Annotated in this window: 57 protein-coding genes, 2 pseudogenes and 1 riboswitch (2 of these 60 only partly in view); of the genes and pseudogenes, 46 read left to right on the top strand and 13 right to left on the bottom strand. The window is 51.9% G+C overall.

What is annotated here, in order from left to right:
- Positions 1-1,107, top strand: partial view of a VWA domain-containing protein gene (locus tag GQY55_RS15310; protein ID WP_160042733.1) — the 3' portion only. 1,812 nt of this gene lie to the left of the window's left edge; only the last 1,107 of its 2,919 coding nucleotides appear in the window; the start codon falls outside the window, past its left edge; its stop codon occupies positions 1,105-1,107.
- A gap of 259 nt (positions 1,108-1,366) precedes the next feature.
- On the opposite strand, the gene GQY55_RS31425 is transcribed toward GQY55_RS15310, so the two are convergent.
- Both GQY55_RS31425 and GQY55_RS31810 read right to left on the bottom strand, forming a co-directional pair.
- Positions 1,367-1,603: a hypothetical protein gene (locus tag GQY55_RS31425; protein WP_236575636.1), complete on the bottom strand. Its 237-nt coding sequence runs from the start codon at positions 1,601-1,603 to the stop codon at positions 1,367-1,369.
- Between the two features lie 130 nt (positions 1,604-1,733).
- Complete coding sequence (locus GQY55_RS31810; RefSeq protein WP_268895018.1) at positions 1,734-1,868, bottom strand: hypothetical protein; 135 nt, start codon at positions 1,866-1,868, stop codon at positions 1,734-1,736.
- A 503-nt stretch (positions 1,869-2,371) separates the two neighbouring features.
- On the opposite strand from GQY55_RS31810, the gene tkt reads away from it, so the two are divergent.
- Together tkt and ppnP are read left to right on the top strand one after the other, a co-directional pair.
- On the top strand, positions 2,372-4,390 hold the full coding sequence (gene tkt, locus GQY55_RS15305) for a transketolase (protein ID WP_160042732.1): 2,019 nt from the start codon (positions 2,372-2,374) through the stop codon (positions 4,388-4,390).
- Positions 4,391-4,446: 56 nt separating this feature from the next.
- Positions 4,447-4,767, top strand: coding sequence for a pyrimidine/purine nucleoside phosphorylase (ppnP, locus tag GQY55_RS15300; RefSeq protein ID WP_160042731.1), 321 nt, complete (start codon positions 4,447-4,449; stop codon positions 4,765-4,767).
- Between the two features lie 177 nt (positions 4,768-4,944).
- On the opposite strand, the gene GQY55_RS15295 is transcribed toward ppnP, so the two are convergent.
- On the bottom strand, positions 4,945-5,844 hold the full coding sequence (locus GQY55_RS15295) for an NAD(P)-dependent oxidoreductase (protein ID WP_160042730.1): 900 nt from the start codon (positions 5,842-5,844) through the stop codon (positions 4,945-4,947).
- Between the two features lie 240 nt (positions 5,845-6,084).
- On the opposite strand from GQY55_RS15295, the gene GQY55_RS15290 reads away from it, so the two are divergent.
- From GQY55_RS15290 to GQY55_RS15280, 3 genes are all read left to right on the top strand, one after another.
- A complete protein-coding gene (locus GQY55_RS15290; RefSeq protein ID WP_160042729.1) occupies positions 6,085-7,440 on the top strand; it encodes a glucose-6-phosphate isomerase in 1,356 nt (451 codons plus the stop codon).
- 104 nt (positions 7,441-7,544) lie between these two features.
- Positions 7,545-8,177, top strand: a complete 633-nt coding sequence (locus GQY55_RS15285) for a YigZ family protein (RefSeq protein WP_160042728.1) — start codon at positions 7,545-7,547, stop codon at positions 8,175-8,177.
- A gap of 5 nt (positions 8,178-8,182) precedes the next feature.
- Positions 8,183-8,767: a TetR/AcrR family transcriptional regulator gene (locus GQY55_RS15280; protein WP_160042727.1), complete on the top strand. Its 585-nt coding sequence runs from the start codon at positions 8,183-8,185 to the stop codon at positions 8,765-8,767.
- Positions 8,768-9,096: 329 nt separating this feature from the next.
- Here the strand turns inward: GQY55_RS15280 and GQY55_RS15275 are convergent, their stop codons facing one another.
- Positions 9,097-9,498, bottom strand: coding sequence for a secondary thiamine-phosphate synthase enzyme YjbQ (locus GQY55_RS15275; RefSeq protein ID WP_160042726.1), 402 nt, complete (start codon positions 9,496-9,498; stop codon positions 9,097-9,099).
- 299 nt (positions 9,499-9,797) lie between these two features.
- On the opposite strand from GQY55_RS15275, the gene cysT reads away from it, so the two are divergent.
- From cysT to GQY55_RS15250, 5 genes are all read left to right on the top strand, one after another.
- Positions 9,798-10,613 (top strand): sulfate ABC transporter permease subunit CysT, encoded by an 816-nt coding sequence (gene cysT / locus GQY55_RS15270; protein WP_160042725.1) that lies wholly within the window; start codon positions 9,798-9,800, stop codon positions 10,611-10,613.
- Positions 10,610-11,407 (top strand): sulfate ABC transporter permease subunit, encoded by a 798-nt coding sequence (locus GQY55_RS15265; RefSeq protein WP_160042724.1) that lies wholly within the window; start codon positions 10,610-10,612, stop codon positions 11,405-11,407. Before cysT ends, GQY55_RS15265 begins: the two co-directional genes overlap by 4 nt.
- Before the next feature lies 1 nt (position 11,408).
- Positions 11,409-12,473, top strand: coding sequence for a sulfate/molybdate ABC transporter ATP-binding protein (locus tag GQY55_RS15260; protein ID WP_160042723.1), 1,065 nt, complete (start codon positions 11,409-11,411; stop codon positions 12,471-12,473).
- A gap of 461 nt (positions 12,474-12,934) precedes the next feature.
- A complete protein-coding gene (locus GQY55_RS15255) occupies positions 12,935-14,002 on the top strand; it encodes a sulfate ABC transporter substrate-binding protein (protein WP_160042722.1) in 1,068 nt (355 codons plus the stop codon).
- Between the two features lie 239 nt (positions 14,003-14,241).
- Complete coding sequence (locus tag GQY55_RS15250) at positions 14,242-15,012, top strand: MBL fold metallo-hydrolase (RefSeq protein WP_160042721.1); 771 nt, start codon at positions 14,242-14,244, stop codon at positions 15,010-15,012.
- 133 nt (positions 15,013-15,145) lie between these two features.
- Here GQY55_RS15250 and GQY55_RS15245 read toward each other — a convergent pair whose 3' ends face one another.
- Together GQY55_RS15245 and GQY55_RS15240 are read right to left on the bottom strand one after the other, a co-directional pair.
- On the bottom strand, positions 15,146-15,943 hold the full coding sequence (locus GQY55_RS15245; protein ID WP_160042720.1) for a Cof-type HAD-IIB family hydrolase: 798 nt from the start codon (positions 15,941-15,943) through the stop codon (positions 15,146-15,148).
- Positions 15,944-15,982: 39 nt separating this feature from the next.
- Positions 15,983-16,885: a DMT family transporter gene (locus tag GQY55_RS15240; RefSeq protein WP_160042719.1), complete on the bottom strand. Its 903-nt coding sequence runs from the start codon at positions 16,883-16,885 to the stop codon at positions 15,983-15,985.
- Positions 16,886-17,051: 166 nt separating this feature from the next.
- Here GQY55_RS15240 and GQY55_RS15235 point away from each other — a divergent pair, with 166 nt between their 5' ends.
- Positions 17,052-17,312, top strand: coding sequence for a YqkE family protein (locus GQY55_RS15235; RefSeq protein ID WP_160042718.1), 261 nt, complete (start codon positions 17,052-17,054; stop codon positions 17,310-17,312).
- 187 nt (positions 17,313-17,499) lie between these two features.
- On the opposite strand, the gene GQY55_RS15230 is transcribed toward GQY55_RS15235, so the two are convergent.
- The 3 genes from GQY55_RS15230 to GQY55_RS15220 all read right to left on the bottom strand — a co-directional run bounded on the left by GQY55_RS15230 (position 17,500) and on the right by GQY55_RS15220 (position 20,409).
- On the bottom strand, positions 17,500-18,588 hold the full coding sequence (locus GQY55_RS15230; protein WP_160042717.1) for a DUF1835 domain-containing protein: 1,089 nt from the start codon (positions 18,586-18,588) through the stop codon (positions 17,500-17,502).
- A 30-nt stretch (positions 18,589-18,618) separates the two neighbouring features.
- A complete protein-coding gene (locus tag GQY55_RS15225; protein ID WP_160042716.1) occupies positions 18,619-19,458 on the bottom strand; it encodes a transglutaminase domain-containing protein in 840 nt (279 codons plus the stop codon).
- 72 nt (positions 19,459-19,530) lie between these two features.
- Positions 19,531-20,409, bottom strand: coding sequence for an AraC family transcriptional regulator (locus tag GQY55_RS15220; RefSeq protein WP_160042715.1), 879 nt, complete (start codon positions 20,407-20,409; stop codon positions 19,531-19,533).
- Between the two features lie 132 nt (positions 20,410-20,541).
- Here GQY55_RS15220 and GQY55_RS15215 point away from each other — a divergent pair, with 132 nt between their 5' ends.
- Positions 20,542-23,283: a family 78 glycoside hydrolase catalytic domain gene (locus tag GQY55_RS15215; RefSeq protein ID WP_236575635.1), complete on the top strand. Its 2,742-nt coding sequence runs from the start codon at positions 20,542-20,544 to the stop codon at positions 23,281-23,283.
- A 244-nt stretch (positions 23,284-23,527) separates the two neighbouring features.
- On the opposite strand, the gene GQY55_RS15210 is transcribed toward GQY55_RS15215, so the two are convergent.
- Positions 23,528-24,532 carry a lipoate--protein ligase gene (locus GQY55_RS15210; protein ID WP_160042714.1) on the bottom strand — a complete coding sequence of 335 codons (1,005 nt, stop codon included), beginning with the start codon at positions 24,530-24,532 and terminating at the stop codon, positions 23,528-23,530.
- A gap of 281 nt (positions 24,533-24,813) precedes the next feature.
- Here GQY55_RS15210 and cobD point away from each other — a divergent pair, with 281 nt between their 5' ends.
- The 13 genes from cobD (at position 24,814) to GQY55_RS15145 (ending at position 39,080) form a co-directional block, all read left to right on the top strand.
- Positions 24,814-25,908 carry a threonine-phosphate decarboxylase CobD gene (cobD, locus tag GQY55_RS15205; protein ID WP_160042713.1) on the top strand — a complete coding sequence of 365 codons (1,095 nt, stop codon included), beginning with the start codon at positions 24,814-24,816 and terminating at the stop codon, positions 25,906-25,908.
- Positions 25,909-26,180: 272 nt separating this feature from the next.
- Positions 26,181-26,903, top strand: a complete 723-nt coding sequence (locus GQY55_RS15200; RefSeq protein WP_160042712.1) for an adenosylcobinamide amidohydrolase — start codon at positions 26,181-26,183, stop codon at positions 26,901-26,903.
- Positions 26,900-27,865 (top strand): adenosylcobinamide-phosphate synthase CbiB, encoded by a 966-nt coding sequence (gene cbiB / locus GQY55_RS15195; protein WP_160042822.1) that lies wholly within the window; start codon positions 26,900-26,902, stop codon positions 27,863-27,865. The genes GQY55_RS15200 and cbiB overlap by 4 nt, the downstream gene beginning before the upstream one ends.
- Positions 27,856-28,515 (top strand): histidine phosphatase family protein, encoded by a 660-nt coding sequence (locus GQY55_RS15190; protein ID WP_160042711.1) that lies wholly within the window; start codon positions 27,856-27,858, stop codon positions 28,513-28,515. Before cbiB ends, GQY55_RS15190 begins: the two co-directional genes overlap by 10 nt.
- A 183-nt stretch (positions 28,516-28,698) precedes the next feature.
- A riboswitch (cobalamin riboswitch) is annotated at positions 28,699-28,908 on the top strand.
- Between the two features lie 310 nt (positions 28,909-29,218).
- Positions 29,219-30,226, top strand: coding sequence for an ABC transporter substrate-binding protein (locus GQY55_RS15185; RefSeq protein ID WP_160042710.1), 1,008 nt, complete (start codon positions 29,219-29,221; stop codon positions 30,224-30,226).
- Positions 30,226-31,272 (top strand): FecCD family ABC transporter permease, encoded by a 1,047-nt coding sequence (locus GQY55_RS15180; protein ID WP_160042709.1) that lies wholly within the window; start codon positions 30,226-30,228, stop codon positions 31,270-31,272. Before GQY55_RS15185 ends, GQY55_RS15180 begins: the two co-directional genes overlap by 1 nt.
- Positions 31,269-32,087: an ABC transporter ATP-binding protein gene (locus GQY55_RS15175; protein WP_160042708.1), complete on the top strand. Its 819-nt coding sequence runs from the start codon at positions 31,269-31,271 to the stop codon at positions 32,085-32,087. The genes GQY55_RS15180 and GQY55_RS15175 overlap by 4 nt, the downstream gene beginning before the upstream one ends.
- Positions 32,075-33,130: a nicotinate-nucleotide--dimethylbenzimidazole phosphoribosyltransferase gene (gene cobT / locus GQY55_RS15170; protein WP_160042707.1), complete on the top strand. Its 1,056-nt coding sequence runs from the start codon at positions 32,075-32,077 to the stop codon at positions 33,128-33,130. The genes GQY55_RS15175 and cobT overlap by 13 nt, the downstream gene beginning before the upstream one ends.
- Positions 33,131-33,135: 5 nt before the next feature.
- Positions 33,136-33,693 carry a bifunctional adenosylcobinamide kinase/adenosylcobinamide-phosphate guanylyltransferase gene (cobU, locus tag GQY55_RS15165; protein ID WP_160042706.1) on the top strand — a complete coding sequence of 186 codons (558 nt, stop codon included), beginning with the start codon at positions 33,136-33,138 and terminating at the stop codon, positions 33,691-33,693.
- Complete coding sequence (gene cobS, locus GQY55_RS15160) at positions 33,690-34,499, top strand: adenosylcobinamide-GDP ribazoletransferase (protein WP_160042705.1); 810 nt, start codon at positions 33,690-33,692, stop codon at positions 34,497-34,499. Before cobU ends, cobS begins: the two co-directional genes overlap by 4 nt.
- Before the next feature lie 272 nt (positions 34,500-34,771).
- Complete coding sequence (locus GQY55_RS15155) at positions 34,772-36,316, top strand: cobyric acid synthase (RefSeq protein WP_160042821.1); 1,545 nt, start codon at positions 34,772-34,774, stop codon at positions 36,314-36,316.
- Positions 36,317-36,649: 333 nt separating this feature from the next.
- Entirely contained in the window at positions 36,650-38,044 is a 1,395-nt protein-coding gene (locus GQY55_RS15150; RefSeq protein ID WP_160042704.1) for an L-cystine transporter, read from the top strand.
- Between the two features lie 313 nt (positions 38,045-38,357).
- A complete protein-coding gene (locus GQY55_RS15145; protein WP_160042703.1) occupies positions 38,358-39,080 on the top strand; it encodes a queuosine precursor transporter in 723 nt (240 codons plus the stop codon).
- Between the two features lie 147 nt (positions 39,081-39,227).
- Here GQY55_RS15145 and GQY55_RS15140 read toward each other — a convergent pair whose 3' ends face one another.
- From GQY55_RS15140 to GQY55_RS15130, 3 genes are all read right to left on the bottom strand, one after another.
- Positions 39,228-40,319 carry a M24 family metallopeptidase gene (locus tag GQY55_RS15140; RefSeq protein WP_160042702.1) on the bottom strand — a complete coding sequence of 364 codons (1,092 nt, stop codon included), beginning with the start codon at positions 40,317-40,319 and terminating at the stop codon, positions 39,228-39,230.
- A gap of 292 nt (positions 40,320-40,611) precedes the next feature.
- Positions 40,612-41,358, bottom strand: a complete 747-nt coding sequence (locus GQY55_RS15135) for an MBL fold metallo-hydrolase (protein ID WP_160042701.1) — start codon at positions 41,356-41,358, stop codon at positions 40,612-40,614.
- A gap of 229 nt (positions 41,359-41,587) precedes the next feature.
- Positions 41,588-42,040 (bottom strand): DUF2231 domain-containing protein, encoded by a 453-nt coding sequence (locus GQY55_RS15130; protein ID WP_160042700.1) that lies wholly within the window; start codon positions 42,038-42,040, stop codon positions 41,588-41,590.
- Positions 42,041-42,243: 203 nt separating this feature from the next.
- Here GQY55_RS15130 and GQY55_RS15125 point away from each other — a divergent pair, with 203 nt between their 5' ends.
- The 20 genes and pseudogenes from GQY55_RS15125 to GQY55_RS15030 all read left to right on the top strand — a co-directional run.
- Positions 42,244-43,113 carry an SDR family oxidoreductase gene (locus GQY55_RS15125; protein ID WP_268895017.1) on the top strand — a complete coding sequence of 290 codons (870 nt, stop codon included), beginning with the start codon at positions 42,244-42,246 and terminating at the stop codon, positions 43,111-43,113.
- Positions 43,114-43,203: 90 nt separating this feature from the next.
- A complete protein-coding gene (locus GQY55_RS15120) occupies positions 43,204-43,767 on the top strand; it encodes a DUF2569 domain-containing protein (protein ID WP_160042698.1) in 564 nt (187 codons plus the stop codon).
- Between the two features lie 125 nt (positions 43,768-43,892).
- Complete coding sequence (locus GQY55_RS15115) at positions 43,893-44,402, top strand: GNAT family N-acetyltransferase (RefSeq protein ID WP_160042697.1); 510 nt, start codon at positions 43,893-43,895, stop codon at positions 44,400-44,402.
- A gap of 356 nt (positions 44,403-44,758) precedes the next feature.
- Entirely contained in the window at positions 44,759-46,294 is a 1,536-nt protein-coding gene (locus tag GQY55_RS15110) for a copper amine oxidase N-terminal domain-containing protein (protein ID WP_160042696.1), read from the top strand.
- A 523-nt stretch (positions 46,295-46,817) separates the two neighbouring features.
- Positions 46,818-47,629 (top strand): annotated as a pseudogene (locus GQY55_RS32080) (tyrosine-type recombinase/integrase); the annotation flags it as partial.
- Positions 47,630-47,790: 161 nt separating this feature from the next.
- A complete protein-coding gene (locus GQY55_RS15095) occupies positions 47,791-48,246 on the top strand; it encodes a hypothetical protein (RefSeq protein ID WP_160042694.1) in 456 nt (151 codons plus the stop codon).
- Positions 48,247-48,410: 164 nt separating this feature from the next.
- Positions 48,411-48,797 carry a hypothetical protein gene (locus tag GQY55_RS15090; RefSeq protein WP_160042693.1) on the top strand — a complete coding sequence of 129 codons (387 nt, stop codon included), beginning with the start codon at positions 48,411-48,413 and terminating at the stop codon, positions 48,795-48,797.
- 198 nt (positions 48,798-48,995) lie between these two features.
- Positions 48,996-49,472 (top strand): DinB family protein, encoded by a 477-nt coding sequence (locus GQY55_RS15085; protein ID WP_160042692.1) that lies wholly within the window; start codon positions 48,996-48,998, stop codon positions 49,470-49,472.
- Positions 49,473-49,691: 219 nt separating this feature from the next.
- Positions 49,692-50,075, top strand: coding sequence for a hypothetical protein (locus tag GQY55_RS15080; protein WP_160042691.1), 384 nt, complete (start codon positions 49,692-49,694; stop codon positions 50,073-50,075).
- Positions 50,076-50,321: 246 nt separating this feature from the next.
- Positions 50,322-50,768 carry a hypothetical protein gene (locus GQY55_RS15075; protein ID WP_160042690.1) on the top strand — a complete coding sequence of 149 codons (447 nt, stop codon included), beginning with the start codon at positions 50,322-50,324 and terminating at the stop codon, positions 50,766-50,768.
- A 228-nt stretch (positions 50,769-50,996) separates the two neighbouring features.
- On the top strand, positions 50,997-51,125 hold the full coding sequence (locus tag GQY55_RS32075) for a transposase (protein WP_442953633.1): 129 nt from the start codon (positions 50,997-50,999) through the stop codon (positions 51,123-51,125).
- A gap of 278 nt (positions 51,126-51,403) precedes the next feature.
- Entirely contained in the window at positions 51,404-51,844 is a 441-nt protein-coding gene (locus tag GQY55_RS15070; RefSeq protein ID WP_236575633.1) for a hypothetical protein, read from the top strand.
- Positions 51,845-52,033: 189 nt separating this feature from the next.
- Positions 52,034-52,578: pseudogene (locus GQY55_RS15065) on the top strand (GNAT family N-acetyltransferase).
- A gap of 503 nt (positions 52,579-53,081) precedes the next feature.
- Positions 53,082-53,846, top strand: a complete 765-nt coding sequence (locus tag GQY55_RS15060; protein ID WP_160042689.1) for an AbiU2 domain-containing protein — start codon at positions 53,082-53,084, stop codon at positions 53,844-53,846.
- A 105-nt stretch (positions 53,847-53,951) separates the two neighbouring features.
- Positions 53,952-54,326: a hypothetical protein gene (locus GQY55_RS15055; RefSeq protein WP_160042688.1), complete on the top strand. Its 375-nt coding sequence runs from the start codon at positions 53,952-53,954 to the stop codon at positions 54,324-54,326.
- A gap of 279 nt (positions 54,327-54,605) precedes the next feature.
- Complete coding sequence (locus GQY55_RS15050) at positions 54,606-54,920, top strand: hypothetical protein (protein WP_160042687.1); 315 nt, start codon at positions 54,606-54,608, stop codon at positions 54,918-54,920.
- Positions 54,921-55,279: 359 nt separating this feature from the next.
- Entirely contained in the window at positions 55,280-55,720 is a 441-nt protein-coding gene (locus GQY55_RS15045; RefSeq protein ID WP_160042686.1) for a pentapeptide repeat-containing protein, read from the top strand.
- A 209-nt stretch (positions 55,721-55,929) separates the two neighbouring features.
- Positions 55,930-56,454 (top strand): hypothetical protein, encoded by a 525-nt coding sequence (locus tag GQY55_RS15040; RefSeq protein WP_160042685.1) that lies wholly within the window; start codon positions 55,930-55,932, stop codon positions 56,452-56,454.
- A gap of 226 nt (positions 56,455-56,680) precedes the next feature.
- Positions 56,681-57,127 (top strand): YxiJ family protein, encoded by a 447-nt coding sequence (locus tag GQY55_RS15035; protein ID WP_160042684.1) that lies wholly within the window; start codon positions 56,681-56,683, stop codon positions 57,125-57,127.
- 205 nt (positions 57,128-57,332) lie between these two features.
- Positions 57,333-57,671 carry the 5' portion of a hypothetical protein gene (locus tag GQY55_RS15030; RefSeq protein ID WP_160042683.1) on the top strand. 237 nt of this gene lie beyond the right edge of the window, so the window shows 339 of its 576 coding nt (coding positions 1-339); it begins with the start codon at positions 57,333-57,335; its stop codon lies off the right edge, out of view.

The following is a 57,671-nucleotide window of genomic DNA, read 5'->3' as shown; positions in this document are numbered from 1 at the left end:
GGCGGAGTACCGCAAATTTACGGCTACGTGGCGACGACGCCCAAGCCTTCGGCGCAGACCGTGCTTGCAAGCCCCGAACCGGACCCGCTGCTTGCCCGCTGGCAATACGGCTCGGGCCGCACGGTTGCCTGGACAAGCGACATGATGGGGAAATGGTCGAAGGATTGGGTGGCGTGGCCCGCCTTTTCCAACGTGCTGACGCAAATGGTGAAATGGACCTTCCCGCAGTTTTCCGCTTCGCCATATGATGTGAAGACCCAAGTGGAGGGCAACAAGGTCCGCTTTGAAGTCAGCGCCGTGGCCGGAACCGGACCGGAGCAGCTGCAGGCGATGGTGACGGGCGACCAGCTTCAGCCGGTGAAAACCGATCTGGTTCAGGAATCGCCGGGAACCTACAGCGGGGAAATGACGGTGGATCAGCCGGGCTCCTTCCTGCTGACGCTGGAAGACGGCGGCGGAAAAAGCGTCGCCATGCCGACCGGCCTGATCGTTCCGTATTCTCCCGAATACCGGATCGAAACAGGCGACGCGGACCAGGAGCTGAAGCGTCTCGCCGAAATGACCGGCGGGCGCGTGCTGTCCTGGGATCGGCCGGAGGAGCTGTTTGCCGCTGCTCCTCGCCCGAGCCGGCAGCTGCATGACCTCGGCCATGCGCTGCTTGCGGCGGCCCTGATTCTATGGGTCGCCGACATCGCCGTGCGCCGCCTGGCCCTCCCATGGGGCCGGCTCGGCGCACTCTTGGCCGCCGCGCTGCGCAGGCGGCCGCAGCCGGCCGGCGGGGCGGAGGCCCCGGACGCCGGCCTAGGCAGGCTTGCCGCGCGTAAGCAGCGCGCGGCGGCCTTTTACGGCGGCGGCTCCGCCGCGCCGCCGCCCGAACCGGCGCAGCCGCAGGCACGCGCCGGGAAACCCGAAGCCGGAGCGGAGCGTCCGGCTTCGGAAGCCCGCCCCGCGGCGCAGAGCCATGCCGGCGCGCGCGGGCGGAAAGCGGCCCGGCCGCCTGCGGCGGGGCCGGGCAAACCGGCGGCGGCCGAACCGAAGCCGCCGCAGGATGAGCGGTCCGCAGCGATGGACCGCCTGCTGGCCGCGCGCAAACGCAATCCGCGTTAGCTAAGCGCCGCCAAAAAGGCAAAGCTAAGGGCGTAAGCGCTCTTGCCCAACTGAAAGCCGGCAGCGCTTATACCCAGTTAAGGCGACGTCCAATCGGACAAAAGTTGACTTGAGGTATTTTTATCCACATGTTAAGATAACAATAAACAAGGACGGTATGCCGACCGTCCTCAGTACAAACATCTTGAGCGGGATTTCCCTCCAGGATGATGTATAACCCGGAAATAGTAACCCACTTTGGCAACGACCTATGAGTGGGTTACTTTCGTTTATCGATGTAAGTCAGCAAAGCCAACAGGAATAACCCGAAGGTAAGCACTTCACCGAACGAAATGTTCATCGCATCACCTCCTTCCGGAGGGTGCGTCCACTCAAGGTGTGTATGTACAACCATATTATACCATAGGAACTGACGTTCGGTGGTGTTTTTTTCGTACCATTCATCATGTGCGCCGCGAACCGAACCTAAGAAGCGGCTTGAGGTATTTTTCTCCACATGCTAAGATAACAATAAATAAGGACGGTGTGCCAACCGTCCTTTGTACAAACATCTTGAGTGGGATTCCCCTCCAGGATTATGATCTGACGGAAGAAGTAACCCACTTTGGCGACAACCTATGAGTGGGTTACTTTCGTTTATCGATGTAAGTCAGCAGCGCCAACAGGAAAATCCCGAAGGTAAGCACTTCACCGAACGAAATGTTCATCGCATCGCCTCCTTTCGGAGGGTGCGTCCACTCAAGGCGTGTATGTACATCCATATTATACCATAAGGGCCTCGTCCGAGAGTCCTTTTTCTTTTGCAAAATGGGCGATCTCGCCGGCAGGCCGAAGACCGTCCCCATGATTCGTGCCGGACGCATCCCGGAAGACGAATCACTCCAGCTTATCCCCTTAAACTTCTAGCGGAGACCCCTTCGGGCAAAAAAATTTATGACAAATGTTGTGCATTAAGATAAGGCGCGCCAAGCTGAATGTGACCGCTTTAATGCGCGGTATATTACGATTTTGCAATCTTCGGCCCGCTGTCAATTGTTGCCGCATAATGAAGTTCGCTGCAGGGAATGGTGATAAAGGATATGGAAAAGAAGACTGCCAAGTGTTACAATAAGTCAAAATGAAACATTCAAGCGGAGCTTCTTATAAATCCGTAAGCGGGAGAAGGCTTTTGCGCTTTCTTTTGTCGTGTTATCGCAGCGTTTGCCCGGGTACGCGATTTGGCGCCGCTGGCTTTATTCATCGAAAACCCTTAAGGAGGATACACATGACTGAAAAAAATCAGACAATCGATAACCTGTCGATTACGACCATCCGTACGCTCGCCATCGATGCCATCGAGAAGGCAAATTCCGGACATCCCGGCATGCCGATGGGCTCTGCGCCAATGGGATACCAATTGTTCGCCAAAACGATGAACCACAATCCGGAAAATCCGACTTGGATTAACCGCGACCGTTTCGTTTTGTCCGCAGGACATGGATCCATGCTGCTGTACAGCTTGCTGCACCTGAGCGGATATGATCTTCCAATGGAAGAGTTGAAACGGTTCCGTCAATGGGGAAGCTTGACTCCGGGCCACCCTGAATTCGGACATACGGCCGGCGTTGACGCTACAACCGGTCCTCTTGGTCAAGGCATTGCGATGGCGGTAGGTATGGCGCTTGGCGAAACGCAGCTGGCCGCTACCTACAACAAAGACCAATACAAAGTGGTTGACCATTACACCTACGCCATTTGCGGCGACGGCGACCTGATGGAAGGCGTAGCTTCCGAAGCGGCTTCCCTTGCCGGCCACCTGAAGCTTGGCAAATTGGTCGTGCTTTACGATTCCAACGACATTTCCCTCGACGGCAAACTGAACCTGTCCTTCTCCGAAAATGTGGCAAAACGTTTCGAAGCATACGGCTGGCAAGTGCTGCGCGTTGAAGACGGCAACGACTTGGCTGCAATCGAGAAGGCGATCTCCGAGGCGCAAGCCGAAACGGAAAAACCGACCCTGATCGAAGTGAAAACGGTCATCGGTTACGGAAGCCCGAACAAGCAGGGCAAAGGCGGCCATGGCGGTACGCACGGTTCTCCGCTTGGCGCTGAAGAAGCAAAATTGACCAAAGAATTCTACAAATGGGTATACGAAGAAGACTTCTATGTACCTGAAGAAGTGCGCGAGCATTTTGCAAAAGTAAAAGAACATGGCATCAAAGTGAACAAGGAATGGGACGAGCAGTTTGCGGCTTACAAAAAAGCTTATCCTGAACTGGCGGCCCAATTCGAAAAAGCCGTTGCCGGCGACCTGCCGGAAGGTTGGGATAAAGACCTGCCGAAATACGCTGTAGGCGACAAAGCCGTTTCCACGCGCGTGGCATCCGGCAATGCTTTGAACGGACTCGTAGGCAACGTGCCTCAGCTGCTTGGCGGATCTGCCGACCTGGAAAGCTCCACAATGACCCACTTGAACGGTCAGGCGAACTATACGCCGGAAAGCCGCGAAGGCCGCAACATTTACTTCGGGGTACGCGAATTCGGCATGGCTGCTGCGATTAACGGCATGGCGCTGCACGGCGGACTGAAGCCATTCGGCGGTACGTTCTTCGTATTTACCGATTATCTGCGTCCTGCGGTACGTTTGTCCGCCATCATGAAACTGCCTGTGACTTACGTGCTGACGCATGACAGCATCGCGGTCGGTGAAGACGGACCTACGCACGAGCCGATCGAACAGCTCGCTTCCCTGCGCATTATCCCTGGATTGACGGTCATCCGTCCGGCCGACGGCAACGAAACGTCCGCGGCATGGGCTTATGCGGTCGAAAACAAGGAAAATCCGGTAGCGCTGGTGCTGACTCGCCAAAACCTGCCGATCCTTGAAGGAACCGCCGAAAAAGCAAGAGAAGGCATCAAGCGCGGCGCTTACGTCGTATCCGATGCGAAAAACGGCAAGCCGGTTGCTCAAATCATCGCAACAGGCTCCGAGGTTCAACTGGCCGTTAAAGCCCAGGAAGAACTCGCCAAAGAAGGCATTGAAGCACGCGTTATCAGCATGCCAAGCTGGGATCTGTTCGAAAAACAAGACCAGGCTTACAAAGATTCCGTCATCCTGCCTGACGTCAAGGCGCGTCTTGCGGTCGAAATGGCGCAAACCTTCGGCTGGGAACGTTACGTCGGAGACAAAGGCGATATCCTTGGCATCACGACCTTCGGTGCATCCGCTCCTGGGGATGTCGTCATGAAAGAATACGGATTTACGGTGGAAAACGTCGTTAAACGCGTCAAAGCGCTGCTTTAATACGTTTCGCTATCGGCACAAATCTAAGTTTCATGGGATAAGGAGCAGTGGTATTCATGTCGGAATTCAACAACGCGACGGTTGTCAAAGCCGCGAATATTTATTACGACGGTCAGGTCACGAGCCGGACCGTCGTCTTGGAAGACGGAAGCAAGGTTACGCTTGGCATTATGCTTCCGGGCACGTATGAATTCGGTACGGATGGTCCTGAGATCATGGAAATCCTTTCCGGCAAGCTTAAAGTGCTTTTGCCGGGTCAAGAAGCTTGGCAGGACATTGACGGTCCTTTGACGTTCCATGTGCCGGCCCGTTCGAAATTCGCCCTGGAAGTGTTCAGCGTAACGGACTACTGCTGCTCCTATCCGGAGGAAGCTTGATGGCGCTCCCCTTTTAAAGGTTGAGCGACCGAATCCGAAAAACGAATAAAAATAAAAGGGTAAGACTGCGTCATGATGCAGCCTTACCCTTTTAGTCATCTTTTCATGAGCCTGTTGCAGGCTCAAAGCCGCGGGTGCCGAAACTCCGATGCATACCGGCGGAGGAACGGGTCAAACTTAATCCAGCGGCTTGCCGCCGATCGTTTGTCCGATCCAGGCTTCGTAGCATTTGACGACGGCCGACAGGTCCTCGTCGCCGTACCCCTGCGTTTGGCCGGCTTGGAACAGGCTTTTGGCCATGTTCAGCATCGGGGAGGGGATGCCCGAAGCGTCGGTCAAGGAGGAAGCGAGCTTCAAGTCCTTCAGCATAAGCGCCAGCGAAAACTGGTTGCTGAAATCGGCTTCGATGATTTTGCGGCCTTTCAAATCCGCCGCTTTGCTTCCCGCCGAACCGAGCTGAACCAGCTCGAGGAAGCTGTCCGCCGGGATGCCGGATTTGGCGGCAATGGCGAAACCTTCGGCGAGCGCGAGGTTGTTGATGCCGACCATCGTGTTATGCGCCAGCTTGGCGACGGAGCCGCTGCCGTTTGGACCCATATGGATAATCTTTTTGCCAAGGGTATTCAAAATGTCGGAGACGTTTTCCAAGACGGAAGCTTCGCCTCCGACCATAAATACGAGCGTGCCTTCGATCGCCGCAGGCTTGCTGCCGGTTACCGGCGCGTCGAGGAAATGGGCGCCCAGCTCCGAAACGGAAGCGGCGACTTCCTTGACGAGTCCGGGGGAGATGGTGCTCGAATCGATCACGGTCATGCCTGCCTGAAGCGAGCCTAAAACGCCGTCTTCGCCGTAAAACACTTCGCGAATCGAATCGTCGTTGCTGACCATCGTGATGACGACGTCGCGGCCTGCGGCGGCTTCACGCGGTGTTGCGGCCGATGAGGCGCCTTCCGCGATCAGCGGTTCGCATTTCGAGGCCGTGCGGTTATAGACGGTCACCTGGTAACCTTTTTTCAGCAGATTGGATGCCATCGGCGCTCCCATGGTACCCAGTCCGATAAAACCTATTTTTTGCATCGTATTCACCTTTTCTTTCGTGGAGGGACGCTGCGCGCCGGCACCGAAAGGCCCGGTACGCATCCCGAAAAATTTTAAAAAGCTTTTACTATTTTACCACGAAGCCCAAGCAGGCACATCAAGGAGCCGTTTTTTCAAGAGCTTTCTTTCGTGCTTGCGAGCGGCAGGAAATTCAAGTATCCTATTCTAAAGCTATTTTTTAGAGCGCGGAGTAGAGATGAAACCAGGAGGTACAGACAAATGTCAAACCCGTTGAAATTCGATTACAGCAAAGCCCTTGCATTCGTCAACCAGCATGAAGTGGATTATTTCGCGGAGCCGATCCGACTGGCTCACGAGCAGCTGCACAACAAAAGCGGCGCAGGCTCCGATTATCTCGGATGGATCGATCTGCCGACCGCTTACGATAAAGAGGAATTTGCCCGCATCCAAAAAGCGGCCGCTAAAATCCAAAGCGATTCCGACGTTCTGATCGTCATCGGCATCGGCGGTTCCTACCTTGGCGCACGCGCGGCGATCGAAGCATTGTCGCATTCCTTCTACAACTATTTGCCGAAGGATAAGCGCAAAACGCCTGAAATCTATTTTGCCGGCAACAACATCAGCTCGACGTACGTGACCCATCTGCTCGACCTGATCGAAGGCAAAGATTTCTCCGTGAACGTGATTTCCAAATCCGGTACCACGACGGAACCGGCCATCGCATTCCGCATTTTCCGCGCCGCACTGGAGAAAAAATACGGCAAAGAAGAAGCGAAGAAACGCATTTACGCAACAACCGACCAAGCCAAAGGCGCGCTTAAAAAGCTTGCGACCGAAGAAGGGTACGAGTCCTTTGTCATTCCGGACGACGTAGGCGGACGTTATTCCGTGCTGACGGCGGTAGGCCTTCTTCCAATCGCAACGGCCGGCATCAACATCGAAGAAATGATGAAAGGCGCTGCCGACGCGGCCAAAGAATACAGCAACCCGAACGTTGCCGAAAACGAAGCTTACCAATACGCCGCCGTTCGTAACGCTCTGTACCGCAAAGGCAAAGCGATCGAAATTCTCGTAAACTATGAGCCTTCCCTGCACTATGTATCGGAATGGTGGAAACAGCTTTACGGCGAATCCGAAGGCAAGGATTACAAAGGCATTTACCCTGCTTCCGTCGATTTCTCCACCGATCTGCACTCCATGGGCCAATTCATTCAGGAAGGCAGCCGGAACATTTTCGAAACCGTCATTCAGGTGGACAAGGTGACTGAGGAAATTACGATCGAAAGCGATCCGGACGATCTGGACGGCTTGAACTTCCTCGCCGGCAAAACGATGGATTTCGTGAACAAAAAGGCGTTCCAGGGCACGATGCTGGCACACACCGACGGACAAGTTCCGAACTTGATCGTAACCGTGCCGGATCTGACTCCTTATTCTTTCGGATACCTGGTTTATTTCTTTGAAAAAGCTTGCGGCATCAGCGGATATCTCTCCGGCGTGAACCCATTCGACCAGCCGGGCGTTGAAGCTTACAAGAAAAATATGTTCGCATTGCTGGGCAAACCAGGCTATGAAAAGGAAAAGGCCGATCTGGAAGCCAGACTTTCTGAATAACAAAACCTCTTAAGAATGAACACAAGGCAGAAGGAAGCAGTTCACCGGTTGAAAAAAAGCGGGGGACTGCTTTCTTGCCAATCTGGGAAAGGGTACCAAAGGAAATGATTGAACGTTACCGTACCGTTCGCAAGAGCGGGGAAAAAGAAATCGTTATCAAAAAATCGCGTTTCATCGGACATATCATGCCGGTTGAAAACGAAGAAGATGCAAACGCTTTTATCGAGGACATCCGGAAAAAACATTGGAACGCCACCCATAACTGTTTCGCCTACATGATCGGGGAACGGGATGAAATCCAAAAGCAGTCCGATGACGGGGAACCCAGCGGAACCGCGGGCAAGCCGATCCTCGAGGTCATCAAAAACCAGGGGCTGAAAAACGTGGCGATCGTCGTTACCCGTTATTTCGGCGGCATTTTGCTCGGGGCCGGAGGGCTGATCCGCGCGTACACGGACGGGGCCGTCGCGGCGATTGAGGCGGGGGAAGCGATTACTCGTGTACTTCATCGGCAAATTTTTGTAGAATTAGATTACACGTGGCTCGGCAAGGTCGAAAATGAGCTTCGGGGTCGAGAGGTACGTATGGGGGAGACACGTTTTACGGACAAAGTAACGCTGGAATGCCTGCCGCTCGATGCGGAGAAGGACGCGTTCGTGTCGTGGATGGTGGATCTGACGCAGGGGCAATCCCTGATTACGGAGGGTGAGCAGCTTTATTTTATTGAAGGGGAATAAGGTCTATGGCAAGAAGAGCAGTGGAACAGGAGTTGTCCAGGGAGAGGATTCTGGAGGCCGCCAGGCATTTGTTCGTCACAAAGGGCTACAGGGCCATCTCCATGCGCAGTATAGGTCAGCATTTAGGTTACAGTCATGGTTCCTTGTATTATCATTTTAAGGAAAAGGCGGAGCTGTTTTACGCGATCGTCGTGGAGGATTTCAACAATCTTGCGGTCCAGCTGAAAAAGGTCATCAAGGCTTCCCCGGTGCAGGACTTGACCAAAGTGGAGCAGCTCATGCTCGAGTTTATCCGCTTTGGCCTGGACCATCCGTACCAGTACGAGATTATGTTCATGATCCGGGACGAAGAGCTGTTGTCCTACTGCCGTACGGAGCAGGGCCGCTGCCTGGAGCTGTTTGCCTCCATCGTTCGCCGCTATATGAGCGAGGAAAAGCACGGCCAGGAATTCTGCCGGAATCTTCCGCTGACACTGTTTTTGTCCATGCACGGGTTCATCTCGTATTACATTCAGGACCGGGTCACTTTTGAGGAAGTGAAACCCGCGGCGCTGGCGCACGTGAAAATATGCTGCGAATGCTTGCGGTAAAAGCATCGTCGTTCGATGCCGCATGTCCGTTTCGCAAGCGGGTGGTTCGTTTTTTTGCGAACCTGCCCCGAATATATTTTGGCAAACGCCTGCCGTCTTTCTGAACGGGTACCATCAAAACAAACCACAAAGAACGGTATCCGCAGATTGGAAAATTCGTGAATCGGCGTCTCTTGACGGATGATTGCTTTATAGCGCTGAATTGGTATTGCGTCAAAGCAGATACATGCAGATGAGATGGTGAAGGGGATAGGCGAACAAAAGCCTGAACCCCAACGCCTGTTTTGTTTTGCTTTGGCCGGGCTTGTCTCATGTACGCCCTGCTTCAACTACCCCTGCATGATTTTAACGTGGCACTGCCTGCGGCGGGGACCGTCGAATTCGCAAAAATAGATCCCCTGCCAGCGGCCGAGCAAGAGATCGCCTCCGGCAATGATGACCGTTTGGGACGGTCCGCAGGTGATCGACTTCAAATGGGAAGCCGTGTTCCCTTCCATGTGGCGGTATTTGGGATGCTCCCATGGATACACTTCGTCCAGGCGCATCAAAACGTCCCGTTTGACGTCCGGGTCCGCGTTTTCGTTGATGGCGATTCCGGCGGTCGTATGCGGACAATAAACCAGCACCGTTCCTTCCTTCACTCCGCTTTTTTGGACCAGCGAGCGGATGTCCCGCGTAATATCCCTCATTTCGTCGCGGCCGGCCGTAGCCAGCTCGATCGTGTGCAGCATAGGTATTCCCCTTTCTTGTTTATCTTGTCCTTCAAGCCGCGATTTTGCGGCAACTTAACCACTTCGCCGCAGCCGTTTTCGATTCCTTTCGCATTGTACATTATTTTCTAAATTCCATACAAACTTACATATTGACGATGACAAACAGTTTTTGGTAAAGTATCTCTTAAGTAAAAGCCGAGTATACAAATAGGAATTCAATTAATTTTACCGCAAAACCATATTTATGACATATGTACAATACGCGCAATAGGCGCATTGCGTCACGCGGATTCAATCAGACGGGGAGGAAAAGCCGTATGAACACATTGCTGCGACATAAGGGCTGGACCTGGGGGTTCCGCAGCACCCTGCTTTTATATTTTTTGCTGCTGGTGATCCTTCCTTTGCTTGGCGTCTATTACCATTCCCTTTCGGAAGGCTGGCGCCAGTTTGCGGAGAGCGTTACCGATCCCATCGCCTGGAAGGCGGTTTGGCTGACGGTCAGGCTGGCTTTGGTCGCGGCCGTCATCAATATGCTGATCGGCACGATGATCGGATGGGTGCTGGTGCGCTGCCGTTTTCCGGGAAGAACGCTGCTGAACAGCCTGGTGGATCTGCCTTTTGCGCTTCCGACCGCCGTGGGCGGGCTGATGATCCTGCTGCTGCTTGGACCCGCAAGCTGGGTCGGCAAAGCCGCCGGGGCGCTAGGCTTCGATATCGTGTTTCACCCGCCGGCCATTATTATCGCGATGGTGTTCGTGACGTTTCCGTTCGTGATCCGCGCGGTGCAGCCGCTGCTGGAAGAGATCGATCCGTCGGAGGAAGAAGCGGCAAGGACGCTTGGCGCGTCGGGATTCAGGGTGTTTTTTCGGGTGGTTCTGCCTTCGATGCTGCCCGGCATCATAAGCGGCGGGATGCTCGCTTTTTCCAGAGCGCTGGCGGAGTTCGGCGCGGTGGTGCTCGTGGCGGGGAACATCCCCGGAAGGACGCTGGTCGCTTCCGTTTATATTTACGGGGAAGTCGAAAGCGACCATACGGCTGGCGCGGCCGCGGTGTCGGTGCTGCTGCTGACGTTGTCGTTCATCATTTTATGGGTTGTGAACTGGGTACAGACACGGGGGAAAAATCAATGAATAAACTGTGGATCGTACTGACCTATGCCGTATTTACCGTACTACTGATCATCCCGCTGGCCAAAATGACGACGGCCGCCTTTAGCGGCGGGCTTGGCACGCTTGGGGACGCGCTTTCGCGGCCCGAGGCTTTGCATGCTTTTATGATGACGGCGCTTGTGGTTGTCACGGTGACGATACTGAACACGCTGCTTGGGATGATGACGGCCGTTTACTTGGTGCGCGGCAACTGGATGAGCCGGTGGCTGAGAAGGCTGCTGAACAGCATTGTCGATTTGCCTTACGCGGTGTCTCCCGTCATCGGTGGCCTGATGATCGTCCTGCTGCTTGGTCCGGGCAGCGCGGCGGGGACCTTTTTCGACCATATCGGCTTCAAGATCGTTTATGCGTTTCCAGGCATGGTCATCGCGACGCTCTTCGTGACGTTTCCGCTCATGGTGCGCGAGGTGATGCCCGTTCTACAGGAAATCGGCACGCTGCAGGAGGAGGCGGCTTCCACGCTTGGCGCCTACAGCTGGACGACGTTCTGGAAGGTGACATGGCCGTCGATCCGCTGGGCGGTCATTTACGGCGTGGTGCTGACCATCGCCCGGGCGCTCGGGGAGTTCGGCGCGGTGCTGGTCGTTTCCGGCAATATCATCAACCGGACGCAAACCGCGACGACCCTCATTTATCAGGATGTCGAAAATTTCAACGTAACTTCGGCCAACGGGGCGGCGCTGGTGCTGGCGGCATTTTCGATCGGGCTTATGCTTATGATGGAATGGGCGAAAAAAAGAAGGGGAGTGCACTGACATGCATATTGAGGTTCGCGGATTAAACAAGCATTTTGGCAGTTTCCACGCCGTCAAGGACGTGAGCTTTGACATCGCGAAAGGCCATCTGATCGGGCTGCTCGGCCCAAGCGGCGGCGGCAAAACGTCGGTGCTTAGAATGCTGGCCGGCCTGGAGCAGCCGGATGCCGGAGAGATTCTGTTCCACGGCGATCCGGTCACCAATCTGCTGCCGCAGGAGCGCGGGATCGGCTTCGTTTTTCAAAACTATGCGCTGTTCAAGCATATGACGGTGTACGACAATATCGCATTCGGGCTGAAGGTGAAAAAGGTCGCCAAGCCGGTTTTGAAGGAACGCGTCATGGAACTGGTGGAGCTGACCGGCCTGTCCGGCTTCGAAAAGCGCTATCCCCATCAGCTGTCCGGCGGGCAGCGGCAGCGCGTCGCGTTTGCGCGGGCTTTGGCTCCCGAGCCGCAGCTGCTGCTGCTGGATGAGCCTTTTGCCGCGATCGACGCCAAAATCAGGCAGGAGCTGCGCTCTTGGCTGCGCGAGCTGATCGAACGCGTGGGCATCACCTCGATTTTCGTAACCCATGACCAGGATGAGGCGATCGAGGTCGCCGATGAAATCATGATCATGAACCAGGGGCGCCTGGAGCAGAAAGGAACGCCTTGGGACATATACAAAGAGCCGAAAACGCCTTTCGTCGCGTCGTTTATCGGGGAATCCACGATCATCGACGACGCGTCGGAGCTTCGGGGCTTTGAGGAAGCGGGATCCGGCGCTGGAACGCGCGCGCTCATTCGGCCCGAATACATCGAAGTTGGGGATGCCCATGAATTCACGATGCCTTCCGCCACGGAGGAAGGGGTCGTGCACCGCCTTCATTTCCGCGGCAGCGAATGGATGGTGGAGGTGGAAGTCGGCGGCCATAAGCTGATGACCTACCGCTCGCTGGAGAAGCCGTCGCTGACGCCGGGACAGCATGTAAGGGTGCTGGTGCACCGCGTGTATTTGTTTAACGAGGAGCGGAGCTGGATGGAGGAGAACCGGCTGAAGGTGGATCCGATGCCGGTGATGATTTAAAAATTGATCGCTGCCTGGCTCCGTGTTGAATTTGTTCCGGACATTGTGCAATGTGGTCGCTACGGTTACGGATCGTCTGCTCGCCTTTAAAACGACTGTAGTGTTCAGGCAAAATTAGTTTTAGGTATGGCGCAACGTGGCCGCTACGGTTACGGATCGTTCTTCCGATCGCTGTTGTCTCCAAATTTCTCTTACTCTGTTGTTCAAAAAAGGTAGAAATTCGGAGCCAAAGGCGAACGCTTCGCTTCTTCAGATCGATTCCGTCCCCTCCGCTACTTTTGCTTATTGTCAAACACTAGCTTGAGCCAATTCAAGCAGCCTAACTTACGAAGCGTGCTTTTTGCAATAGAGTTCCCAATGACCACCGCAGCTTCAAAAGGGTTGATCTTCCTTTACGCTGCCCCCGCTTTTTATTGCAGTCGATGTGAGTTCATTTTTTTAAAAATCAGGAGGAAGCGCATATGAAACCATCCTTAAGCCGGTTGAAAAAGAATATGTGGGGTATGCTCGGCTTCCTTCTGCTGATATCGCTCATGCTGTCCGGATGCAGCCGGGAAACGGCCACGGAAGCCAGCGCAGCTCCCGCAAACGGGAAGGAGATCACGCTGGTCATCGGCGCTTACAGCATCGCCAAGGACGCCATGGCAGACATTTTGCCCAAGTTCCAGCAGGAGTGGAAAGCGAAGACCGGGCAAACGGTCAAATTCCAGGAATCCTATGAAGCCTCGGGAACCCAGGCCCGCGCGATCATCGGCGGCTTCGAGGCGGACGTCACGCTGCTTGCGATGGAAGGGGACGTCGATAAGCTGGTCAAAGCGGGGCTCGTCGACAAAACGTGGCGGGACGCCCCGGACGGCGGCATGATCACGCGCTCCGTCGTTGCGCTCGGCACGCGTGAAGGGAATCCGCTTGGCATTCATGATTTTACGGATTTGACCAAACCGGGCGTCAAGGTGCTGTACCCGAACCCGCAAACTTCCGGCGGAGCCCAGTGGGATATCAACGCCATTTACGGAGCCGGATTGAAGCTTTCGGAGGAGCAGGGGAAAAAGGATCCGGCATACGCCAAAGCCTTTTTGCAGAAGGTTCATCAAAACATCGAATCGCTGGACAAAAGCGGCAGGGCCTCCATGGCCGCCTTCGAATACGGCGTCGGCGACGTGGTGGTAACCTATGAAAACGAGCTGCTCGCCCGGATCAAGCAAGGCCAAAAATACGACGTGATCATCCCCAAGTACACCATCAAAATCGAAAATCCGGCAGCTGTCGTGGATAAGTACGCCGATCAGCACGGGACGCGAAAGGTCGCGGAGGCTTTTGTGGAGTATCTTCGAAGCAAGGAAGCGCAGACGATGTTTGCCGATTACGGCTTCCGGCCGGTGGACGAAGAGGTGCTGAAGGCAAACGAAAAACGTTACCCGATCCCTTCAGGATTGTTTGACATCACCTACCTGGGCGGCTGGGATGAGGTACGGGCCACGCTTTATTCGAAAAAAGGGATTTGGTATCAAGTGCTTGCCGGCATTTAATCTTGGCTTGGATAAAGCTTGGGTTATCGCGGGTAAAGATGGCGGTCCATATGACGCGGCTGCCGGATAACAAGCGGGATTGCCATGCAGGCAGATCCCGTTTTTTTGTGTGTGGATCAGCCATATCGCCGGGTTCCGGCGGGCATCCCTCCGTTCAGCGTGGTACAATATAAGCATTCCATGAGGTTTACATGGTCCGGAACATTTCAGGCGCCCGCGGGCGTGGAGGAGGAAACGACATGGATACGCTTGTATTTTTGGGAACCGGCGATGCGATGGGGGTGCCGAGGGTTTATTGCGACTGCGACGTATGCATGGAAGCAAGAACGACCGGCACCAACCGCCGCCTGCGCTCGCTCGTCATGATCGAAGGGCCGGAAGGCGGCTTTTTGATCGATTGCGGCCCGGATTGGCGGGCCCAGATGGAGAGCCAGGGACTTCGTTTCGCCGAGAAAATATTGGTGACGCATGCCCATTTCGACCATATCGGGGGGCTTCCCGAATGGGCGGATGCCTGCCGCTGGCTGGGCCGGAAAGGGGAGCTGTACGCCCCGCAGGAAGTGATCGACACGATCCTGAAGCAGTTCCCATGGCTGGCGAGACATATGAACGTCACGGCGGTGGATCATGGCATCGAACTGGGCGGCTGGAAGATTAAAGGCTGGAAGGTGTGCCATGGCTACAACGGGTTTAGTTACGCGTACCGGCTCGAAAAAAACGGCTTCCGCTGGGTGTATTGCTCCGATTCCATCGGGTTGAACGAAAAGGAAAAAAAGCCGCTGCATGATTTGGACTTGCTTGTGCTGGGGACAAGCTTTGTGCATGAAACGGCCCCGTATGAGTCGCGCTCCGTTTACGACATGCGGGAAGCGGCGGAGCTTCTGGCCGAGGTCCGGCCGAAACGGGCGGTCTACACCCATATGTCCCACGACGTCGATCTGAATGGGGATATTCCGCTGCCGTCGAATGTCGAGCTTGCACGTACCGGAATGAAGATGGAATTGGCCTAATAAAGCGCTGATTTAACGGAAAAAAGACAGCCGAAGAGGTTCGGAAGCGAACCTGCTTTGCGGCTGTCTTTTTTAATCCGTGCAAGGAAAATGACGCGGCGCTCAGGCGGAGGAGATCCTAAGGGCTTCGCCCTTAAGCATTCAAAACAAACTTCTCAATCGCGGCTTTGACGCCGTCCTCGTTGTTGCTGAGCGTCACGTCATCGGCAATATCCTTCAGCGCTTGGATCGCGTTGCCCATGGCGACGCCAAGGCCCGCCGCTTCCAGCATCTCATGGTCGTTCCAGGAGTCGCCGATGGCCATCGTTTCGTTCAAATCGACGCCAAAATGGTTGGCGAGGAAGGTCAGTGCATGCCCTTTTGTGCCTTCGTGATGCATAATTTCAAGGAAATGAGGTTTGGACTTGGTGATATGCACCTCGCTGCCCAGCAGCTCGCGGAAAACGGGGATCAGCTTGTCCAAATAATCGGGATCGTCAATGATCAGCATTTTCGGCGTCGGCTGTTCGATCAGCTTTTCAAAATCCGGTTCGATATAATACGGCGTCCGGTTCAGGCTGCAGTAGTCGATCAGCTTCTGGTTTTCCTCGCGCGCGTACAGCTTGTCGTCGATGTATACCTGCAGGTGAAGATCATGCTGAATGCAGTATTCAAACAGCTTATGCGCCGCGTCTTTCGGGACGTAACGCTCGTAAAGCACCTTTTCGTCCATCAGGTTTTTGACGAGCGAACCTTGGTACGTAATGATCGGCACGTTCAGGCCCGTTTGGCGGGCGATGGCTTGGGCGGACGCGTAAGCGCGGCCGGTGGCCAGCGTCACGACGGCGCCTTTGGCGATTGCGGCCTCCAAAGCCTTTTGCGTGGCCGGTGTCACTTCCTTGTCATCGTTGATAAGCGTGTCGTCGATGTCGATGGCGATCAGTTTGTACATGATGGCTTCTCTCCCTTTTTCTATGGAATGTGGCTTCCTTTATTGTACCGCAGGGGGCGCGGATTTCAATTCGGCCAGAATCATGCCCGCGAAAATGAACAGGCAGCCGGCCCCGGCGGCGATGCCGAGCGTTTCTCCTCCGAACCATAAGCCGGTAAGGGCGGCAAAAACCGGTTCCATCGCAAAAATGACGGCCACCCGGGACGGGCTCGTATATTTTTGGCAGACGGTTTGAATCCAGAACGCAAACGCGCTGGTAGGGCCGATCGAAACGGCCAGCGCCCATAACACCTCCGGCTGCAGCAGCCGCTGTACCGTTTGCGAGGCAGGGCCCATATCCTCAAATAGCAGCGATCCGATCAGGCTGAGCAGGCCGACGACGGCCATTTGCAGCGCTGCCAGAGGCAGTGCGGGATACCGGGGCGCAAAAATGCCGGTGTAAGCGATATGAAGGGCGAACCCGATCGCGCACAGGAAGATGAGAGCATCCCCTCTGTTCATTTCGAACGCGGAACCGGCAAAGGTCAGCAGGTATAGTCCGCAGGCCGCCAGAAGCGCGCTGAGCCACGTATAACGCGAGATTGGATGCTTGAGCAGGATCAGGGCCAGAAACGGCACCAAAACGACCGATAACCCCGTGATGAAGCCGGCATTGGAGGTGGTGGTGTACAGCAGGCCGACCGTTTGAAAAGCATAACCCATAAACAAAAAAAGCCCGAGCAGGCAGGCATGCAGCAGCATGCGAAAACTGACGGCACGCCACTGGCCGCGGTAAAACGCGGTGATGATCAAAGCAAGCAAAACCGCCGCCCCGACGAAGCGGATGCCGTTAAAAGCAAGCGGAGGCAGCACCCTCACGGCATGCTGAACGATCAGGAAGGTGCATCCCCACATCGCGGCGACGATGAGCAGGCTGAGATCGGCAAAACGAGAGCGGTTCAATGAAGTCATTCCTTTCATGCATAAAACCCGGGCGTTTTAGATCAGACCCAAGGCAAGTGACCAAATTGTATCGCAAATCGGACGGACGGACAAGGAAATTCGCGGCGCGGCAACCTGACCTAAGGCGGGAAACCTGCTATAATGTGGGTGAAACGGAGTTGATGACATGGCCAAAAAAAGAAAACAAGACGCGGCCGTGAAGCCGCAGACGGCGGATAAGCCGGCGACGCTGAAGGATCTTTTGAGCAGCGATGTGCTGAATAAGCTGAAGCAGCAGTCGGAGGAATTAAAAGCCGAGCAGCAGAAGCAAAAAGAGGCCGAGCTGAAAAAAGCGGAGGAAGCACGTAAAGCCGAGCAAAAACGCCGCGACAACGATTTTGAATATTTGCTTGAAAACAGCAATATGGACTGGAAGAAATATAAATGACCGACGGAAAAGCTGCCCTCCCGGGCAGCTTTTCATATGTCTGCGGCAGGGATCGTTATTGAGGGATGGAATCCAAGATCCCGCATGACTGGTGCATTTTCGTGGAACGGGATCCGTAATCTTGGCATGATCCCGTTTTCCGTCAAAAGAAGCCGAATGGCGTTTCGTTTAGGGCGCTGAAGTGGATTTACCGGGAAAAACCCGCGTCGTTCCTCCCGGGCAGCTTTTTAAGTCTGACGCTGTAATATCGCATTGCCCGCGGCACGCCTTTGATTTCCAAATGTCCCTCATAGATGAGGTGCCTGAGACGGTACTCGAAAAAGACATCCCCGATATAGTCATCCCACATGCCGAGAGCTTCTCCAATCACACGGGCCGCTTTGATGAATTCATGCTCCGGCATCCTGCTTTGAAGTGCCTCTACCGTTTGAAGCAAATAGGCATCGAGGTGATCCACGCAGACGCTCCGGAGACCATCGTCTTCCCACAGACGCAGCGCCTCGTGCCGCCGGGCGAGCTCCAGCCATTTTTCCTCCAGCTGCCGCCTGATTTCGTCAGGGAGCGGGTCTTCTCGTTCGGCTTCCAAGTATACTTCTTGCAGTTTCTCGGGGGGAATCTCACCCGTATGCTTGTATTTGCACCAATAATCCGGCGTGTTGTATTTTTTGCCGCATTCCTCGTCCGCATCGATAATGGTGATCGGATTCGGATGGTGCCGCAGTAAATAAACAGCCCAAAGCAATCCTGTCCGCTCATGGGCGTTTTTGCTGCTCCAAATGAAGATGCTCGCTTCAGGGGGGATTTTCGACAGCTGCTTTACGAGCTCCCCATGGTATTCTTCATAGCTAATCCCGTCATCTTTTCGGGACTCGTTGATGTGATCCCTGAACCATTCCTCCCTGCGTTTTCGGCCATCTTCCGTATGAAGATCATGCAGCGGGCCAAACGCAAAATAATCCTGGTCGAACGAAACGATTTTGTCCGTGTCGACACGACCCAGCGCCTCAATCACGCATTTTAGGCTCCCAGCGGGCGAACGGCCGAAGACCACATGGACCGTTTTCGTGCCGGCATCGGGCTGCCAGCGGCGGACCTGGTTTTGGCGGTCGTCAAGAAGATGGTCGTACATCTCCTTTAGAAAAGGGTACAGCGCTTCTTTTGCAGCGTGGTCACGTGCGGCAGCCTCCACCTGATGGAACGTCAATAACAGAAGCCGCTTCAGTTCTTGGGCGGAAAGCCCGTTCAGTGCTTCTTTCATTTTCATGATTTTGTCCATCTTCCGAACCCTTCCTTTCCGGGATAACTTCTATTTGGCGGGAGCTGTTTCCTTGTCCGCAACATGCGCAGCCGGAGGGCTCCAAAAATGCAGGGGACTCCGCGATACGATGACGGATACGTTTTCAGGGGGCGCCTGCTTCATTTCGACCGGCTCAAAATGCTCCGGCAGAAGGACACAGTATGTTTTGCTCGGGCGCACGGCTTCGGCATTATATTCGCTGTGCAGCGGCGTCATGAACCAAAAAAGGTTTTTAGCCATGTAGCTTAAGTAAAATTCGTTCCACTCCGACGATTCGGGATTCCCGTTCAACCGCACGGGGAGACGCTGTCCGAGCCGATACCTGAATTCCTCCGGGCTTAGCAGGATGCCTTGGTCATCCGTAACGAAATGGCTCCACGAGGCGTCCATATACACCCACTTGCGTAACGACTCGGAAAAGACGGCGGTGACGACGTGGCTGTCCGGATCATACGGGTCATAGGGGCGGCAGTAAACCCGGCGGGAGCGAAAGCCGAGACTCAGATATGCTTCGTTTAATACGGTTGCGATCGCATAACAGTTCATGCGGGCTCCGGTTTGCCGGACATGTTCCAAGACGTGAAGGGCGTGGCAAGGATCGGGAGCGGGTACATCTCCATGCTTGAGCTTTTGGCCGACCCACTTCATCAGGTTGATGATTCGGGAAAGCTCATCGCCGCTGCCTGCGGCTTTCTCCAAATCGTACGTTTGCCTCAGCTTCCGCAGCTCCGCGGCTTCCGATTCGCATTGATATTGAAAGGGAATATTGTCCTCAGAGGCAGTACTGTAGCCCGTTAATTCCAGCAGCTTCAAGTAATGATCGGTAAACGCCTGCATGTGTCCGAACACGAAATCACCTCGGTTTAATCATATGTAAATAAATCTGTCACTCAGGAAAATGAAAAGAACGCTGTTCCCCGGTTACGACCGGCGATGCTTGAGACGATATTGATGCGGCGTCGATCCGGTTTTGCGTTTAAAAATGCGGTAAAAAAATTTGAGGTCCTGGTACCCGCACAGCTCGGCGATGTAGGCGACTTTAAACGACGTTTCGCGCAGCAGCCGGCAGCTTCGCTCGATGCGGGCATTCTGCAAATACGCGAGGAACGTTACGCCGAAGTACCTCCGGAACATACGCTGCACATACCCGCTCGTGACGTTTAATGACTCGGTCAGTTCTCCGATCGTAAACTGGGATTCACCGCACCGCATATGGATGATGTTCAGAATTTCTTCGAACAGCGGGTCCTGCCATCGCGTTTCCTCCGTCCCGAAGAGCCGGCGGTCGAGAATCCCGAGCAGCTCCAGCAGCTTTCCGCACAGCATCGTCCGATAGCCATCGGCCTTGCGGATATATTCGGCATACATTCCGGTAAAAAGCAAATGGAAATCGCCGCTGCGGTCGGTCGTTTTCATCCAGGCCGCCGGTGCGCCGCCTTTGGCAGGGGACAAGTATTCAAAAATGCGCATTGGCATCGGGATCGCCTCGGCCCAATCCGCAAGCGTGTGCGGCTGAAAAACGCAGTTATAGATGACGATCGGTTCCTTCGGGGAAACCGCGGTCGGCCGGAATACATGCGCCGTTCCGACGGGCAGGACGAACACATCGCCCTTTTCGGCGGCGATCAGCTCCTCATCGATGTAATGGAACCCCCGTCCCTCCGCGACATAATTGATTTCGATAAAATCATGGGAGTGCTGCGGCGTTTCGAACGACTCCGCGATCCGATTGACGAATATATCTTCATCCCGGTTCAGGAGCGAATGGAACTGCATGACCATATGCTTACCCTTTTCCAAACGAAATTCCCCTCCCAAAAAAACTAAACGGAATCCCCTATAAAAATACATGGAATAACCCATATTTTGCAATATTTAGTTCGATATACTGAGGATAAGATTTTCCATGTCGAAGCGAGGAGGGGAATAAACTTGAACTTACGCGTTACCGATTTGCGGAGCGAATATGTCCGAAATCCGCTCGGGATCGGGCCGATCCGGCCGAGACTGAGCTGGAAGCTGGAGGCGGGCAAAGGGGAGCGGCATGTCCTGCAAGCGGCTTACCAGATACAGGTTGCGAAGGAAGATCCCGATTTTAACCGCCCGATTTGGGACAGCGGAAAAATCGAATCCGACCGTTCCGTTCATGTCGAGTATGGAGGAGAACCGCTGGAGGAACGCACCCGTTATTACGCCCGCGTACGGGCATGGGATCGGCGCTCCGCGGCGGCCGACTGGAGCGGGACGGTTTTTTGGGAGACCGGGAACTTCCGGGAGGATTCCTGGCAGGCTTCGTGGATCACCTGCGATGCCAAGAGCCAGGGGTGGAATGAGGATGCAGCATATTTGCTGCGGCGCGGCTTCCGGTTGGATGGAGAGATCGTCCGTGCCAGAGTGTACGCCACTTCGCTTGGCGCCTACCGGCTTGAACTGAACGGCCGCAAGGCGGGCGACGGCGTGTTGGCTCCGGGCTGGACGAGTTATAACAAACGGCTTCAAGTACAGACCTACGACGTGACGGAGTTTGTGGCCGAAGGCGACAATACCGTTGGCGTCGTGCTGGCGAAAGGCTGGCATCAAAGCGCGCTCGGCTGGGAAAACAACAACGGATATTACGGTTCTGACCGGGCGGCGCTTGTTCAGCTGCATGTCTTGTACAAGGATGGCCGCGAAGCGGTGATCTGCTCGGACGAAAGCTGGCAGGCGTCGACCGGGCCTGTGCTGATGTCGGAGATCTACGACGGGGAGATTTACGATGCCCGGCTCGAAATTGCGGACTGGGCAATGCCTGGGACCTGGAACGGTGAAGGATACGATGCCGAAATCAGCGCGGGTACCGAAATCGGCTTACATGAAGCAGGAAAGGTTATGCCGAGAACCGCCGGTTGGATACGGGCATCTGTCGTTGAGTACCCGAAATCGATGCTTGTCTGCCAGGAGAACGAGCTGCCGAAGGTGATGCATAAGTTGAAGCCGGCCGCTTTCATCGTGACGCCTGCCGGGGAAACGGTCATCGACTTTGGCCAAAACATGGTGGGCGCCGTCCGTTTCACCGTCCGCGGCGCAACGGAGGGAGCGGTGGCGGAACTGCGCCATTTTGAGGTGCTCGACCGCAACGGCAACGTGTACACCGCTAATCTGCGCAAAGCGAAGCAGACGGCAAAGTACATTTGCCGGGGAGGGGTGGAGGAGACCTATCAACCCGAATTCACGTTTATGGGCTTCCGTTATGTGCACGTCGTCCAATATCCCGGCGAAATCAACCTCGATGACTTTACGGGCTGCGTCATATACAGCGGCATGGAGGCGACGGGGACGTTTGCCTGCTCCGACGAACAAGTGTCGAAGCTGCAGCAAAATATCGTTTGGGGGCAGAGAGGGAATTTCCTTGACGTGCCGACCGATTGTCCGCAGCGGGATGAACGGCTCGGATGGACCGGGGATGCCCAGGTGTTTATCCGAACCGCCGCTTTCAACATGGGAGTCGGGCCGTTTTTCACGAAATGGCTGCGGGACTTGAAGGCGGATCAATTGCCGGACGGGGGCGTTCCGGCGGTCATTCCGAACATATTCCCGGAAAGCGCGGAAATGCATTCTTCGTCGGCCTGGGGCGACGCGGCGGTCATTTGTCCCTGGACGCTGTATCTTTGTTACGGGGATACGCGCATCCTGGAAGAACAGTTTGACAGCATGAAGGCATGGATCGATTACATTCGCGGACAAGGCGAACAGGAAACGCTGTGGAATACGGGGTTTCATTTTGGCGATTGGCTGCATCTTAACGCCGACTCCCGGGCAACGCCGACGGATTTGATCGCCACCGCCTATTTTGCGTATTCGACGGATTTATTCGCGCGGTCCGCGGCTTTGATCGGCCGAAGCGAGATTGCCGGCGAATACCGCGACCTGCATAGACGGATCGTCGATGCGTTCCGGCAGGAGTTCGTTACGCCTAGCGGACGACTATGCGCGCATACGCAGACGGCCCATGTGCTTGCGCTGGCGTTCGGGCTTGTCGAGGGCGAGACGAAAACAAGGGTGGCGCGGACGCTGGCCGCGATGATTGAGGATAACGGCACGGCGCTGACCACCGGTTTCGTCGGAACGCCGTATTTATGCCGGGTGCTGACGGAGAACGGGTACAACGAATTGGCATACAGGCTTGTGCTGCGCAAGGAATACCCGTCATGGCTTTATTCGGTCGGCAAAGGCGCAATGACCATCTGGGAGCATTGGGACAGCATCAAAGAGGACGGTTCGTTCTGGAGCGAAGAGATGAATTCGTTCAACCACTATGCCTACGGTTCGGTCGGAGAATGGCTGTACGGTGTTGTCGCAGGCATCGATACCAGCGAAGCCGAACCCGGTTACAAAGGGATTGTCATTCAGCCGCGCCCAGGCATAGGTATCACCTCCGCCGAAGCGGCCTATGACTCCTTGTACGGAACGATCGTTTCAAAATGGAGCATCGCGGATGGACGGATGCGGATGGACGTCACAATACCGCCGAACACCACGGCGACGATCGTATTGCCCGCGGCTGATCCGGAAACGGTCAAGGAGTCGGACATCGATACAGCTTCCGCCGAAGGCATCCTGTTCGTGGAGAAGGCCGCTGAAGGAGTCAAGGTAAGAGCAGGTTCGGGGCAATATCGTTTCGAATTTGCCGTTTAGGCAGGAATGAAAGAGGCTGCTAAGGCGCGTTAAAGAAGGCGGGAGACGCTTGGCTTTGCCGTTCGATGATATGAGGCGAGGCGACGTCCGAAACGTGTACACCGCAGCGCCGTTGAATAAATGGAGTCCGGTTCCCATCAAGTTTCGACGATCCGCCCCTCTCCAAACAAAAAAACAGCGTCCTTGCCGGAAGCAAGAATGCTGTTTTTTGCATTTATTTTTAAAATTCGCGAATCGCCGGAGCTTAATCTTCCAAAAAGACAAGCCCGATAAAATCGTCCATTTCGATATTGCCGAAGTAATGCTTGATATCGACGCCTTGAAGCGCCTCGCGAACCTCGGACTCCTCGTAGCGTTTGCCCCGAAGCTTGTCCTCGATATCGGCCACGTCGCCCACGCCGAAAAAGTCGCCGTAGATTTTAATGTTTTGAATGCGCGCGTCCTTGATATCCATCCGGATGTCGATGATGCCGACAGGGAAACGTTTCGTATGTTTGACGTTCGATTCCGGCGATTGGCCGTAGTTCCATTCCCAGTTTTGGTACCGCTCTTTGGAGATTTGGTTGATTTTCTCCCAATCGGCTTCGGTCAGATGATACTGGGGAACGTCTTTCGGATCCATGTTGAAAATGGCGCGCAGCAGCTCGGAGCGGAACTCCTCGATCGTCATCTTGCGATCCATCAGGTCGCTGATGTTGGCGACGCGGCTGCGGACCGACTTGGTGCTTTTGGATTTGAATTTTTCCGGGTTGGCGTTCAAGGAAGCTTGCACGTCATCCAGGTTCAGGTTGAACATGAGCGTGCCGTGGCTGAACATCCGGCCCCGGGTGGCGAACTGGGCGTTGCCGGAAATTTTTTGCTCTCCGACCTGCAGGTCGTTGCGTCCGCTCAGTTCGGCGTTCACGCCCATGCTCCGCAGCGCATCGATGACCGGCTGGGTAAACTTCAGGAAGTTGTGGAAGGACTGGCCGTCATCTTTCGTGATGAAGCTGAAGTTCAGGTTGCCGAGGTCGTGATAGACCGCGCCGCCGCCGGAAAGACGCCGCACCACCTGGATATTGTGGTCCCTGACGTATTCCTGGTTGATTTCTTCGATCGTATTTTGATGCTTGCCGATAATGATGGAAGGACGGTTGATGTAGAACAGCAGGTAACTGTCTTCCTCCATCGGCAAATGCTTGAGCGTAAATTCCTCGATGGCCAGGTTGATGGCCGGATCGGTAATGCCTTGGTTATCGATAAACAGCATAGCTTGACTCCTCCGTTTAAAGACCTGTATTCTTTGGTATTTGCGAAATGAAAAGCGGCTTGATCGGGATCTCCCGGGTGCATGCGAAAAACATGAGTTTAACGTCCCTAAAAAGAGGGTCCGAATGCAGCTTATACCCGTTTTCTGCAAAAACCAAAGCAGCTTTCGAATCTATTGTAAACCAATCGTTTGCAAGAAACAAAAAAGAATTTGCATTGACGCCGCAAAAACATTAACGCCATAATGGATTCAATTATGGTGAACAGACAGGAGTGCGGCATATGCTGGAAAGATACGGGCATGGCGGGGATTTGGAGAGCGCTGCGGAGATCTACGGCCGGAGCGTTTTTTTGGATTTCAGCGCCAACATCAACCCGCTGGGACCGCCTCCCGGCGTGATGGAGAAGCTGCGGGATGCGCTGCCTGCGATCATTCGTTACCCCGATCCCGGGCACCGCGGGCTGAAAGAGCTGTTAAGCGCCCGCTTGGGCGTTCAGCCGGAGCAGCTGTGCATCGGCAACGGGGCGGCGGAGTGCATGGCGCTCGTTTTGCTGGCGCTGCGCCCCCGGAAGGTGGGGATCGTCGAACCTTGCTTTTCGGAATACAGGCAGTTGTCGGAGCAGTTCGGCGCCGAAGTGCAGTCGGTGTACGGTTCGCGGGCCAGCGGATGGAGGGCCGAAGCCGAAGAGATCGAAAAGCGGCTGCAAGCCGTCGATCTGCTGTTTATCGGCCAGCCCAACAATCCGAACGGGATTCAATACGACGCGGGGGATTTACGCCGTCTGGCCGACGCTGCGGAACGCTGCGGCACCTATTTGGTGGTGGACGAGGCGTTTATCGATTTTATTCCGGAAAAGAAGCGGCAGTCGCTGCTGCCGGCGCTGGCCCGGTATCCGCATACGATTTTGGTCCGGTCGATGACGAAGTTTTACGCGATTCCGGGCCTGCGGCTCGGATTTGCGGCGGCGCATCCGAATGTGGCGCAGGCGATGACGGGCAAGCAGGTTACGTGGAGCGTGAACGGCTTGGCGCTGCTTGCCGGGGAAGCCTGTTTGCAAAGCGGCGAGGGTTACGAGCGGGACACGATCAACCTTATTACGGAACAAAGAGGATTGATGGCCGCAGGTTTACGAAAGTTGGGCTGCGACGTGACCGAAGGCGAAGCGAATTTTCTGCTCGCGGGTCTTCCGGCGCCATGGACGGCGGAGAACATGCAGGCCGAAATGGGCCGACGCGGCGTGCTGATCCGCAGCTGCGCCATGTACCCCGGGTTGGGTAAAGAACATATTCGGGTTGCCGTCAAAACGCATGCGGACAATGCGCGGCTGCTGGACGTCATGGGCGAGGTCATCGCCGGAACATCGTCTTCTTCATGAATAGATGGCAGATGGGAAGGCAAGGAAACACGTCAGGATCTGCAAAACAATAGGGCGCTGAAACGAAGGGAAAGTAACGTTTGGAAAATCATGTTTCAAGATGTTTAGGTTCGGCGGGCTGAATTTGCGATCCGTGAGCGGATCGCGGGTGGCGGTTTCGTAGACGTTGTACGTTATCGAAACTGATGTAGACGTGATCCGTCAGCAGGACGTTATTTTTTGTAGAAAATTCAATAGGAATTGGAATGATTCGTACTTAAGGGGGGAGCGGGGTGGCAACACCATTTTTGATCGAAAAAGAAACCGAATACGCATCTACAGCTTGGCCTGGCCTTGTGCTTAAGAAAGGGGATCGGCATCTGCTGCTTCAGGCACCGGGACCGTTCGAGGCCATGGGAAGCGCGGTGTACGGCGGAGGCGTGACGAGACTGCGCAGAATGGCCAACATTTACGTGGACAAAAATTACGACTGTTCCGATCCGGTGCGCGACGTAGCCGAATGGCTGCGGGAATGGCGGTATCCGGTTGACACGACCGCCGGGCTTTTGACCGCGGTTCAGCTGAAGCATGCTTCGGTGATGGAGGAAAAAAACGGGGAGGCCGCCGTTTTCTGCTGCGTGACCGCCGGGACTTCGAATGCCGCCAAAGCCGGCTCCGAACGGACCACCTATCCCGCGTATCGCCCCGGCACGGTGAACATCATACTGATGATCGATGCGAAGCTGACCCAGGCGGCGATGGTTAATGTCATCATGACGGCGGTGGAAGCGAAAGCGGCCGCGCTTGCCGACCTTGATGTGCGCGACGCGGAAAACGGGCTTGTGGCCACGGGAACGACCTCGGACGCGATCATGCTCGGGGTGAGTCAAAGCGCGGCTTACCCGGTGGAGCATATGTATGCGGGAACGGCCACCGATCTCGGCGCCATGGTCGGACGCGCGGTGTACGGCGCGGTGAAGGAGGGTCTGTTGACGGCATGGGCGGAGCGGCATTGACGGCGATGGCCGTTTTGGCCGGAGCTTTTATACTGGATCTGCTGATCGGCGACCCGCGCTGGATTCCGCATCCCGTCATTCAGATGGGAAAGGCGATCAAAGGGATGGAGAACTGGATTCGCCGGCAATTTCAGCCGGAACAATTCAAAATGGCGGGGCTGCTGCTGCCCCTAGTCGTCGCGGGAGGATCGCTGATCATCACCTGGGTGCTGCTCAAAGTGTTAAACGGGATCCATCCCTGGCTTGGTTGGGCGGCAGAGGTAGCGCTGATCGCCATGACGATTGCCGTTAAAGGATTGAAGGATGCGGGAAAGGAAGTATACCGTCATCTCGCGATCGGCGATCTGCCGGCGGCGCGCCGCAGCCTCAGCATGATTGTCGGGCGCGAAACCTCCCATCTCGACGGGCCGGAGATCGTCCGGGGGACGGTGGAGACCGTCGCCGAAAATATCGTGGATGCGGTCATTTCCCCGCTGTTTTATGCGCTGATCGGCGGAGCCCCGCTGGCCATGGCTTACCGCGCGGTGAACACCCTCGATTCGATGGTCGGCTACAAAAACGAAAAATACCTCCATCTCGGCTGGGCTTCGGCCCGGCTGGACGACATCGCCAATTGGATTCCGGCAAGGCTGACGGCGTTATTGCTTACCGTGTCGGCTTTTCTTCTCCGGATGAATTGGCGCAGAGCTTGGCGCACGATGCGGCGGGATGCCCGCAAGCACCCGAGCCCGAACAGCGGCTTTCCCGAATCGACCGTCGCGGGGGCGCTGGGGATTCGGCTGGGCGGCGTCAACGTCTACCACGGCGTCGAATCGTTCAGAGCGTATATGGGCGAGGCGTTCAGACCGATGAAATCCCGCGACATTTTGCTGGCTAATCGGCTGCTGCTGACGGTTTCGGTTCTGTTCGTCCTGCTGGCTTTGCTGGTTATATGGGCGGCGGGAGGCGCGTTATGGACTTGAAGCGGCTGGAGATTATTTTGATGAGACATGGAACAACGCCGTGGAACGAGGAGAAACGTTATCTGGGGCATACCGACATCGGACTTAGCGACCGGGGCAGGGAGGAGCTGGCTCCCGTCCGGGAAAAGCTTCGCGATCGAAGCTTTGGCAGGGTCTACTGCAGCGATCTGGCGCGATGTCGGGAGAGTTTGCGAGAGGTGCGTCCGGATCTGGCCGAAGAAGCCGTATACGACCATCGTTTGCGGGAAATGGACTTTGGCGTGTGGGAAGGGCATACCTACGATCATCTTAAGGACAACGCTTTGTACCGGCAGTGGTTGGACGAACCGAAACGCGTGACCCCGCCGCAGGGCGAATCCTGGGAGGCGTTTGAAAGCCGAATTGCCGCGTTTGCGGCATTCATGCTGCAGGAAGCGGAAAGCAGGGCTGCCGGATGCACTGAAAACACTGAAAACACTGGCAATTCGGGTAACAAAGCCTGCGCTTCGGTACTGCTTGTGGCGCATGGCGGAGCGATCCGGCAGATCGTGCATGCTTTTATGAAAACAATCGCATTCTGGGATATCCGCATCGAACCCGGGAACCTGCTTGTTCTGACGCTGGAACGGACGGGGGAAGGCTGGAGCGGCGCAAATCTCGGAGATATGTAAGGACCCGATAAAAATCGAAAGAAAGCGGAGGGGACGAAACCGATTCTTTCGAAGCCGAAGGCATTTTTTTAATGATTGATTTGAAAGCATATGCCGGCGCGGGTTATTCTCGTAAAATCCATTGTCACCTCTTCCATCTTCCCCTATAATCAAAAGCTAGAGATGCATTGCCTGGAATAAATGAATAATGAACGCTGATGAGGTCCCGGAAAGCGGCGAGACGCCGTTTCTTCGGGTGAAAAGGGAAGCCGGTGCAAATCCGGCACGGTCCCGCCACTGTAAAACAGGTATGTCCCGATATGCCACTGTTCCGCCATGAAGGAGGGATGGGAAGGCCGGGATGATTTCGCCCAACCTGTAAGTCAGGAGACCTGCCTCATGAGCTTATTGACGGTCCTTCGAGGAAAAGGATTACGTTGCGTGCGCTTTCCGCCAGACGGTCGCTGCGGCCATCTGCGTGTTTAAGCGCGCTTGCCTGCGCATGCGGCTGACGCCGCAGTCTTTTTCAGGCGACGTGATCCCTGGTTCTTGGCAAAAAGAATCAGGGTTTTTTTGAAGATATAGCGCGGTCTGGCTTCTATTCATTCAAGGCCGCCCGGTCCGCATTCCGAAAGGTGTCCGTCAAAGCCGCATTCATGAACGTTCTATTGCCAGGCCTCTTTTGCGTCAAGAGAAAAAGAACCATAGAGGAGAGAAAACGTACATGAATTTGCAATCGTCAATCAAAAGATGGTCCACCGGCTTTGCGGCTTTGCTGCTCGCGTTATCGCTTGCGGCTTGCGGCAATGAAAACAAGGAGCAGCAGTCCGCGCCCCAGGAGCCGGCCAAGCAGGAGGCGTCCCAACAGCAAGCGCAGACGGACAGCCTGAAAACAGCTTATCCGCTCACGCTTCAGGATGCGACGGGCGAATCCTTCACGTTTAACGAAGCGCCGAAAAAAATCGTGTCGGTGTCTCCGGCGGAAACCGAAGCGCTGTTCGCGATCGGTCTCGGAAATGAAATCGTCGGCGTATCCGATTATGACGATTACCCCGAAGACGCCAAGTCCAAGCCGAAAATGGGCGGCATCATGAAGCCGAACGAGGAAGCGATCATCGCGGCCCAGCCGGATATCGTGTTTACGGGCATTTCCATGAGCGAGGAAGCGGTCAAGAAGCTGCGTGGTCTCGGCATCAAAATTTTCAAGACCGATCCGAAGACGGTGGACGACGTCATTAAAAATATCGAAACGTACGGCAAAATTACCGATCATCAGGCGGAAGCCCAAAAGGTGGTCGACCGGATGAAGGAAGAAGAAAGCAAAGTCGTCGAGGCGGTGAAATCCTTGGCCGACGACAAGAAGAAAAAAGTATACATCGAGTTTTCCCCGGGCTGGACCGTCGGAAAAGGCGAGTTTATGGATGAATTGATCAACTTGGCCGGGGGCGTCAACGTGGCTGCAGATACGCAGGGCTGGAACGAGATCAGTGAAGAGAAGATCATTAAGGATAACCCTGACGTCATTTTGTACGCCAAGAGCGTAGTCGATGATAAAACGAAAAAAGGTTTGGGCGACATCATCAAAGGGCGCAGCGGCTGGGATCAAATTACGGCCGTCAAAAACGGGGCGGTCATCGGACTGGACGACAACCTGCTTAGCCGTCCGGGTCCACGCGTGACGCAAGGCCTGCAAGAGGTTGCCAAAGCCATTTATCCGGAGTTGTTTAAATAATGAGCAAAAAGCTGGCAGGTTACGGAGGGATCGGCCTGGTGCTGCTGGTGCTGACCCTGCTGATCTGTCTGGGGATCGGCTCGGTCGCGCTCCCGGTGAAGGATATCGCGTTGATCGTGCTTCATCGGCTGCCATGGGTTAAGGATCCCATTCATCCGACGTGGAATCCGTCGTTTGAGCAAATCATCATCATGGTGCGGCTGCCGCGCGTGCTGCTAGGCATGCTGGTCGGCGCCGCGCTGGCGGTGGCGGGCGCGGGTTTTCAGGGCGTGCTGCGCAATCCGCTTGCCGATCCGTTTACGCTTGGCGTCTCTTCGGGCTCGGCGGTCGGCGCGTCGATCCTGATCTTTTGCGGCATGCAGTATTCGCTGATCGGAGCATGGACGCTGCCTGCGGTGGCTTTTGTCACCGGCTCGGCGACGCTGTGGGGCGTGATGGCGCTGGCCCGCGAACGGGGAAAAATCCCGACGAACAGCCTGATTTTGTCGGGCGTCGTGATGCAGTCCTTTCTCGGGGCGGTGGTCTCGTTCCTGACCGCGATGTCCAAAGAGACGGTAAACGAAATTTTATACTGGACAATGGGCGGTTTAAGCCTGCGCGGATGGTCGTATACGGCCATCCTTTTGCCTTATTTTCTGGTTGGGCTGCTGCTCGTCTGGAGCCGGGCGCGGTCGCTGAATCTGCTGTCGCTCGGAGAGCGGCAGGCGGCGCATTTAGGGGTTAACGTGGAAGGACTCAAAATGATGGTGCTTCTCGTCAGTACGCTGTTGACCGCAGCCGCAGTTTCGATGGCCGGGGTGATCGGTTTCGTGGGACTTGTCATCCCGCACGTGATCCGGCTGATCGTCGGGTCCGACTACAGGCTGCTCGTTCCGCTTTCCGCGATCGGCGGCGGCATTTTTATGGTATGGGCGGATACGCTTGCACGCACCCTGCTTGCACCGACGGAAATTCCGCTCGGCGTGGTGACGGCGTTTGTCGGGGCCCCGTTTTTTGGTTATTTGTTATACCGCAGCAAGAAACAGCGAAAGGGGTTAGGCGCATGATCGAAACCAGGGGCTTGGGAAAAGCATATGACGGCGTATCGGCTTTGCGCGGACTCGACTGGACCGTCGGGGAAGGCGAATGGTGGGGAATCATCGGCCCGAACGGAAGCGGCAAATCGACGCTGATGCGCCTGCTGTCGGGCGTGGAACGCCCAAGCTCGGGGACGATCCGCATTCGGGGCCGGCACGTGGAGGATTACGGCCGCAAGGAGCTGTCGCGGATGATGGCCGTGCTTCAACAGGAAGGGATTATGCCTGTCCACTACCCGGTGCGCGAAGTGCTTGAAATGGGCCGCCATCCTTACCTGAACTGGCTCGGACAGGATATGCGCGAAGACGTCGGCGCGTTGATCGACGGCATTATGGAAAAGCTGGAGCTGCAAGGGCTGGCGGACCGCCATTTGGATGAACTGAGCGGCGGACAGCGGCAGCGGGTTGCCTTGGGTCAGGTCATGGCGCAAGAGCCGCAAATATTACTGCTTGACGAACCGACGACTTTTTTGGATATTCATTACCAGCAGCAGTTTATGGAGCTTGTGGCCGAGTGGAGGAAAGAGGCGGGGATTACCGTGGTCGCCGTGCTGCATGATCTCAATTTGGCCGCGCTCTATTGCGACAAGCTGCTCGTGCTGCGTGACGGAAGGGCCGTCAGCATGGGGACGCCGGAGGAAATGCTGACATCCGAGCGGATCCGGTCCGTCTACGACGTGGAGCCCGTCATCGTGGCACATCCCGTCTATGGCGCGCCCCAGGTTCTTTTGTCCAAGGCAGCGTTAAAGCGAAATAAGGAGGAGGGAAATGAATGGGTTTTCTAGAGCAGTATGTGGAAGGAATCCCCGAGTTGGATATGGAGGCATCGCGCGCGGCTGCGGCCCATATCGGCAACTTGACGGTTCCTCCCGGCGCCTTGGGGAAGCTGGAATCGCTTGCCGTTCAGCTTGCGGGCATTACGGGACGTATCAAACCTTCGTTCGAAAAAAAGGCGGTCATTGTCATGGCGGCGGACCACGGCGTATGCGAAGAGGGGGTCAGCGCCTTTCCGCAGGAAGTGACGACGCAAATGATCCACAACTTTTTGTCCGGCGGCGCCGCGGTTAACGTGCTTGCCCGCCAAGCCGGAGCGAAGGTGGTTTGCGTCGACATCGGCGTCAACAACGACATTTCCCATCCGGAGCTTGTCTCCCGGAAGATCCGATTCGGTACGGCCAATATGGCCAAAGGACCGGCCATGACGCGGGCAGAGGCGATCCGCGCCATCGAGACCGGCATAAGCATCGTCGAAGAAGAGGTTCGGCGCGGCGTCAGCATTTTCGTGACCGGCGAAATGGGGATCGGCAACACGACCGCAAGCGCGGCCGTCATGTGCGCCATGACCAACACGGAGCCGGCCAAAGCCGCCGGGCGCGGCACGGGCCTCGATGATGAACGGCTGAAGCATAAAATCGGGGTCATTGAAAAAGCTTTGCAGCTGAATGCTCCGGATGCGGCGGACCCGATCGACGTCCTTGCCAAAGTCGGGGGGCTTGAGATCGGCGGCTTGATCGGAGTGATTTTGGGAGCGGCGGCGAACCGCTGTCCGGTGGTGATCGACGGCTTCATTTCGAGCGCGGCGGCGCTTTTGGCACGGGTGATTTCGCCGGAGGCCGCCGGTTACATGATTGCCTCCCACATCTCCCAAGAGCAGGGACACCGCCAGCTGCTTGAAGCGCTGGATCTGCGTCCCGGGCTGGATCTGGACATGCGGATCGGCGAAGGGACGGGCGGCGTGCTCGGACTGACGCTCGTCGATGCGGCATGCCGGATCGTCAGCGAGATGGCGACGTTCGAAAGCGCCGGCATTGCCGGAAGCGGGGTGTGAGGGCAATGAGCATTTTGGTTACCGGCGGAGCAAGGAGCGGGAAAAGCTCGTTTGCCGAGCGCTGGATGATGGCGAACGCGCAGCAGGCGATTTATGTGGCGACGTCCCAGGCTTTTGACGCGGAGATGAAACAGCGGATCGCCCTGCATAAGCGGCAGCGGGATCAAGCCGAATTCGGCTGGAACACGATGGAAGAGCCGCTGAAGCTGCCGGAGCTGCTTGCATCGCTGCATGCCGGCTCCGAGACGCCGGCGGTGCTTGTGGACTGCTTGACGTTGTGGCTGACCAACGTGATTTTGGCGGCGGAGGAACAGGAAAATATGGAGCAGGCGATCCGGGAAGCCATCGACCGGCTGGTGGAAGCCGTCCAAGCCTATCCCGGACCGCTCGTGCTCGTCACGAACGAAGTCGGGGACGGCATCGTGCCGGAATACCCGCTAGGAAGACTGTTCCGCGACTATGCCGGAATCCTGAACCAGTCGGTGGCCCGCGTCTGCGAACAGGTATTTCTGGTAACGGTCGGCATCCCGATCGAACTGAAAAGCAGGGAGTACCGGCTATGAATCCAGGATGGCAGGCCGTAGCGGCGGCTTTTCAATTTCTGACCCGGTTTCCGGTCAAAGCGGAGCTGGATTATACGCCCGAGCTGTTCCGGCGGAGCACACGCCATTATCCGCTTGCGGGAGCGGCCATCGGCGCGGTGGTATGGTGTGTCGCTGCCGCGGCTTTGTACTTGCTGCCGCCGCTGCCTGCCGCGGTGCTGACGCTCGTGTTGTGGGTCGCCCTGACCGGCGGGCTGCATTTGGACGGATGGATGGATACCGCGGACGGGCTTTTAAGCTATAGGCCGCGCGAGCAAATGCTGGAGATCATGAAAGACAGCCGGGTCGGCGCGATGGGCGTCATGGCCTGCGTGCTGCTGTTGCTGCTGAAAGCGGCGCTGGTCTATTCGCTGCTGACTGAAGGCTGGCCGCCGCTCATGCTCCTTCTTCCGCCGGTCTGGAGCCGGTGGTTTATGGTGCATGCGATGGCGTCGTGGCCGATGGCCCGCGGCAACAAGGGGCTTGCCGGCAGCAATTTTAACGGCATGGAGAAACGCCATAGTGCGGCGGCACTGCCGGGAGCAATACTTCTTACCGCAGCCGCCGCCGGGCTGTTTCCGCTTCTTGGCGTCGGGGAGTGGACGTATGGGCAGGCAGGTTTGGCCTGGGTTGCGTTACCGCTTGCAGCCTGGGCCGGAGGAACGTGGGCGGCGCGGCGCATGGCCCGCAAGCTCGGCGGCCTGACCGGCGACACGTACGGCGCGCTGAACGAGGGGATCGAAACGCTGCTGCTGCTCGTGCTTGTGATCATTCAGTATCGGTTATAAATGAAAAAAATAACTGCTTCGGAAGGTCGCCTAAAAGCTTTCCGCATGAAAGCTCGCGTCGAAAGCATAGGCTGCCTCCGAATTTCTACCTCAGTGGGATTTATTTATGATAGAAATTTGGAGGTGGGCAGCGATCAGAAGAACGATCCGTAACCGGAGCGGCCATCTTGCGCAATGTTATAAACTATTTCCATTGTGAGCTCAACCAGAGGAGGAAACCGCGAGTGACGGAGAACAAGGGAACAGGATGCGTTAAACAAGCGGCGGTGCTGATGCTGCAAGGGACGGCTTCGGATGTGGGCAAAAGCGTCCTTACGGCTGCACTCTGCCGTATTTTCGTGCAGGACGGCTTCCGCACGGCTCCGTTCAAATCGCAGAACATGGCGCTGAATTCCTACGTTACGGCGGACGGCAAAGAAATCGGGAGGGCCCAGGGCATGCAGGCCGAAGCCTGCGGCATCGAAGCGACGACGGACATGAACCCGATCCTGATCAAGCCGACGCACGACATGCATTCCCAGATCGTCGTCCATGGGCGTCCCCTGGCGAATATGAGCGCCGCGGATTACCGCAGCAAATATTTGCTGACGGCCAAAGCGACCGTGATGGAAGCGCTCGGGCGCTTGCGTTCCGCGTACGACATCGTCGTGATGGAAGGCGCAGGAAGTCCCGCCGAAATCAACTTGAAGGACCGGGATATCGTCAACATGAACTTGGCCGGCTGGGCGGATGCGCCCGTCGTGCTGGTTGCGGACATCGACCGCGGCGGCGTATTTGCTTTTCTCGTGGGAACGCTGGAGCTGCTGGAGCCTCATGAGCGTGCACGCGTCAAGGGCTTTATCATCAACAAGTTCCGCGGGGATCTGTCGCTGCTTCAGCCGGGGCTGGATTGGCTGGAGGAGCGGACAGGCATTCCGGTGCTTGGCGTGCTGCCTTATATCCATGATCTCCGGTTGGAGGCGGAAGACTCCGTGGCATTGGAGGGACGAAGCCGGCCTGCGGCGGACCGACAGGCTGGCGGAGGCATCGACGTTGCCGTCATCCGCACGCCGCGCATCTCCAATTTTACGGATTTTGATCCGCTGACCGGGGAGCCCGGCGTGTCCGTGCGTTTCGTCAGCCGCTCCGCCGAGCTTGGACAGCCGGATGTCATCCTGTTGCCCGGCACGAAAAACACGATCGGCGATCTGGAATTCCTCAAGGAACAAGGATTCGACGCCGCCATAGCCGAAGCGATGCGCTCCGGTTCGACCCAGCTGATCGGCATTTGCGGCGGTTATCAGATGCTTGGCAGAACCTTGTCCGATCCGGAAGGGCTGGAAGGCCGGCAAGCCGCCGAGACGGAAGGGCTCGGTTATTTGCCGCTTGCAACCGTTTTTGCCGTGGACAAAAAAACGGTCCGAGTCAGCGGCCGGCTGCTGCCGGATTGCCCGCTGCGCCTTGAAGGCGGTTGGGACGCGGCGGCTATTCCGGTGGAAGGTTACGAAATACATATGGGACGCACCGCCGTGTTCGAAGACCATCAAGGGAGCGCACATCCGCTGTTCGAAATTCGGGAAACAGACGGGGAGCCGAAAATGGAAGGATGCGGCGCAAAAAACGGCCGGATCTGGGGCACGTATTTGCACGGCATTTTCCATAACGACGAGTTCCGCAAAAGCTGGCTGAATGCGATCCGCGCGGCGAAAGGGCTTCGGACCGAAGCGGATACGTTCTCGGCTAAGGCTCTAAAGGAGCGGGAATTCGACCGCGTCGCCGAAACGGTAAGGCAGCATGTGAAAATGAACGAGATTTACAAGCTGCTAGGTATTGGCTGAATAGCCTGCCCACCTCCGAACCTGAGCATGAAGTTATAAATTCTTCAAAAAAGGAAAAAACTGAAGAGAAGTCATCCCTAATGACAAGGGATGACTTCTTTTTGCGTCATATGCTTAAAAATAGCAAAAAATTAATCCTATCCAAATACTATGAATTGTGCTAAACTTAAAATCAATTTCAAAGACCGGCCAAAAGAAGCCTTCCAAATGCTTAACGATAAGGCGGATGTACTGGCCGCGCCATCATCAATCATCAAAGGCCAGGCGAGCTTCCGGTTGCGGACGGAGGTTTTGCCGGGGAGCCTTAAGAATACTAAGGGGTGCTAAAAAGAGATGAACACATTATGGGTTATTGTCAACGTGATCGTCATGCTTGCCTTGATCGGCCTGCTGCTCTGGATGCAGAAGAAGCATATATCGTTCACAAAACGCGTATTTACGGGCCTTGGCCTCGGCGTCGTGTTCGGCGTCGTTTTGCAGTTGATTTTCGGCGTCGACTCCAAGGTCATCACCAAATCGGTAGACTGGTTTAACCTGGCGGGTTACGGCTATGTCGGCCTGCTGCAAATGGTGGTCATTCCGCTGATCATGGTTTCGATCATTTCCGCCATTATGAATTTGAAGGGCAGACAAAATCTCGGCAAAATGAGCGGGTCGATCATCGCCGTGCTGCTGATTACCGTAGCCATCGCAGCCGCAGTTAGTATCGCGACCAGCCTTACCTTCAACCTGAAGGCTATCGATATCAAGGCTGGAGACCGCGAGGCGCAGCAGGGACAGAAGCTGGAGCAGAAGCTCGGGGATGTCCAGGATAAAACGATTCCGCAGCAAATTCTTGAATTCGTTCCGACCAATCCGTTTGCCGACATGACGGGCGCCCGCCGTTCGTCCACGCTGGCCGTCGTCATTTTCTCCGCCTTTATCGGCGTAGCCGTGCTGGGCATTGACCGCAAAAAGCCGGAGCAGGCGGCAACCTTCCGCAAAGTGGTTGAAGCGGTCTACGCGGTGGTGCTCAGGATCGTAACGCTCGTATTGAGGCTGACGCCATACGGTATTTTGGCCTTGATTACGAAGACGGTGGCGACGACCAACGTCGACGAGATCCTGAAGCTGATCAAATTTGTTGGAGCATCGTACGTCGCTTTGATCATTATGTTTATTATTCATCTGATCATCATCGCTCTTTTCGGATTCAATCCGGTGCAATACGTTAAAAAGGTGCTGCCGACGCTGACCTTTGCGTTTACTTCCCGTTCGAGCGCGGCTACGATTCCGCTGAACGTGGAGACGCAAACGAAAAAGCTGGGCGTATCCGAAGGGATCGCCAACCTGTCTGCAACCTTCGGCGCCACGATCGGGCAAAACGGCTGCGCCGGCATTTATCCGGCCATGCTGGCCTGCATGATCGCGCCGACGGTCGGCATCGATCCGATGAGCTGGAGCTTTATCGTACAGCTGATTCTGATCGTTGTCATCAGTTCCTTCGGTGTTGCCGGCGTAGGCGGCGGGGCGACGTTCGCTTCCCTGATCGTCTTGTCCACGATGAACCTGCCGGTTGCGCTTGCCGGTCTGTTGATCTCGGTTGAACCGCTGATCGACATGGGCCGTACGGCGCTGAACGTCAACGACTCGATGGTTGCCGGTCTGGTGTCCAGCAAAATTTTGAAAGAAAACGACCATGACGTGTTCAAAAACGACGTGGAGCTCGACAACGCTGTTCATGCGTAAAGCTTGGGCCATGAAAAACGTTCTTCTCTCGGGATTTGCAGGCATTTCGATCCAGGTTTCGCGCTTGGCCGCGGCAGGATCACTCTCTAGGATTTGCCTGCAACATCCCAAACCATAGATGCTTTGGAGCTTCGGCGGCCGCCGGGGCTCTTTTTTTGGTTCTCGGCGGATGGGCAGAAATTTTTCCGAAAATAAACATAGCCACAAGGGGACGAATTATGTTACATTAGAACATGTTTTTGGGCGGCGACAGCCTGCCCGGAAACCGCGGTTCGAAACCATCCCGCGTAATCAAAACTAGGAGGAAAACCTGATGTTCAACTTGCTTTGGGGTATCGTGTACGTACTCGTCAATTTTTCGCTATATTTGCTGTGTTACCGACTGTTCGGCAAAAAAGGCTTGTATGCCTGGATCGGCGTCGCAACCGTCGTGGCCAACATTCAGGTGACGAAAACGATCGAAATGTTCGGCATCGCCATGACGCTGGGCAATACGATGTATGTCAGCCTGTACATGACCAGCGACCTGCTGAACGAAAAATACGGCCGGCAGGAAGCGCGAAAGGCCGTCTGGTTCGGGTTTTTCACCTTGATTATCACGACCGTGCTGATGCAGATGGCTTTGTATTTCAAGCCGATGGGCGGAGCGGACGACGAAATGCAGAAGGCGCTGCAAAACATTTTCGGTCTGATGCCGCGTCTGGCGCTTGGAAGCTTGACCGCATATTTCGTGAGCCAGTTCCTGGACGTAAAGCTGTACAGCTGGATCCGCAAGTTTTACGGCAAACGCCATCAGTTCTGGATCCGCAACAACGGCAGCACGATGATCAGTTCGCTGGTGGATACGCTCGTTTTTTGCGTGATCGCTTTTGCGGGACGGGAAGGTTTTACGTGGACCGTATGGCTGGAAGTGTTCCTGACGACGTATATCATCAAGTTCATTTTGACAGCCGTTGGAACGCCGTTTTTGTACATTGCCCGCGATTTCAAGTTTGCCGATGAGGAGGATGGCGCAAGCCGTCCGGCGCAGTCATAGTTTACGGCATGTTTGTCATGAACGGTCTATCGCTCAGCTTGGCTGAGATGTTCATATAAACACCAAAAAACCGGAAGCAGCATCCGAAGAGGATGAGGCATTCCGGTTTTTTGTTTTTCCCGTGATGGTTGTGTTGAAAATTCTGTGTCAACCCTCGAGGACGATCAATTCTTTCGGGTAGGATGTCAGCACTTCCACACCGTTGTCCGTCACAAAAATGTCGTCTTCGATCCGCACGCCGCCAAGGCCTGCGACATAGACGCCCGGTTCGACGGTGAACACCATGCCCGGCTGCACAAGATCGGCGTTGTTGCCATGCACGGAAGGATATTCATGCACATCCATGCCGAGGCCGTGGCCGAGGCGATGCAGGAAATACGGGCCGTAGCCGGCTTTTTCGATCGCATCCCGGGCCGCTTTGTCCACCGATGCGAGCGTCACGCCCGGTTTGATGGCCTGAATGCCCTGCAGGTTGGCTTCCAATACGGCGTTGTAGATCTTTTTCAGTTCGGGGGAGACCTCTCCCACCGCAAACGTGCGGGTAATGTCGGACGCGTATCCGTCAGCGTATACCCCCATATCGAACATCAGCAGGTCGCCGTGCTGGATTTTGCGGTCTCCCGGCGTGCCGTGCGGCAACGCGGTTTTCGGTCCGGACAAGACCATCGTGTCGAAGGAAGGCCCCTGCGCGCCGAGTTGCTTCATTAGGTATTCCAGCTCGGCGACGATTTCGATTTCGGTGACGCCGGTTTTGACGCTTTTCAGCCCTTGGCGCAGCACTTCCTCGATCAGGTCCATCGCATGTTTCATCCGTTTGATCTCTTCCGGCGATTTGTTGACGCGCATGCTGCGGAGCAGCGGGCCGATATCCGCGTATTGCTTGGCCGAAACGGCTGCGGACAGCTCTTCGTAACGGGCCACGGTCAGTTGTTCCTTTTCGATGCCAAGCGTGCCGATGTTTCTTTTAAACTGCCGCTGCAGCAGCTCATACGGATTGTCCGTATCGTTGTGGGTCACGATGTTTTTGACGCTGGAGGCGGCGTTTGCCGCTTCGGCGTCCAGGGCCGGCACGATCAGCGTCGGCTCTTCGCCGCGCACGAGCAGCAGGCCGAGAAAACGTTCATGCGGATCGCTCGCAAATCCGGTCAAATAGTAGACATGTTTGGGATCGGTCACCAGCAGGCTGTCCAGTCCCTTTTCATTCATGGATTGCTCCAATTGCTCGATACGACTGCTCATGTTCAGGTCTTCCTTTCTAACCTTATGGGTTCTCGTTCTTGCCTCGCCTTCAGCGAAAAAGAAAAGCGTTAAAGGTTCCACCCTAATTCGCCTTCAAAACGCCCGCGTAAACGCGGGCTGTCTTCCGTGGGAGGACATCATAGACGTTGTTTTCATTATAGCACTAAACAAGCCCAAAGAAGCGTTTCATCAGATTGATGAATCAGCTGTCGGCAGCCAGCGGGAGAACCCGGGATTTCAAGAATGGCGTTGCCTTGGCTTGTGCGGTACGCTGCATTGGACTGCGGAATGTTTAGCCTTCGGCTTTTTCCAATGTGTTGAGCAGCTCGGCGAGCCGTACGGAAGGGTTCCGATCGTATAATCCGCCGTGATAACAGAAAATCCCGTTCAGCGGCAAATCGGTCAGCTTGTGCATGCTACGTATGGCTTCTTTCATGTCCGGGGTGAAAAATCCTTCCGGAGGTCCCGCCAAATCCCCGTCAACGACACGCAGCTCGTCCGCGGCCAGCAGCAGCTGTTCTTCAGGCAGATACAAGCAGATATGGCCAGGGGTATGGCCCGGCGTGTGGATGACGTGCATTCCGCCGTGAATATCGAGCATGTCGCCGTCCTCGAGCACGCGGGAAATTCGGATGGAAGGCAGCTTGTCGAAAAGGGAGTGGATGGCTGTTTGCGCCGCCTCGGGCATTTGCGCAATGCGTTCGTCCGTCATTTTGATGATGCGTTTTTCGCCCGTGATGTACGGTATGTCGGCGGCATGCGCCCACACCTCGATATTCGGATTTTCGGCGATCAGCGTGGGCAAGTTTCCGATATGGTCCACATCCTGATGCGTCAAAATGATGCGTTTGATGTCCGCAACCTGCAGTCCGGTTTCCCGGATCGCCCGGGTCATCTGGTCCATTTGCCCGATCATGCCGGTATCCACCAGCGTAGCTCCATGTTTATCGTCCCATAGCAAAACAGGCTGATAGGCCGGCTCGGCGGCGCCCGGTTGGTTGTACAATTCAACGGATACGATCTGTTGTCCAAGTTTCATGCGATTTCCGGATAAATATCCGGTGCACCTCCTTTGGTATGCTGTTCTCTTTCATTATAATGCGGCGGAATCGAAAAAGAAAAAACGCCCGGCCGTCGATCCGTGATCCGGCGGGCAGGCGTTGAAGCGTGTTGAAGATATCGGTGAAAAAAAGGCGGGGGCTTTCGGGCCGGTCGGTTGCCGTTTTCGCGGGTAAAATCCCGCGCTTCGCCCCGTCAACGACACTTGATCAAGGATTGGCGGATGCTTGCGTGCCGTGATACACGATCTGTCCGCCGTAATGGCCGGTGTAGTAAACCAGCACGAGTCCGGCCAGGGACAAGATCACCACCAGCGGCGCGGCCCAGCGCAAGCCTGCAGCGAAACGGCGCCGGAGCCCGGGCAGCCGGAACAAGATTTTGACAGCCAGCAGGAGGCCGTAGACGATGAGGGTGTAAAATGCGATATTTTCGTGTTTATGGATCATGTCCCGGGTAGCCCCGAAGACGCTGACGGCGTAACGTTCGCCTCCGTCCCCGGTCATATAAGCCGCGATTCCGCTGAGGAATCCCAATCCGAGCAGGATGTCCGCGGTCCGGTCGAACAGCCGGGGGCGCCATATGGCAAGGAGCTGCATCACGGCTGCAAGAAACAGCAAGGCGATGGGAAAGTGAACGATTAATGGATGAAGAGGCGTAGTCATCGGTTTTCCTCCCTGAAATAGGTTCATATGTTCCTGCTCCATTGTATAAAAAACGGATTAAAATTCCATGAGAAGCCGGCGCAGCATCAAAAATGATTGATTTCCTCCAGCCGGCATGTTTAATTACAGGTAGGGAGAAAAAGGAAGAGACGAACGGCAGGATTAATCATTTGGAGCGAAAAAGAGACGGGAGGAATGAAGCGGTGGACAAATTGATCGTCGTGACCGGAGCCAATTCCGGCATGGGGCTGGCTTCCACGATTGCGCTCGCGAACCAGGGCGCGGAAGTCGTCATGGCATGCCGCCATGAACGGCGGGGCCAGGAAGCGCTGGCGGAGGCCATCCGGCAAAGCGGTTCGGATCGCATCCATCTGATGCTTTGCGACTTGGGCCGTTTGGACAGCATCCGGGAATTCGCCCGGACGTTTCGGGAGCGCTACGGCAAGCTTGACGTGCTTCTCAACAATGCCGGCGTGGTGATGCTCAAACGGAAGGAGACGGCCGACGGCTTCGAAATGGACCTGGGGGTCAACCACTTGGGCCATTTTCTGCTGACGAACCTGCTTTTGGAGCCGCTGCTGGCAGCTGAGCAGGGAAGAGTCGTGACGGTGGCTTCCGGCGCGTATAAGGCGGGAAAAATCCATTTCGACGATCCGTTCCTGACCCGCGGATTCAACCCGGCCAAAGCCTACGGGCAATCGAAGCTGGCGAACATTTTGTTCACGAAGGAGCTCGCTTCGCGCCTGGGAGGCACCCGTGTCACCGCCAACTGTTTGCATCCGGGAGCGGTCGGAACCCAAATCGGCGTCAACCGCGATACCGGGTTCGGCAAAACGGTGCTGGCGATGATGAAGCCATTCTTCTTAACTCCGGAACAAGGCGCCGAGACGGCGGTGTATCTCGCTTCCGATCCGGAAGCGGGGCAGGTTACCGGGCAATATTTTTACAAGAAAAAACCGCAAAAGCTGGCGGTCCGAGCCGAAAACATGGAGGATGCCAAACGTTTGTGGGCATGGAGCTGCAGTCAGGTGGGGATTGCGGATGAACCGATTGATCGTCTCCTAGGAAAATGATTCGTATCACATAAAAGCGGGTATCTGTCGATGTAATCACTAAGAACTTAACGCATGTCGTAAATGCGATAAACGAAAAAGGAGAACGCGATGAATCCAAACGATAACCTTGAGCGCGAGGCGCAGCCTGCAAGCGGCGAGATAAGGGGCGGACCGCAGGCATCCGTTCGGACGGATGACCTCCGGGGGCTGGGCGGGTGGTTGGTGCTTGTGCAAATTAACATGTATTATTCGCTTCTGCTGCTTTCCGATTATTTCTTTCGGAATTTGCTTCCGATCTATTCTCCGGAGACTTGGAATTCCTTGACGTCCCCGGACGGAGAATTTTACAACCCGCACGCCAAGCGGCTGTTTATGCTGGAAACCCTGTCCACGGCTGTTTTGCTGGGTCTGCTCGTCGTCGCTTTTGTCCTGCTGTACCGGAAAAAGGCGGCGTTTCCGTGGATCATGATGTGTTATTTTGTGCTTACCGTGCTGTTTGATTTGGGAACGAATATGGTGTTTGACCGCTTTTTGACGTATGAAGATTTGGGCGGAGCCGACAGGGATCAGTACACAAAAACCGGTCAAATGATACAGCGTTTTGTTTTTTGCGTGGTATGGGTGGCTTATTTGCTCCGGTCCAAACGGGTGAAAAATACGTTCATTCATTGATCATCGGGCAGCATTTTGGCATGGGTGTCTCTAAAATCTGCCGTATAGCGCGCCCGCCGTTCTTCCTATACAATAGAAATCAAAATCTATCATATCGGACTCGCGCGAGGAGGACTATTGACAGCATGACATGGGACAACTATACGATCGAAGATGCCGCACCTGAAGATTTGCCGGACATCGTCGCCATTTACAACTCTACGATCGCCGGAAGGCAAGTGACCGCGGATTTGGAGCCGGTAACGGTGGAAAGCCGCCGGCGCTGGTTTGAGGAGCATAACAGCCATCACCGCCCGCTGTGGGTCATGAAATCGGAGGGGAAGACGGTCGCCTGGCTGAGCTTTCAATCGTTTTACGGACGTGCGGCCTACAATGCGACGGCGGAAATCAGCATTTATGTCTCGGAGGACTGCCGGGGCAAAGGCGTGGGCGGCATTTTGCTGGAAAAAGCATTCGAGGCCTGTCCGCGTCTTGGATTGAAACGATTGGTCGGCTTCGTGTTCGGCCATAATGATCCAAGCTTGAAGCTGCTGCGAAAATACGGTTTTGAGAATTGGGGATTGCTGCCCGGCGTAGCCGAGCTGGACGGCATCGAGCGCGATCTCGTGATCGTCGGGAAAAAGGTTGAGGCATAAGGCACGAGGTGGCAGGTTAGAACACGCAAAGAACGATTGCCGGAAATCTTGGTCGGCTCAAAAACGCCGGTTTTTTTGGTGATTACGACTCGCATGCTTCATTCAAATGGATAGGAGAATCAACGGTATTTGCATCGCCGCCGGACAAATAAAAAGCGGATCCATCTGTTTTTTTCGGACAGAATCGGGTCGGCTTTTTGTGTGTTTTTCGGGGGAAGTTCGCGACTTGTTCCAAAATTATGTAAAAATAGTGTTTACACCGTTATACAAGCACTGGCATACTATACTCAACCGGGATGTTCCCGGCCGCTTTTTTCGCAAGAAATTATTATGGGTACATAAGGAGGAACATGATGATGAAGCGTTTCAAATGGGGACTGGCCGCCGCGCTGTCCTTGCTTTTGGTGGTGCTTGCAGGATGCCAAGCCGTTGGCGGCGTGGATGTCTCCAAAGCGGCGCTGAGCGCGCTGGATGTCAAATCGGCGATGTCCAAACAAACGTTGTCCCTGCAGCTGGTTCCGGCAGACGGCAAGCTGGGCGAAGAGGACAAAAAAGCCATCGATCTGCTGAATTCCTTGTCCGTTACGATTGACCAAGCCATCATGCAGGACATGAACCACGTATCTATGGAAGGAGCCGTTCAGCTCCAAGGCAAAAAGCTTCCTTTCCATCTCGCCATGGACGATAAGAAGATGGACCTGTCCGTCGAAGGCATGACGCAGCCGATTTCCGTATCGCTCGTTCCGGAGGGATTGGATCCTTCCTTTACGGTTCCGCAAATGAACAACGAAAGCGTCATCCAAATGTACAAGGACATGCTCGGTTTTCTACTGAAGCATACGCCGAATCCGTCCTCGATTTCGATCGCGCCCGTAACGGATAAAGTGAACGGGGAGTCGTTATCCTTGCAAAAGCTGCACATCGAGATCCGCGGCGATGAGCTCGCCGGCCTGGCCAAGGGCTTCCTGACCAGCTTGTCTCAGGACAAGGACGGCCTCAAACAGCTGATCACCCGTCTGTACGACACGTATTATCCGATCATCACCGCCTACTACGCCGGCGTTCCGGGAACGGAAACGGCTGCGCCAACCAGCGCGGAGAAGGAAAAAGAAATCGCTGCCGTCGCGGATGAACTCATCGGTGCGGTAAACAAGCTGCTGCCTGACTTCGATAAAAACGTAAACGGGCTGTTCGAGGGAACGCCTGAGCTGCGTACGATTTTGGGCAAAGACACCGTGCTTTCGCTCGACTACCTGCTCGACAGCAAGCTGAACATCCGCAAGCAAAACATGGACCTGACCGTACAGCTTCCGGCGAATGATGACGTTCCGATTAAGCAGGTGAAGGTGCATTCCGAAGCGGAAACGTGGAAAATCAATGAGCCTGTGAACATCCACGAAGTGGACGGCTCCAAAGGTTTCTGGAACGTGGCTCCGGGCGAAGGAACGCCGGGCGAGATGCTGCGCCATCTGGACAGCAAGTCGGATCTGTACCGTTTCATGAAGGATGATATGAAGATTACCCACAAATCGTTCGACATGTATGCGGAAGATGATCCGACAACCATGTTAGTGCCGGGATACGAGCCGGTCATCGTGAACAACACGCTGATGGTGCCGGTAAAACACGTCGCAAACCAGCTGGATGCAAAATTGTCGTGGGACAAAGCGACCAAGCAAATCACGCTCACGGAAGACCTGACCGGCGCCAAAATCGTCCTGAAAGTAGGCTCCAAGCAAGCCTCCATCAACGGCACCGCCGAGGTGCTTGCCCAGCCCGTGCAAAACTTCGATGGCTCCAACTACGTGCCGATGCGTTTCATCACCAAAGCACTGGGGGCCCAAGGGCATTGGGATGCGAAAGGGAAGGTATTGACGATTGAGAGGGATTAAGCGGGGCTTAGCTTGGGTGCTTGATCGTGCAAACAAGGGACGGAGTGAATGTAACTCGTCATTCCGTCTGGGGCCGGTTCGCATGAGAAAAGAACCAAAGAGCCCGCCTGTTGCCTATGAGGCATAAAAAGGGAATTAAAAGGAAATGTTCCGAAAGAATCGGAGACGGTTGCGAAACCGTCTCTTTTTTCATTCTTGGAGAAGCGCATCTGTAGGTAAGGAGAACATATTTAGAGGGAGGGACAAACCGTGGATGTAAAACGTATTGAAGTGCAAAATGTCAACGAAGGGCGACTATGGCTGACCTTCTCCCGAGAAGGATTGGATTCGGCGAATACGTAACGTTCCGAAACGAAAATGGCATCCAGATCTAAAGCAGTGGAGCTTTCCTGCTGATGAAAATACCATTGGAATGGTTGTAGAGCAATTTACGGATTGTCCCGTTCATATGAAAGAGGTGATGCGGAGTGAGTATCCGCAATGAAGAAGATGATCTCCTTATGGAAACTGTTGGCGTAAACGGTGTGAAGAATACATGCGATTAAAAGGATATAGCAGAAACACTGAAAAAGCATATTTAGGACATTGGGAGAGGTGTATGCAGCGTACGGGAAGTAGCTTGGAATTCTTGCGTGTGCCAGATGCGAGAAATTACTTACTCGAGCTTTTAGATCAAAATCACTCTCATACCTATGTCAACCAAGCCATCAGCGCCTTAAGTTTCTGGTTTAAGGAAGTAGAAAAACGGACCGATTTTCCGAAAGAATGGGCCCGGCCGAAACGGGAGAAGAAGCTGCCCGTCGTTCTATCGGCATTGGAAGCATCCACGCTTCTTAAAAGCGTTATAAATTTAAAACATAGGGCCATCTTATCCCTAGTTTATTCGGCAGGTCTGCGAATCAGCGAGGCTGTGCATTTGAAGGTCCGTGATCTGGATGTAGAGCGTGGCATCATTCATATACGCCAGTCAAAAGGAAGAAAGGACCGATATACGGTTTTGTCACCGACGGCATACAAGCTCTTGGAGCAGTATATCCGAATAGAAGAGCCTGAAACCTGGCTTTTTCCCGGGCAAAACAAAAACAGTCCGATCACCGCGGAACGATTCAACATGTATTTGAAAAAATAAAACAAAAAGCAGGCATTCAAAAGCCCGCGACTGTTCATACGCTGAGACATTCTTTTGCTACCCATCTCTTGGAGGCGGGTACAGACATAAGATACATCCAAGAATTACTAGGCCATACGAGTTCCAAGACGACTGAAATCTATACTCACGTGAGCATTAGAGATATCCGTCGCATCCAAAGTCCTTTGGACCGAATGCAAGAATAAATTGAATATACTGGAAACTTCGCATAACATGATAATATATGGATTTAATGCGAATGACGTAATATTACGGGAAAGAGGAGGGATTACGACATTCGCAGGATAAGAGTTATGCAAAACCCTTGTAAGAAATCAATAAAGAAGACTCTATTGGAAGTGATTTCATGGAAGCTCAAAGAATTAAATGTAAAAGTACTGGCGTGTATGAACATGCCTTAACTCGAGGAAAAATATATGAGATAGTCGATGAAGATGAGAACAAATATCGTATTGTAGGAGATCATAGAAGAAGAATCTGGATATCTAAGTCTAATTTTGTACCCATCGAAGAACCAGTATTAATTATGACGACCTGGCAATTTGATGATGAGATTGACAACTATGAATTTATTGAAGTATCGATAACCTTTAGCGATGGCTCTAAGAGGTGGTGCGTTATCACGACACCACAGAAAATAGTTGAATATTTTGATCAAGAATTTATGAATCTACCTGGAATCTATATGAAACATCTAATAATAATGAAGACTACTAGAACAGAAGAAATAGAAGTAATGTTAAGACATTTAGATAACCAAAACGAATTAATAGAATTATCAAAACCATTACTTGGGAGCTAATCAAAGAGGACAAGGGCATCGCATAACACTGTATTCACGCAGCGGGCCTTTACGGCCCTTGGATCGCCAGAAGATAAGAAGCCAGGAAGCGGAATCAAGCGATCAACACCTGCGAGCCTAAGTCTTCGACCCAGTCGCTTCGCTCCTTTAAGGATCTCGGGTTCGTGAATACAACAACGTTATGTGACATTAGGGTAAAAAGCCAACTAGCCTTACTTTTATATGACTTTTATATTAATGAAGTAGTGTGCTATTGGAAATGTTCAGAGTATAAGCGTAAGCTGCTAAATGAGTTAAAAGATAAGGGAATAATTGGATTTGAAAGCACTCTCTTTTCTAGACAGGAAACAGATTATATCAATTATACTCTTAATAAATCGCAATTTAATAATGGATTAGATTTACGGAACAAATATAGTCACATTCAACCGAATATAGAGAATGATAAGGAAATTCATAATCAGAATTATTTGATTTTATTGAGAATATTTATTTTAACCGTAATAAAAATAAATGATGATTTTTGTACGAAAAGGGATTTCAAACAATGATTAAGTAATTCGAAGAGGCCCTAACGTCACATAACATAATATTCAAGCGGCGGCTCCTTACGGAGCCTTGGTCTGCTGGATGGATTTCAGGAAGCGGGCTCAGCAGACACATCCGACTTCGTCGGACGTCGTGAATACAGGAACGTTATAAGAAATTGGGGCAAGGGATATAAAAAACAACTCAAAGGAGTAATGTACATGGCGAAGACCTCTTTGGAAATGGTAGAAGAATTCAAATCCTTTATTGATTTTGTACAAGAGTTAAAGACTATGGATGAGGAACATTGGAATAGTCCCATTTCAGAAGGGAAATGGTCATTGAAAGATGTTATAAGTCATATCATGCTTTGGGACAAATATTTTTATGAGGAAGGCATAGAGAAAATCAAGCTTGGTCAATCCGTGACTGTAAGGCATTTGAAATTTGATGAATTCAACGCCAATGCAAGGGAATATGCAAAGACACAAACAAGAGATTCTATCATTAACCAATTCTTGGAATACAGAAACAAGATCATTGATGATATCACCGGATTACCAGAGGAAGATTATATAAAGGAATATAAAGACGGAGACAGAAAAAAGTTTTCGATTAGGGGATATTTAAGAGGATTTATTTCCCACGATAAACACCATAAAAAACAAATTGAAAAGTACGTAAAGTCAATACAATAAAGTGTAAGCGAATTCAGGGGTGGCCCCAACATCTTATAACACTGTGTCCCAGCTTCGCGTCTGTTGCCGCTCGGTCTGCCTGAAGGATTTCAAGGAAGCAGGTTCAGGCAGACACATCATTTCCCTAAGATATAGTAGCTATCTAAGGGGAATCGACATCAGGAACACAACAACGTTAGATGAAAGACATGTGAATTAATTATACAAGGAGTTTTCTCGATGATGATAAGAAATATAGAATACATAGAATCGGTTATTGCTAATTTTACAATCCGTCAAATAGAGTGGCTTTCGGATTTCCACTTCTATATTACTCAAGATAAGTTTTTTGAGAATATATCCATACTTGATATAACTTTTTTAATTAAGGAGAGTTCAAAGACATATGAATTAGTTATAAGATTCTCGAATGTAGAAAGTCTTAAGCTTCAATCTGGAGGAGCACTAACACTAATAAGTGGATTTAATATTAGAGATTTAAAGGATCATGGATATCACCCAATGAATTATTTAATTGAGGATTACGAGAACGGAATTATTAACTTTTATTGCAATGATATTGAATTTGTAAGTCTTAAAGAAAGTGAGAACATAACAATTTAGAGCACATAAAGGGATATTGAATGTTGATCGAAGTAGACATGTCCTTCATATAACAAAGTATCTACGCTGTGGGCTACGCCCTTGGTTCGCTAGAAGTATTAGGCGGAGAAGTTAAACCAGCGAACAACCCTGCGAGGCTAAGTCCGTCGGACCCGGCGCAATGCGCCTTAAGCCTCTCAGGTTCGTAGATACAAGAACGTTATGCGAAACCCCGTTAAACATATTTATAAGTCTGAAGGAGGAATAATGAAAAACCTATTTCTTATTTTATCTTTTATACTGATCCTCACGGGATGTTCAATACAAAAAGAGCAACAAAAAAAGGATTTGGCAAGTGAGATGGATAGTATTATCAATTACAAGTTGAACGCAGTAGAAGAGGAGCATGCAGAAAAGGTCAATCAATGGTTAGCGGATGTGCGAGAAACTGGAGAAGTAGGACAATATTTCGTTTATCAAGATGGTACTAATAAAGAAGATTTGTATTCTTACGTATATCGAAAAGGCTATACCGATTATGAGGTTTCATTGATTTATTCCCCAAGTGATCCGAATAATAAAGGGAAGATTCATGTAACAGGAATCAATAAAGATCTAAAAAACGACAATTTTGTACAAATCAAATCCATAAATGATCTCTCAATTCTCTTCATATTATCTGATGAAAGTTTAAAGAGTAAATTAAAAGAATAAATTGAGGTATTTCAAGGAAGACGGGGAATCGCATAACAATATATTCACGCTGCGGTCCTGACGGCCCTTGGTTCGCCCGATGAGGAAAAAGCTGAATGTGAAATCAGGCGAACAACCCTAGGAGGCTAACTACGCAAGCGCAGCCGGCTCCCGACGGAGCCTTAAACCTCTCGAGTTCGTGAATACGGGAACGTTATCCGAAAGAACTAGAAATTTAATAAATATAGGTTGTTTTCGCATAGATTGTTTATTAAAAAGAACGGAAAATATCGAGGAAGGCAACGATACCTCTGTAAAGATTGCGGAAAAACGTTCAATGATATGACCAACACTCCCTATCCGGCACCTATTACCTAAGTAAATGGATAGAATACTTTAAGATGATGGTTGAGGGCTATACGTTGCCAAAAATCACTTAAGTATTAAAAATTCATATCTCAACTGCTTTCTACTGGCGGCATAAAGTCCTTAATGCTCTTAGGTCATTAGGCCACAGTACATTAAAAAGAATTGTCGAGAGTGATGAAACTTATTTTTAAGAAAGTCAAAAAGGCAAATAAGATATCTCCCACCGGGTAGCCCGTAAACGAAGTGGTTCAGCTACAAAAAGGGGCATTTCTAATGAACAAATATGTGTGCTTGTAGCCCAGGACAGAAATGGACAAGTAATTTCAGAAGTGGCCGGCACAGGAAGAATTAAAAGTACTGAGATAGACCGTGTAATGGGTCAATTTATTGATCATAACGCTTTGTTATGTTCTGATAACGCAACTAATTATAAAAAGTTTTGCAGCAGAAAAAGGGATAAAGCACGAAATTCTAAATATTCGAAAGGGGATTTATGTAAAGAAGTCAATTTACCATATCCAACACGTCAACGCCTATCACGCTCAGCTCAAGAAATTTATGCGAAGGTTCATAGTGTGGCAACCAAGTACTTGGATAACTATCTTTTCTGGTTCAAATATACTAATCAAACAAAAACTTTTGCCAAATTTGAACGGGTAAAACCGCTAATTTTAGGTTCTTGCCGGAATTCAAAACATTCTACAGTGGAGATGTTAAGACCAGCGTAAAAAATCTGTTTTTGATGGTTTCTTTGGTGTGCAAAAATTTGATTTAAGCCGGCAACCTATTTAAGAGCTTATGTTAAAATTAAAATAATGGAAATAATCTTGTTTAACTAACGGGGCAGTAATATTGAATAGGGTAGGTATTTAGGCTTGTGCTAGTAAAATTCTTTTTCAGAATGGGAAGGTGTCAAAATGAATATTGCAGAGGAAATCATAATTTCTCCATTAAAGGATGAATTAATTGAGGACATTAATAAAACAATTGATTATTTTAAAGTGTTTGGTAAGGTTGTACCCAGTTTTCAATCAGGAAAATGGTCTTTTGAAGAGAATCTATTTGATGAAACTAAAGAAATTCGTTTCCCAGATGATAAACTTGACTGGAGCCAATATATAAACCGTGAAGATAAAGCTCTATTTTTAGCTTATAAGAATAATAATTGCATTGGGCAAATTAGAATAATCAAGGATTGGAATCGCTTCTGTTATATTGAAAATATCGCTACAAAAAAAGAATTTAGAGGATATGGAATCGGGAAGTTGCTCTTAACTAAGGCGGAAGAGTGGGCAAAACAAAGAAAACTTATCGGAATGTCTCTAGAGGCTCAAGATGATAATCTTGGAGCGTGCAGGTTTTATGTGAAACAAGGATTATACTAGGTGGAGTTGACACATTGAAACAGTCATATAATCCTAAAATAGAAACCACTTTGTATTGGTATAAGTTATTCAAGTAAGGGGTGCTTTAGTTGAAGAAGCAAATCCTTAATTAACAAAAACTCGTAATTTTTCTAATGCAAGTTTTCTTTGTTATAGCCTTATGGTATAGCAACAATATTTACGAAAACAGCTTAAATATAAGAAGATTCAGAATGCTGAAAAGGCGGATATGTGGAATATTTTTAAGAGGCATTCCGGAGAAGCGGATGGAAAACTGACTCTAAGTAGGCACTTCGGAGAAGTGAATTGAAAGCGATTGAGGTTGACTTTTCAGAGGTGAATTATGTGAGGCTTGTAAGCAATTCGCAGAAGTCAGTTCCATCGGATAACACCATATTCACGCTGCGGGAGCTGAGGCTCCCTTGGTCCGGGCGGTGGAACTTCACAGAGGTAAAATCAGCCGGACAACCGTTGCGAGCCTAAGTCTAGCGACCCGTTCGCTGCACTCACTTAAGGCTCTCGGGTTCGTGAATACAACAACGTTAGCTGAAATTACCTGAATAGTGAGAAGGAGAATCACATGATAAATTTTACTATGATTAAAGAGGAAGAACTTTTCGAGGAGCCTTTTCTTTCAGAGTACAGAAATGAAATTAAGTTCTTTTATTCCGAACTTGTTCATCTTAATGTGCAGTTGTCCATTATAGATAAGATCAGAAGATTTAGATTTGACTTATTCGTTAGTCCAGATCAAACAACTTTCTTTAGTACTGTCTTAAATAGTTTTTTTGAATCAAGTATCTTGCGTGTTGCTCGCCTAGTTACAGATAATGATGGAGATTTCCGGACAATTACGAGATTCAAAAATAAAATATTTCAAAACATGCAAGAGACATACAAAAAGGATTTTCAGGAGAGACTAAGAGAAAGTAAGTTTGATAAAAATACTGATGAACTACTAGAAAGAATTAGAACTAGGAGAAATCAACGTATAGCTCATATTATTCGAAATGTTAATGAAGAGGAACTTCGTAAATCAACAATTTATTTAAAAGACTTATTTAGTTTACGAGATCAACTGAATTCACTACTTTCTGCATTGTCATTCGGTACTACGCGAATGATGCTACCATTAGAGTACGACGAATCTGTTGAACATCCGGCTGGTGTTGATAGCAGAACAGACATTGAGAGAATACTAGACCATATAGCATTTGATAGTTATGTTGTATCTTTACCAGAAACGAACCCAATCTTGTGGGAAGCTAGAAAAAGAACCTTAAAAGAGCACGACATAGAGGAGATAAATATATATAGAAGTAAACTAGGACTAGATAATGCTTAAGCAACTCGATGCGTGTGCACGCCTTAAGCCTCTCGGGTTCGTAGATACAAGAACGTTATGTGAAACCAGCCAAGTGCATTAAATTAATAACACACTGGAGGGGATATGGACAGAATCTACCGCCCTTTACAAGAGTATGCAGATCAAGGGATTAGTGAAATTCTAAAATCAGAAGACAGAGATCTTTTATTGCAATTACCCTTATCAGTAGGAGAGTATCATTCTAACTGGAAGTTCTCTCAGGATATTTGTGTGAAGTTATCTAAACATGAAGATCCTGCAATTAGGGCGAATGCAATTTTAGGTCTTGCCTATATCGCAAGAACAAAAGGTAAATTGGAGAAAAGAGTAGTTAAACCAATTATTCTTAAAGAACTTAGGGAAAATAAGGAATATGAAGGGCGAGTTAATGATTCAATAGATGATATAAATCTTTTTATGAAATGGAAAATAGGAAAAAACTCCCGAGACAAGAATTAATGATTAGTAAGGCTGCGAGTAGTTCGAAGAAGCGGCTGGCATCAGATAACATTATATTCACGCTGCGGATCGGCTGGTCCGATCCTTGGTCCGGTCGAAGCAGTCAGATGTGGATTCGAATGAAGCTTTGGCAGTCAGCAAGGAAGCGGAATCAGCCGGACAACCCTGCACCGACTAACCGCGTCGCGGCCGGCTCCTCAGGAGCCTTAAGTCGGTGAGGGTTCGTGAATACGGAAACGTTATCCGAAACCCCCTAAGAGCTTAAAAGGAGGAGAGATTTTGAATCAAAAAACTAATCAAATTTTATTAATTGTTCTTTATTTACTATTCCTAATAATTGGTCTGATACTAATTTTGCAAAGTGTGAATCTTGGATTAAATGCCGCACAAAGAGATATCATTAAAGCAGGTGGAATGGCCGGTGATGAATACCAATTAAGAAAAGAAAGCTACATTGTTTCGTATAGATGGATAGGTGTTGTTCTATTATCAAGCGGATTTCTAGGGATGATTTTCAAAATAAACATAGGAAAGATAATGAATAATGAGAAACAAGTTGGACTAAATAATCCGATCTCAGAAGAAGATTTATAATGAACCATTTAGCTATTAACTACTTTCAAAAAACTTAATAAAGAATCGAAATAAGAATTTGAGAAATGAATTAAGCACACAAAGGAATAGAATTTGTGAAAGTATTTCGTTGAAGTGGGGGCATCAGATAACATCATATCTACACCGCGTCGCTACGCTCCTTGGTCCGCCCGATGGTTTTCGAAGAAGCGAATCAGGCAGACAACCCTGCAAGGCTAAGTGGCGTAGCCACCCAGTCGATACGCTCTTTTAAGCCTTTCGGGTTCGTAGATACAGAAACGTTATATGAAACCAGCGCAAACATATATCTGAACAACCATGAATTTACATATAAACTAAATCCAAAAAGGAGAATGAACATGGAATTAGAAGTCACAAAGATGGAACTTACAATGAAAGATATTTCTGGATCTTCATTTAAGGATGTTAAAGCTGAAGGATTAGATTATGATAATGTTAATTTATCAAAGACCAAGATAAATAACGCTAACATGCGTGGGATGACAATGAATGACATCAATGCAGCTGAAATTACAATTACCAATGCTAACTTGTCAGGCACTTCAATCCAACATGCAAATATGAGCAATATGATGATCGATCATGTTCACCTTTTCGGAACTGAATTTGTCAATATTGTATTGCCGCAGGAATCTGATGGTAATTATGACCCGCAAGGGAGTTATAAGCCAATAAAATTTAACAATTGTGATCTAACTAATATGGAAATTAATAATTGCAATATTTCTGGACTCAAGATAAATGGAATTCTTATTGAAGAATTGTTAAATAGGAAGTAATAGATTCTTAAGAGTCTCGAAGATGGCGCTGGCAGCATATAACACAATATTCACGCTTCGGGCCATTCGGCCCTCGGTCCGCCAGATGCATATCGATGAAGCAACTCAGCGGACACATCGATTCCCCTAAGATAAGACTTATCTAAGGGGGATCGACGTCGTGAATACGGGAACGTAATGTGAAATATGAGCAGAAAGGATCAAACATTATGACCGACATAGAAATTATCGGTGATCGTCAAGAATTATTTAAAAGAATGAAAATCTCTGAACTAGACTTTAAGGATTTATGCAACTCTCTAGATGCATGGAAAATGAAATCAGAAGACCTTTTTTATTGCGCTAGTGTATTAGAACTTCAACTAAAAAATGAATTGAAATCAATTTCAATTGATTCAAAAGTAACAGCTAGTATAGACAGAATAAGTTCAACTTATATGCTTTTAATAGGATATTCTTTTGAACTGCTAATTAAAACTATTTACGTATCAAGGAACCTTCAACCTGTATTTGATCATAATCTATTCTTGCAAATAAATAGATTAAATATAGTAATTAGTGATGCTGAAAAACATTTATTGGGGAGATTGACTGATGTAATCTATTGGGAAGGTAGATATCCAACACCCAAAAAGATAGATTATTTTAAAGAGAAGCGAAATGTAATTGTATTAAGTCATGATTTAGTTATTATTCATGATTTATATGAAAGGTTAAGAGCACAGATACTTTGAAAGATGAATCGATGGGGGCTCATACATCACATAACACAGTATTCGCGCTTCACAACTATCGCCCTTCGGTTGTAAGATGTATAATCGTGGAAGAAGCTCAGACAACAAATGCCCCAGCCTAAGATAAGAGCTATCTAAGGCTGGGGCGTTTCGTGAATACAAAAACGTTATCCGAAACCGTCTTAAAGCTATAATAAAAAAACTCGCAAATTCAAGGTGTTTTATAATGGAGATATCTGAATTAGAGAAGAAAAAAGTTGAGTTAAATGAGTTGCTTTTGAATGAGCGGTTGGCTGCTTCAATATATTCAGATTTTCGAAATCTTAAGAATGACTTTAAAGATAGGTTTTTGTTTCGTGCACCAAATGAGACAATAAACGCGGACTTTGATACCTATGAATCCTATATTGTAGGCTTAGCGTCTGGTGGGATAAATAGCCGATTAGATGATGCATTGGAAAGGTTTAGAATAAGAAGCTGGTTAGAGAAATCATTTTTTGAATGGTTTCCTAAGTATAGATTTCTGGAGAAGTACGACTTATCACAATACGAAGGAATTTATCAATCTATTATTGTTTTAGACAAGTTAAGACACAAGCTGATCGAATTGATTAATACAAAAGAAGAAGGAATAACTTGTAGTCTAATCATTGAAGAAGACGGCATCGGATAACAAAGTATTCACGCGGCGGGCCGGCTGAAGCCGTCCCTTGGTCCGCCAGGGGGATATTGGTAGGGAAGTGAAGTCAGGCGGACAACCCTGCGAACCTAACCGCAGTCGCGGCCTGCAGCTAAAGCTACCTTAACGTTCTCGGGTTCGTGAATACAAGAACGTTATACGAAAGTACGAAGAGAGTATTGAAGGGAGGTTTTCCACTATGGGGTTATATGAAGAACTCAAAACAAAAAAAGAAGCAGGAATGTCGTTAAATATAGAAGAACTCACTCCAGAAATACTCAGGAGGCTATTTATTGAAGAAGAAAAATCAGATTATCTTAACTCGCAATTATATGATGTAAAAGAATCTAAAATTTCATACAGAAGGAAAAAGCACGGTATAACTATTAGAAACTCTATTTTAGATGATTTCTTATTGGCAAAAACTGAAGAGGCAATGAAAATTAATGAGAGGTACAGAGACAAGCTGTTAGTTGATGAGAATCTGACCATGATATCAAAAGCAATTACACATTTTGCTTTTCGAAATGGCCCTATA

The sequence above is a fragment of the Paenibacillus sp. USDA918EY genome (assembly GCF_009870825.1).
In the GTDB taxonomy this organism is placed as follows: domain Bacteria; phylum Bacillota; class Bacilli; order Paenibacillales; family Paenibacillaceae; genus Paenibacillus_AQ; species Paenibacillus_AQ albilobatus.
Note: the sequence above shows the minus strand (reverse complement) of the source record. Positions and strands in the feature narration are given on the sequence as shown.

Coding starts and splice junctions, on each gene's coding strand:
- GQY55_RS15130 (WP_160042700.1), bottom strand. CDS start 42,040: ATGACTACGCCTCTTCATCCATTAATCGTTCACTTTCCCATCGCCTTG.
- GQY55_RS15210 (WP_160042714.1), bottom strand. CDS start 24,532: ATGCTGTTTATCGATAACCAAGGCATTACCGATCCGGCCATCAACCTG.
- GQY55_RS15235 (WP_160042718.1), top strand. CDS start 17,052: ATGGCCAAAAAAAGAAAACAAGACGCGGCCGTGAAGCCGCAGACGGCG.
- GQY55_RS15040 (WP_160042685.1), top strand. CDS start 55,930: ATGACCGACATAGAAATTATCGGTGATCGTCAAGAATTATTTAAAAGA.
- GQY55_RS15145 (WP_160042703.1), top strand. CDS start 38,358: ATGTTCAACTTGCTTTGGGGTATCGTGTACGTACTCGTCAATTTTTCG.
- GQY55_RS15045 (WP_160042686.1), top strand. CDS start 55,280: ATGGAATTAGAAGTCACAAAGATGGAACTTACAATGAAAGATATTTCT.
- GQY55_RS15150 (WP_160042704.1), top strand. CDS start 36,650: ATGAACACATTATGGGTTATTGTCAACGTGATCGTCATGCTTGCCTTG.
- GQY55_RS15255 (WP_160042722.1), top strand. CDS start 12,935: ATGAAACCATCCTTAAGCCGGTTGAAAAAGAATATGTGGGGTATGCTC.
- GQY55_RS15180 (WP_160042709.1), top strand. CDS start 30,226: ATGAGCAAAAAGCTGGCAGGTTACGGAGGGATCGGCCTGGTGCTGCTG.
- GQY55_RS15230 (WP_160042717.1), bottom strand. CDS start 18,588: ATGGACAAAATCATGAAAATGAAAGAAGCACTGAACGGGCTTTCCGCC.
- GQY55_RS15095 (WP_160042694.1), top strand. CDS start 47,791: ATGGAAGCTCAAAGAATTAAATGTAAAAGTACTGGCGTGTATGAACAT.
- GQY55_RS15135 (WP_160042701.1), bottom strand. CDS start 41,358: ATGAAACTTGGACAACAGATCGTATCCGTTGAATTGTACAACCAACCG.
- GQY55_RS15290 (WP_160042729.1), top strand. CDS start 6,085: ATGTCAAACCCGTTGAAATTCGATTACAGCAAAGCCCTTGCATTCGTC.
- GQY55_RS15080 (WP_160042691.1), top strand. CDS start 49,692: ATGATGATAAGAAATATAGAATACATAGAATCGGTTATTGCTAATTTT.
- cobD (WP_160042713.1), top strand. CDS start 24,814: ATGCTGGAAAGATACGGGCATGGCGGGGATTTGGAGAGCGCTGCGGAG.
- GQY55_RS15075 (WP_160042690.1), top strand. CDS start 50,322: ATGAAAAACCTATTTCTTATTTTATCTTTTATACTGATCCTCACGGGA.
- GQY55_RS15185 (WP_160042710.1), top strand. CDS start 29,219: ATGAATTTGCAATCGTCAATCAAAAGATGGTCCACCGGCTTTGCGGCT.
- GQY55_RS15175 (WP_160042708.1), top strand. CDS start 31,269: ATGATCGAAACCAGGGGCTTGGGAAAAGCATATGACGGCGTATCGGCT.
- GQY55_RS15120 (WP_160042698.1), top strand. CDS start 43,204: ATGAATCCAAACGATAACCTTGAGCGCGAGGCGCAGCCTGCAAGCGGC.
- cobT (WP_160042707.1), top strand. CDS start 32,075: ATGGGTTTTCTAGAGCAGTATGTGGAAGGAATCCCCGAGTTGGATATG.
- GQY55_RS15245 (WP_160042720.1), bottom strand. CDS start 15,943: ATGTACAAACTGATCGCCATCGACATCGACGACACGCTTATCAACGAT.
- GQY55_RS15190 (WP_160042711.1), top strand. CDS start 27,856: ATGGACTTGAAGCGGCTGGAGATTATTTTGATGAGACATGGAACAACG.
- GQY55_RS15085 (WP_160042692.1), top strand. CDS start 48,996: ATGGCGAAGACCTCTTTGGAAATGGTAGAAGAATTCAAATCCTTTATT.
- GQY55_RS15260 (WP_160042723.1), top strand. CDS start 11,409: ATGCATATTGAGGTTCGCGGATTAAACAAGCATTTTGGCAGTTTCCAC.
- GQY55_RS15115 (WP_160042697.1), top strand. CDS start 43,893: ATGACATGGGACAACTATACGATCGAAGATGCCGCACCTGAAGATTTG.
- GQY55_RS15055 (WP_160042688.1), top strand. CDS start 53,952: ATGGACAGAATCTACCGCCCTTTACAAGAGTATGCAGATCAAGGGATT.
- GQY55_RS15275 (WP_160042726.1), bottom strand. CDS start 9,498: ATGCTGCACACGATCGAGCTGGCTACGGCCGGCCGCGACGAAATGAGG.
- GQY55_RS15155 (WP_160042821.1), top strand. CDS start 34,772: ATGCTGCAAGGGACGGCTTCGGATGTGGGCAAAAGCGTCCTTACGGCT.
- GQY55_RS15295 (WP_160042730.1), bottom strand. CDS start 5,844: ATGCAAAAAATAGGTTTTATCGGACTGGGTACCATGGGAGCGCCGATG.
- GQY55_RS15285 (WP_160042728.1), top strand. CDS start 7,545: ATGATTGAACGTTACCGTACCGTTCGCAAGAGCGGGGAAAAAGAAATC.
- GQY55_RS15250 (WP_160042721.1), top strand. CDS start 14,242: ATGGATACGCTTGTATTTTTGGGAACCGGCGATGCGATGGGGGTGCCG.
- cysT (WP_160042725.1), top strand. CDS start 9,798: ATGAACACATTGCTGCGACATAAGGGCTGGACCTGGGGGTTCCGCAGC.
- cobS (WP_160042705.1), top strand. CDS start 33,690: ATGAATCCAGGATGGCAGGCCGTAGCGGCGGCTTTTCAATTTCTGACC.
- cobU (WP_160042706.1), top strand. CDS start 33,136: ATGAGCATTTTGGTTACCGGCGGAGCAAGGAGCGGGAAAAGCTCGTTT.
- GQY55_RS31810 (WP_268895018.1), bottom strand. CDS start 1,868: ATGGATGTACATACACGCCTTGAGTGGACGCACCCTCCGAAAGGAGGC.
- GQY55_RS15060 (WP_160042689.1), top strand. CDS start 53,082: ATGATAAATTTTACTATGATTAAAGAGGAAGAACTTTTCGAGGAGCCT.
- GQY55_RS15035 (WP_160042684.1), top strand. CDS start 56,681: ATGGAGATATCTGAATTAGAGAAGAAAAAAGTTGAGTTAAATGAGTTG.
- GQY55_RS15110 (WP_160042696.1), top strand. CDS start 44,759: ATGAAGCGTTTCAAATGGGGACTGGCCGCCGCGCTGTCCTTGCTTTTG.
- GQY55_RS15280 (WP_160042727.1), top strand. CDS start 8,183: ATGGCAAGAAGAGCAGTGGAACAGGAGTTGTCCAGGGAGAGGATTCTG.
- GQY55_RS15265 (WP_160042724.1), top strand. CDS start 10,610: ATGAATAAACTGTGGATCGTACTGACCTATGCCGTATTTACCGTACTA.
- ppnP (WP_160042731.1), top strand. CDS start 4,447: ATGTCGGAATTCAACAACGCGACGGTTGTCAAAGCCGCGAATATTTAT.
- tkt (WP_160042732.1), top strand. CDS start 2,372: ATGACTGAAAAAAATCAGACAATCGATAACCTGTCGATTACGACCATC.
- GQY55_RS15140 (WP_160042702.1), bottom strand. CDS start 40,319: ATGAGCAGTCGTATCGAGCAATTGGAGCAATCCATGAATGAAAAGGGA.